Origin of the sequence: Brevibacillus sp. FIR094 (genome assembly GCF_050477165.1) — a bacterium.
Classification (GTDB): Bacteria; Bacillota; Bacilli; order Brevibacillales; family Brevibacillaceae; genus Brevibacillus.
Genome location: NZ_JBEAES010000025.1, coordinates 1 through 57,671 on the forward strand (window position 1 = coordinate 1; position 57,671 = coordinate 57,671).

A 57,671-nucleotide genomic window follows, 5' to 3' on the forward strand; every position below is an offset into this window, starting at 1 on the left:
AGTGGCCTAACGGCCCGGGTTTTTCTTACTGTCCACTAAACGGGGCCTTGACCATAGAGAAAGGTCCGTTTTGTCATTCTTACTTTGTTTTTGATCGATTGTGAACTTGCTCCAGCACTTTTGGTGGAAACAGTTTTTGCAAGCTACTCTCGTAGTTGCTGCCTTCCTCGGGCATTTGGAAGTCAGTTACCCGATAATCATTTCCATTGTAGGCGATTTGAAAGGTCATCGGTGCACTGAGCGCAGAAGAATTGCTTCCCGTTATTTTCACCCAAGCGTATACCGTTCGTTTTGCAGCATCTGGCGCTTCTACACCGAGGAGCTCAACGTTAATCTCGCGGTGTTTCCCCAGCCACCCCAGCTTATCGCTTTCCATCTCCAAAAACTGCTGAATGATAGGCCCAACCAGTTGACGGTTCGCAGGTGCTATCCCTTTTTTCACCTCGACAAAAACTTGTCCGAGATGTTTGCCTCCTGCTCTTACTTCCAGCTTCCATTTTCCTGGTTCAGGTAACACGATCCCTGATGGAAAATGACCATCTGCATCGTATAACGGGTCCATCATCTCGTAGCTGCCCAATGACAGACGGGTCCCATCGGTGTTGTAAGCAGCGATCTCTACATCTTTTGCGTAGTCCCCATTCAACAGCCATATCACCCGCTGCAACTGCCCTTCGTAGAAGCCGTCCTGATCCGCCATGATGCGGACAGGTTTTTCTCCCAAATAAGAAAAGGACTGATTGTTGTAAGTGGAAGACAAAGAGGGCGACAGCTTCCACAAATCCGCTTCGACGATTTGGCCCCCTGGCAACAAGGATGGCACTTGTGTCTCGTGTTGTAAAGGTCTCACCTCATGGAGGGCAGATTGTCTCTGCTCCTGAACCGGGAGCACGAACCACAATAGCAAGCCCATAGTCAGCACAACGCCCGGCAAGGCTAGCTTCCTCCAACCAGTCATCCACCCAGCCCTAGGCCTCACCCTCTGCCGCACTCGCTCTTCCATCGATGCAGTGAACTGTACATCACGAAAAACGGTCTGATCTGCCCGTTCCTTTAAGTCCGTGAGCCATCGGTTTTCGTCCATTCCCAATCCCTCCCCTCTCCCATACTCTGCCGAAGCTGCTGTCTGGCCCTATGCAACCGGGTTCTGACTGTTCCTTCCGTTACCCCAAGCACTTCCGCTACCTCTCCGATGCATAAATCCGCATAGTAATGAAGGGCAATCACTTGGCGATAGAGCGGAGGAAGCTGCAATACTTCTGCTACGAGCTGGTCCCTCTCGGCTTGATCGAGCACAAGACTTTCTGTAGAAAGCTCCCCATCCTGTCTAATCCACGAGCGGGGAAGGATATGACGGAACGACCAAGAACGCAAGTAACCTTTGCACTCATTAACCGTAATCCGATACAACCACGTGTGCACACTACTCTCCTGCCGAAACCGGGGAAGATGCCGATACACTTTTACGAAAACATCCTGCGTAATATCCTCTGCCAAGCTGCGATCTTTGACCAGAAAAGTGACGAGTCGAAGCACGCGGGTCCCATATTCCCTCATGATTTGTTCAAAAGCAGCATCTGTCGTTGGCTGCAATTTTTCCAAGGGCGTGACCTCCTTCACTCGCATTCATACTGGTTAGATGCAGCAGCAGACGTTTTGTTACAAAGTGGAGGATGAAATTTTTTTCGCCAAAATCGTCCAGCGAGTAGCGCCACCCGGTGTCCCGGCAGGGTCAGCGAATGGATACCCTCCATGCTGCCAACGATCCATATCATAGCCCTCGTCCGCTTGACTCGGCTCGAAGTCTTGCTTGTGGAATACATTCTCTTTGCTATAGGTGACGTGAAAGCCTGATCCTTCCAATAACAGCTCAAGCTCTGTAGGCAAAAGCAACGCCAACTCGCGCTCTACGCGATACCTTGGCTGCTCGATCTGATCAAGAAAAGTCTCATAAGTAAGCGTGTAGCGGAACTTTTGATCCAAAAGCGAGGTTTCCCCCTCCACCTTTTGATACACCATGCGGTCCGGGAAAACGAACTTGCGTTGCATCATTGTCCATTGATTTTTTACTGGCGGCAAGAGTAAGTCAATTGCCACTGTTCCGTCCTCGGTTATGTAATCGTGGATGACTGAAAGCAATTGACGTTGCTTGTCTCTACAGGTGGCCTGCTGAAAAATCCCTTCTGGAAGGAGCACATGCGTAAACTGCCGTTCAAGCTCCATCTCCCACATATTTTGTTCGACCAGCTCCAGCAGTTCTTCTTTCCCTTTTAACATGCGCCGTTTCTTTTTGGCGGCCATCTCCAGCATATCTGGGCTCCAATCTATCCCGCAGACTGACAAGCCATTTCGTGCCAGCTCAATGGCAATTCTCCCTGTTCCAACACCCAGCTCCAGCACGGAGACTGGTGATTGCTCCGCTTCCCGCAGCAACCAGTTTCGATAAAAAGCGATGCTGGCCTTCCCGGCAAACTGATCGTAATACGTTGCTTCTACGTTCGTGTACTTCGTTTCAGGAAGCGGCAAGTGCCGACCTTCCTCGTCCATCCCACAGTCGGTACAAACAGAACCTGCTAAATGGGGAAAAGGCACCCCGGGCGGGACGCCATTTTTCGTATCACCTAGCCACTCATCGTAACGGAACTTGCATATTCTGCAACTATAAACAGTCATAATGATTTAGATACCTCCTGAAGATTGCTTGCTTCCTCCAGAACGCAAGAGAGGGAGCTTAATATGACTCGGATACTGTCTATCATGATAGACACGTTGCGAGGCAATGACCGTCTCGGTTTCCGTTGCCAGATCGTTGCCTGTATTCGGATTAGGGAACGAAAAGTTCTCGGCGCCAGAAGTAACCGAGACGCGAATGCGGTGACCTTTTCGGAAGACATTGGCGATCTTGGTCATGCGAATCTCATAGCATTCGATTTGTCCTGGAACAAGTAGCTCGGGGTCTTCGAATGAGTGACGGTAGCGTGCACAAATAATCCCGTCCGATAGACGAATCGAATTGCCTTCCTCATCTACATCACACAGCCGGACCAGCCAATCTGTATCACGCGCTGAGCTGGATGCATAGATAACCGCCGAGATTTCTCCCGCGATGACGACTTCCTCTTCCAATGGCTCTGATGTGTAGACAAGTACATCTGCCCTTTCTTCCACATCACGATAGTTTTCTGGAACACTGTTTTCATTCTCGGACAAATCCAGAAGATACGGTGCTGCGTCTAGTGGATCATAGCTGTATGTATCCACCGCCTGTTCACCTGGGATAGAAAGGGTCAGGGTTCCATCTCCGCCGCTCGTATTGGCGCTTCCCCCACTGCTCAGATACACATTCGTCAGCGTCACCTCTGCTGGCGGCCAAGTCTGCGAAGTCTTCCATTCGTTTTCTCCCACCATGTAGTATTCAACGCGCGGCTTTTGATCGACGCCATTTTCCACTCCTTTTAAATAGCGGTCAAACCAGCGGAGCTGTGTCACATCCAGATCGTAGCGGATGGCGTTGTTTCCAAATGGAACATGATGGATTTCTCGGGTCGTATTCGCCTTGTGATACCACGGCCCCAAGATGAGTCTGGCATGCTCTGGCACATTTCGGGAGACGACCTCCCACGATTCACTCGTCCCCATCCCGTTGTCGTCATACCAGCCTGATACAAGGGTAGCAGGCACCTTTACCTGATCCGCATGCCGTTTCCAGTCAGACATCGCCCAGAATTCGTCTCCGTCCTGATGTTCCATCCATTTTGTCCAAAACGGAATTTCTTTTCCCAGCACTTTTTGCGGGATTTCCTTGATCGGGCGCACCTTGATGACCTCACTCCAGTCATCCCGGGAGAGAGCCGCGACATTTCGCCGCTTCTCTGCCATCATGAAAATCCATGACAGACCACCAAGAATCGTTCCCCCTTTGCGTGGGATGTCCACGTAAGGCGTTCCTACTGTCACGTAGCTGAAAATCGCCTTCAGATGCGGATTGCCGCTAGCGGCCGCAGCCCACTGCACATAGCCCACATACGAGCCACCGAGCATCCCGATGTTGCCATCCGACCACTCCTGACTCGCGATCCAGTTGAGGCTATCGTCTCCATCATTGCGCTCGTGAACGAGTGGAATCCACTCTCCCTCGGAATCTTCACGTCCGCGCGTATCCTGAACTACCAGCGCATATCCGCGAGCTACAAAGGGCAATCGGCGAAAAATAGCATCCATTCGTCCATAGGGAGTGCGCATGAAAATCGTTGGAACTCGCTGGCCTTCCGCTAAACCCGCAGGTAGCCAGACCTCGGTCGCCAGACGAACGCCATCTCTCATCACGGCATCATGCCTACCCAAGTGGTGTACGCCGTAGTTACCTTCAGACAGCAGAGGGTCTTGCCACATCGTAAGCGGAGTCAAATCCTCCCACCCTGTTTTCGCCAATACAACGCTATCTCCACGACCTGTCAGCACAAACGCGATGACTTCTTTCTCACAAATGATCAAGTCAATTGGCTGCGCTGCTTCGCGCACCGCCCAGATCCACGCTTGCTTTTTCCCTGCGGGACCTGTTCCTTCGATGGATAGGTGACGTTGGTAGTGCCCTCCGCTTTCCGGAAACACGACTTGTTCGCTCTCCCAGTCGATTTGCTCCCATTCCGGCAGCTGTTGTGCCAGGGTGAGGAGAGGCAATTCGTAAACCGCTTCCCCTTCAGCCAGTTGGGCAAACAGACCGTCAGCCGCTTTGCCCGTATCCCACCCTGTACTCCGATGCCAAACTTCCCCACCCTCAAAGCGTATATCAGCTACCTTGATACCAGATTGATAATAGCCAAAAGAACCCAGTTTATGCCCAGTCTGTGCCATCCGCCATTCCTCCTGTTATCTGATCTACTTCCACACTTCCTGATACACTCTGAGGAAATTACCACCCAAGATTCCTTCGATTTCTGCATCCGTGTACCCGCGCTTCATCAACTCACGCGTAATTTCCGGAAGTGACGCATGGCCTTTTACTACATCAAATGGCATCTCTTTGGTTTTGGCAATCTTGTCCAAGGGCAAATATTTCGTCAAATCATCGCACAGGTCTAGACCTATACCGATGTGCCTTGCTCCGACAAGCTTTTTCATATAGTCAACGTGATCAATCAGTCTCTCAATAGTTGCGTCAGCGCTGTTAGCCGCTGTAAACATGCTAAACGCATTCAGCCCGACAAGTCCCTCCTTTTCCGCAATCGCTTTGATCTGCTCATCTGTCAGATTACGCATCGTCGGCACGACTGTTCGGCTGTTGGAATGTGAAGCAATCACGGGCTTTTCAGCGATTTCCATCACGTCCCAGAACCCTTCGTCATTCAAATGACTCACATCAATGACGATGCCCAGCTTTTCCGCTTTCTCGATAAGACTCACACCGAAATCGGTGATGCCCCCTTTTTTCCCTTCGCGAACCGGTACAAAAAAGCTGCCGTCCCCAACGAAGTTGCGCCGACTCCAAACCAGCCCCATCATCCGTACTCCGAGCTCATAAAAGACACGTAAGAGACTCAAGTCGTTATGCAGAGGCTCTGCCCCTTCCAACGATAGAATGAACGATACTTTTTGCTCCGCTCTTGCCCGTTGCAAATCATCCAGATTTTTGGCGATGACGATGTGCTCGGGAGACTCTGCCGCTTCTGCATGCATAGCGCTGATCTGATTGAGCGCTTTGCGCAGACTCATCTCTGGTACAAACGCATCCTCTACGAACACTGCCGCTACGATGGAATGCACACCACCCTGCTGGAACCGCGGCAAATACTCCGTCTCGATCATTTTGGTTCGACCGTATCCACGCTGAATCTCCACATCCATCAGCAGATCAAAATGCCCATCCAGAACGTGAACACCGTCATGAAATTTGCGGGCCTGTTCTCTCGTTACTTCCGTCATACGGGTCATCTCCCATCTTGTTCTATGGATTTTTCTTATCGAGATAGTTGTAAACCGTGAATTTGGATATATCCAACAAATCCGCGACGTATTGCACGGCCCCTTTGATTAAAAAGAGTCCCATTTCATCCAACTGGTGGATAAATTGAATCTTCTCTTCTTTTTGCATCAGGGCGATTGGTTTGCCTGTTCGTTTCAGGCAATCATTTATCATTTGCTCCATTAAAGTCCCGACAGTCGGAGCGAAGTTCTCTTCCACTTTTTCTGCCTCACGCTTGTCTTGGATCACCATCATCGATTCGATGAATGATTGCGCCATTGCGAGATGGGTGATATCAAGATTGATGCACAGACTGCCAATGACTTCACCTTGCTCATCCTTGATGTAAATGGAGCTCGATTTGATCTGTTTGCCTTTGAGCGTGACGTTGCGGTAATTGAGGTCAAAAGCTTCTTCACTGACCTTCGCCGTCCGTAAAGCTTGCAGTGCCAAATTCGTTACCGGCGAACCAATCTGCCTGCCACTGACATGGCCGTTGGAAATGGCAATGATCGATGAGGAAATATCGCCTGTCAGATCATGTAACACCACTTCACAATGCTCGCCAAATGTCCGTGCCAATCCCTCTACTACCGGAATGTAGCTTGCTAATATCGGATGTACGTTTTTCATATTACCCCTCGTTTACTTCCACAATCATCTCAATTTCGATCGGGTTGTTAAACGGAAGAACAGATGTACCAGCTGCCGCTCTCGCATGGTTACCCGCTTCACCAAAAATTTCGATGAGGAAATCAGAAGCTCCATTAATCACCCGGGGCTGCTCGTAGAAATCAGGGGCGCTGCTGACGAGTGCGAACAGCTTGACAATTCGTGTGATTCGATCCAAATCACCAATCTCGCTTTTCAAAATGGCTAGCAGATTTAGAACCGTGACCTTTGCAGCTTCATAGCCCTGCTCGATGGTCACATCCGTCCCCAATCTTCCCAAATACATCGGGCTTCCATTTACGTAGCACCCCGCACCAGATGTATAAATAACATTACCAGTCTGTACACATGACACATAATTCGCCATGGTTGGAGGAACTGGCGGCAACTCATACCCTAACTCTTTTATCCGCTGCTCTACTTTGGACATAAGGCGATCACCTCGTCATCAATTTCATTCCTTCCTTTAACCATACTATTCTGCAAATTCTTATTCAACAATTTTTTGTATGGTAAAAAAATTATTTGAAATTCAATTATCGTCCTCTTAACAAAAAAGGACGCCAGCTAGGCATCCCCTCCTATGAAAATCAAAGAAACTCAACTCCGCCGTCCCTATCCATTGGCCCCACTCACGACCTTCTGGACAGATGGCTTCACACGGATCGCGTCCGAGTAGAAATACACATGTTTTTTGCCTGTTATGGGATGGGTCGTCACTTCTGTCTCTACTCCGAAAACATCCCGAATCAGCGTGGGTGTCAAGACTTCCTCTGGCGTCCCAGATGTAACGATTTCCCCCTCATAGATCACGTACAGACGATCACAGTACATCGCTGCGATATTGAGATCATGCAACGAAGACAAGACCGTAATTCCCAGCGTTTTGACCAGGTCCATAACCTGTAATTGGTATCGAACATCCAAATGATTCGTCGGTTCATCAAGGACAAGAAACTGAGCTTGCTGCACCAAAGCTCGGGCAATCAGCACCCGCTGCTTCTCCCCGCCCGATAAACTGAAAAAGCTACGATCGGCATATGTATGCATCCCTACCCGCTGTAGTGCATCTTCACAAATTCGAACGTCTTCTGCGTTATCGGACTGAAACAGCCGTTTATGCGGAGCACGTCCCATATTCACAATTTCGTTTACCGAAAAATCGAATTCAATAGAGGACTCCTGCCGTACAGCCGCCATACGCTGAGCGTTTTGACGTGAAGTTAACTTGTATACATCATCGCCATCAAGCGAGATCCATCCCGAACGCGGCTTCAATACGCGATAAATGCTTTTTAGCAATGTGGACTTCCCACTGCCATTCGGCCCGATCAGCCCCACAAACTCTCCAGAGCGTACCTCCAGACTGACGTTGCGAAGGATTCCCTTTTTCTCCAGTTCGACCGATATATTCTCAACTAACAAATTCATCGTCCGCTACCTCCAAAGGAATAAGAACTCCGCAACATCAACCAGATAAAGAATGGACCTCCACAAAGCGCTGTCAAAATACCAATCGGCAGCTCTTCCGGTGCAAATGCGAGCCTAGCGACTACATCAACCCAGATTAGAAATATCGCGCCAAACAAAGCGCTGACAGGCAGGACACGTCTGTGATCTGATCCGACCATCACACGGACGATGTGGGGCATCATTAATCCGACAAAACCGATTGATCCCGCAATGGACACGATCACCCCTGTGAGCAGTGCCGTGATCACCAGGAGAAGCTTGCGGAATTGTACCGTATTGACCCCCAATGTCCCCGCTGACTCCTCGCCCATCAACATCGCATTGAGCGAGCGGTATTGGGCCATTAAGACGATGAGGCAGATGACAACAATCAATGCAGGGATCGTCAGGTACTCCCATTTCCCGCCAGCCAAACTTCCACTTAACCAAAACAGGACCGTCCCAATTCCATGCTCATTCGGCGCTGAAAAAACTAGGAGACTGGTAATGGCCGACAAGATCGCAGATATCGCAATTCCGGCCATGAGCAGGCGTACCGTTGAATTTTGCCCACCGATACGGGATAGCGTAAAAATGAGAATGATGGACACAAGGGAGCCTGTAAAAGCGCCAAAGGATAGCGCATACTGCCCGTACATGCTGAATGCTCCGAATATAATGACCGAGGTCGCTCCTACGGAAGCGCCTGAAGATACACCTAACACATACGGGTCAGCCAGGGAGTTGCGAACCAACGACTGGATCGCTACCCCCACGACAGACAGACCTGCGCCAACGATCGCCCCCAAGAGTACACGTGGAAAGCGAATATCCCAAATAATCGTTTGCTCCCCTTTGGACCAATCCACTTCAATCCATTGGGTGAACATCGGAATTTTCGATAAGGCGATTTTCCATACCGTTGTCGGTTTAATCTCCACAGAGCCATACGTAACCGCGAATGTAATCGAGAGAAAGAGTCCGACCAGTAAAGTGATGATGATATAAGGTAACTTGATCTGTTGCAGTGCCATTCCCTCCCTTAAAAGGGGCGTACTTTATTTGAATTGATCCGGGTAGAGTCCTTCCGCCAAAATTTTCAGCGCAATCGGTGCTCGAACGCCTTCAGAAGCAGCAGACAGTGGCAATACAACCAGTCGTTGATTTTTAATCGCTGGAATATCCGCCAGTTCTTTTTTGGTCAAAAGGAAATTGCGTTTTTGATCAACAGTTCTGTCACCGTAGTCTACAACAATAATCACGTCCGGATTACGACTCACTACTTGTTCCCAGCTGACCTCTGCCCAACCCTTTTGAATGTCGTCAAAAATGTTCTTGCCGCCAGCAGTCTTGATTAAGGACGTCATGTAGTTGTTGGCTGCTGTGAATGGTTTATCTTCCCCGTTGTCGTACACGAACACTTTAAGTGGCTCGTCTACCTTGCCAATTTTGCTAATCGTTTGATCCATTTCACTCTTCATTTTATTGATCAATTCATTGGCTTTGTCTTCCACTCGGAAAATGCGTCCGATGTTCGTAATATCCGCGAACACATCGTCGATCGTTGGTCCAGGCTTGCTTGACGATTCTTGCAGGTACGATTTGATGCCGACCTTCTCCAAATCCTGCATCGATCCTACGCCCTTTTCGCCGAATCCACTTTTCCATCCGGCGTATACGAAGTCTGGGTTCGCTGCCAGCAGCACTTCTTTCGTAGGATACTTGTCAGACAGTACCGGAACCTTGTCGTAATCTGCTTTTAACTCTGGAAGGATTTTATCGTCTAGGTAAGCAGTTCCGGCCATTTTATCAGCCAGGCCCAATGCCAGCATGATCTCGGTTACGTGTTGGTTTAATGTCACGGCACGCTCAGGTGCTTTTGGATACGTCATTTCAATGCCATTATTCGTTAGTGTTACAGACTTGCTCTCTGCAGCTGGTGTAGCTGTTTGTTCTGTTTTGGCTGGAGCCTGTGTTGTCGTAGTGGAGCCGCATGCCGAAACCAAAAGCATGGCAGCTGTCATGATGCCGAAAGTTAGTCCTTTCATTACTGTATGTGTTTTGTTTGCTTTAAACATCTGTAATCCCCTTTTCTGTATGTAGATGATGAGTTGAACCAAATCCCACAAAAAAAGCACCCCCCATTTCAATCGGGAGGTGCATGACAAACGTAGACATAGCTATAAGCAGGCCCAAAGGCGCCTATCATAGACTACTTCTACATCTGTCCCATCCTCGTGGGTCGATTGTATATGATCGCATGGCAGGTCTCCTGGCTTACGGATCAACACACCCAGCTACCTTCCCATTTTTTGTCTCGCAAAAAACAGTGGCTATTCGCTAGGCGCTCCTCGTTACAGTGGCGGGACCGCGCCGGTTTCTCACCGGACTTCCCTTTTAAGCTGACGGCAAATGCCATCTAGCACCATTCGATACTTATTCAATTTTTACGATTTATTCATTCGTTGATAGAAGTCAGTTTTTTCGGGAACTGCGTGAGAATTTCAACGCCCGTTTCCGTAACCAATACATCGTCTTCAATCCGCACTCCGCCTACACCCGGCAGATAGATGCCTGGCTCGATCGTAAAGACCATCCCTGGACGAAGCACTTCTTGGTTCTGGCTGTGAACAGATGGATATTCATGTACATCCATCCCAAGTCCATGCCCAAGACGGTGCATGAAGTATTCTCCGTAGCCTTTGGCGGTAATGACATCGCGCGCAGTTTTATCCAAATGCGCAAAGGTCACACCCGGACGAATCTCAGCAATTGCCGCTTCGTTGGCAGCCAATACTGTCTCGTAAATTTCTTGAAGTTGGGCACTGATCTCGCCTACAGCAAAGGTACGAGTAATATCGGATACATATCCGTTGGCTGCTACCCCGATATCAAACAAAAGCAAGTCGCCTTCTTGCACCTGGCGCGTTCCTGGTTTCCCGTGTGGCAGTGCCGACTTCTCCCCTGCCAATACCATGGACGTAAAGGATGGACCTTCGGCACCCAAGCGCTTCATCTGGAATTCCAGCTCAGCTACGATTTCTGTCTCGGTCATGCCTGTCTTGACTTTTTTCAGGGTCTCCCGCAAGGAATCCTCAACCAACTGAACAGCGTGCTTCAAACGATCCACTTCATCAGCAGATTTGATCAAACGCATTTCACGTAGTGGCTCTTCCACATCCACATAGCTCGACGCCAGAACAACTTGTCCAAGTGCTTCATAGCGCTCGACAGTCATATGACTCTTCTCAATACCGAGCTTCGTCAAGTTCGCTGGCAAGACTTGCTTGAGGATTTCATACGGGTTTTGGATATCCGTATGTGTATGGATATCTTGAACGAACGAAGCCTCTGCCGCTGCCTCACGATCAAGAGCAGGTACAATCAAAGAAGGTTTTCCCTCAGCAGGAATAACGAGACCCATAAACCGTTCATGCGGGTCTGTAAAAAATCCGGTCAAATAGTAGACGTGCTTGGGAGAGGTAATCAACACCGCGTTCAGCTCTTGCTCTTTCAAAAATGTGTGGAGCTTCGAAATGCGCTCTTGAAACAACTTCTTCACCCTGCTTTCACCAAATATTCTATTGCGAGAATACCATTACTCCATCAAAAAAAGAAGAGTTCAATTGAAAAATCTACTTCGGATCGGACAACCTAAGGGTGGGGTGAAAACGAAAATGGAACAAATACTCGTCCATCAGGATGGCAAGCAGTTTGCCTTTCACATATCGGGAAAAGGCCAGCCGTTATTGTGTATCCATGCACCATGCATCGGCTCTATCAATTTTGTTTATCAACAAACACTCGCGGATACATATCAGCTCATTGTCCCTGATTTGCCCGGACATGGCGACAGTTCACCGATGGAGAAGCCCTTTTCCATTGGGGAGTTGGCAGAACAGCTCCATAAGCTAATCCCGTCACTCGGCATTGAACGTCCCTTTATTTTGGGGTACTCCCAAGGTGCTTCTATCGCCCTTGAATATTGTCTTCGCTATTCGGATGCTGTAAAAGGCGCCATACTCGTGAGCGGCTTTTCCGAAGTGAATGACCTGTATTTACATGGACGATTTTGGATGGGGCAGGCATTGTCGATGCTTCACGGAGTTCCTCTTCTTGCCCGCTCGATTGCTTCCTCACATGTAAATGACCCAGAAATGCGGGAAAAATGGACGGCGCACGCCTCCCAAACAGATCCCACGAGCCTGAAATACCTTTACGCTGCTGGACATCGTTATCAATGTACGGAGCGTCTGGGCAACATCCAGCTTCCGATTTTACTTGCCTATGGCGAACAAGATCAACGGATGCACCATTATGCGCAGATGCTTACCATGAAGTTGCCAACAGCAAAACTCGAGATGATCCCTAACGTGAAGCATCAGATCGTCACGAAAGCTGCTCCTGCTTTCAATCAGTTGTGCCGCACCTTTATGGAAGAAGGATAAATAAGAAAAGACAGAAGGTCGGATACCTACAGCCCCTTCTGTCTTTTTTTCCATTTTGACTAACTCTTCATCCGCGGGTCGAGTGCATCGCGCAAGCCGTCCCCGATTAAGTTAAAGCCGAGAACTGTCAGCATGATAGAGAGCCCCGGAAAAATAACAGTCCATGGTGCTTTTTGAATGTACTGACGTGAATCAGCGAGCATTTTTCCCCATTCCGGTTCTGGCGCCTGTGCTCCCAGTCCGAGAAAGCCAAGTGCCGCTGCTTCGATAATCGCTGTTGCGATCCCCATCGTCCCGGTCACAATGATTGGTGCGAGGCTGTTCGGCAAAATATGCTGCATGATAATCCGGGAATTTTTCATCCCGATTGCCCGTGCGGCCATGACGAATTCTTCTTCCTTCAAGCTCAATACGCGGGCGCGTACCAAGCGACCAAATGTCGGAATATTAATAATCGCAATCGCAATCAAGGCGTTTTGCAAGGAAGGACCCAAGATGGCAACGACAGCGATTGCCAACAGAATACTTGGAAAGGCAAGCATAATATCAAATAGACGCGAAATGATCGTATCGATCCATCTGCCATAGTATCCAGCCAAAAGACCGAGCATAGTCCCTGCGAGAACAGAGCCAATGACAGAGAACGTCCCTACCCACAAGGAAATTTGTGCCCCATAAATAACGCGACTAAATACATCGCGACCATTATAATCTGTTCCAAACCAATGCTCTTCGGAAGGTGGCTTGTTTTTCATCACGAGCTTACCTTCGTCGTACGGATACGGAGCAATCCATGGAGCTAAAACCGCCACAACAATGAAAAATAAAATAATCCCAAAGCCCACCAGCGCCAGCTTATTTTTTCGTAGCGTCCTCCATGCATCCTTCCAAGGAGAGACGACTTCTTCTTGCTTCACTTTTAAAGGTACTACCTGTGCTTGTGGTTGTAATTGTGGTTGTGCCATGTCTCTTCGTCCCTCCTTAGCGATATTTGATGCGTGGATCGATATAGGCGTACAGAAGGTCGACCAAGAGATTGATCAGGACGAAAATCGTCGCGATCACAAGGATACCGGATTGGATAACCGGATAGTCACGGTTTCCAATGGCAGTCACAATATAGCGACCGACGCCTGGCCATCCGAAGATCGTTTCTGTCAAAACGGCTCCACCCAGCAACAACCCTGTTTGCAAACCAATTACCGTCAAGACAGGGATCATCGCATTTTTCAGTGCATGCTTGTACACGACCCAAAACTGCGCCAGCCCTTTTGCTCGAGCGGTTCTGACGTAGTCGGCACGCATGACCTCCAGCATGCTCGAACGGGTAATGCGCGCAATAATCGCCATCGGGATCGTACCTAACGCGATACCTGGAAGGATCAAATGCTTGATGACTTCCCACAACTGATCCCAACTACCAGCGATCATCGTATCCAGTATATAAAAGTGCGTAATGGCCTCTACGGGATTACGCGAATCGTCGCGACCAACTGATGGCAGCCATTTCAGCTCTTGGGCAAACACCCACTGCTCCATCAAACCTAGCCAAAAAATTGGCATGGATACACCAATCAAGGCGATCAACATCGCACAGTAGTCAAACCAGGAGTTTTGCTTCCATGCAGAAAGAATCCCTGCATTTACACCGATAAACACCGCAATCAACATACTCACAATCGTAAGTTCAGTCGTCGCCGCCAAATAAGGCAGGATTTCATCTGAGATCGGTGCATTCGTTTGCAACGATTCCCCAAGATTTCCACTCAAAATATCTTTCATATAATCGAAATACTGTATGTACCAAGGATTATTCAAACCCAATGCCTCTCGTATGTCTGCAATCGCTTGTGGTGTTGCCTTTTCTCCCAAAATCGTCAAAGCCGGATCACCAGGGATGGCACGAATAATGGAAAAAACGATGATTGACATGCCCACTAAGACAGGAATGAGCATTAAAATTCTTCGAATGCTGTAAGCTAGCAATGCCATCTCCTCGCCTTCCTGCATAAAATAATCGCCAAATAATGAAAGAAGGGTAAGAAGAGGTATGCACTCCTCTTACCCTTTTACGATGAATCAGCTTACTTGAAGTCTACTTTTTCCAAACTTTCAGACCCTTTTGGATGCGGGTTGTAGTCTACAATATTCGCTTTTCCTGCCAATGCTGGTGTAGAGTGTGCAAGTGGAACCATCGGCACGTCTTTGAAGATGATCTCCTGTACTTGTTTGTACAGTTTTTCGCGCTCCGCTTGGTCTGGAGTGGACTGTGCTTTCATCATCAATTGATGTGCTTCTTCGTTTGCCCAGCGTGTATAGTTGTTGCTGCCGATGCTGTTTTTGTCGAGCAACACAGCTAGGAAGTTGTCAGGGTCGCCATTGTCACCTGTCCAACCAAGCATGAACATTTCTTGCTCACCCAAGCGAGTTTTTTCCAAATACGTTGCCCATTCCATCGTCACGATCTCAGCATCAATCCCGATTTTCTTCAGGTCTTGCTGGATTGCCTCTGCAATCTTCACACCTTCAGGCATGTATGGACGCGGTACTGGCATTGCCCAGAACTTGATTTTGAAACCGTTTGGATGTCCTGCTTCTGCAAGCAATTGTTTTGCTTTCTCGAGGTTGAACTCACGATCTTTAATATCGTTGTTATGTCCCCACATGGTCTTTGGCATTGGGTTGACTGCTGGTTCTCCAACGCCATCGAAGAAGGCCGTTACGATTTCAGGTTTGTTAATCGCGTAGGCAATTGCTTCACGAACTTTTGGATTGTCGAGTGGCTTCTTCTCTACGTTAAAGCCAATGTAACCAATGTTATTAGTAGGACGAAGGAATAGTTGCAGTTCTTTGTTGTCTTTTACTGCTGGGATATCATCTGTGTTCAGACCATCCATCAAATCGATCTCACCTGATGCCAAAGCAGTCAGACGCGCCGTATTTTCTGGAATGACCTTGAATACCAATTTATCCAATTTCGGGAACCCTTTGTTCCAGTAATCAGGGTTTTTCTCGAGAGTGATGGTGTCGTTACGTTTCCACTCAACGAATTTGAATGGTCCTGTACCAATTGGGTGCTCATTGAACTTTTTAACATCTTTTTTCAACGCTTCAGGCGAACCGATTGCAAAAGGAGACATAGCCAGGTTAGCAAGGAATGGAGCGAGTGGACGAGTCAGTGTGAATTTCACAGTCGTTGGATCTACTGCTTCTACGGATTTGATTACGTGATTCGCATCGCCTTTGTAGCCGCCAAACTGGCTAATGTAATACTCGAAGCCCTCTGGCGCATGCTGTGGATGGCTCTTATCGCTCCAGCGCTCAAAGTTGTATTTGACCGCCTCTGCATTGAAATCAGTACCGTCGTGGAACTTCACGCCAGATTTCAGTGTCAGCGTATAAACAAGACCATCAGGAGATACTTCCCACTTGTCAGCCAACGATGGAGCGAGCTCTGTAGAGCCATCAGCGAAACCGACCAAAGTATCCATGATGTTCTCAGTTACTTTGAAGGTCTCACCATCTGTTTGAGTGATTGGGTCAAGCCCCTTTGTGTCTGCACCGCGACCGACGATTAATTGCTTCGGTCCAGTTTTTGAAGGCTCAGTTGCAGGTGCCGGAGTTTCTGTCTTTGGTTGTTCTGCCGGCGCTTGTGTCGTTGGAGTGCTAGAGCATCCAGCAATTAGCATGGCCAGCGCCACTAGGCTAGTCATGGTTGCGGAGAGAACTCTCTTCTTCATGAAAACATCCCCCTTTTTCTAATAATGTTCGCATGTTCCTTTTTGGTAGATGGTCGATACAATACCTATTGCTTTGCATCCCCCCTTTACAAGACTTCCTATTCGGCAGTCAGACTCCCTTTTGTCGATTAGGACTTGTATAAGTGACAAGCAACAAAGTGTCCGTCGCCTGCATCCATAAATTCTGGTCGCACAGTACGGCACTCCTCTGTTACATGGGGACACCTCGTATGGAATGTACAGCCACTTGGAGGTTTTGCAGGGCTCGGCACATCTCCCTGGAGGATGACTCTTTCTCGTACCGCATCAGGGTCTGGCGAAGGTACCGCCGACAGCAATGCTTTCGTATACGGATGAAGCGGATTGGAATACAATTGGCTACTCGTCGTCAGCTCGACAATTCTTCCAAGGTACATCACACCTACCCGATCACTGATGTGACGCACTACACTCAAATCATGGGCAATGAACAAGTATGTAAGGCCGAATTCGCGTTGCAAATCCTGCATGAGATTGAGCACCTGCGACTGAATGGACACGTCCAGTGCAGACACAGGCTCATCCGCAACGATCAATTTGGGCTTGAGCATCAGCGCTCTCGCAATGCCGATCCGCTGCCTCTGTCCTCCGCTGAATTGATGCGGATAGCGGCTCGCGTGATAGCTGCTCAGACCAACGATCTCCAGCATTTCCTGCACGCGCTTTTTTCGCTCTGCCGAAGAACCTAATCCATGTACAATCAAAGGTTCTTCCAAAATCTTCTCAATATTATGTCTAGGGTTGAGTGAAGCAAACGGGTCCTGAAAGACAATTTGCATGTCACGTCTCATCTTTCTCATCGCATCTGTGGAAAGCGACATGACATTGGTCCCGTCAAAGGTGATTTCACCGGAGGTCGGTTCAATCAGTCGCAGCAAGGAACGTCCTGTCGTAGACTTTCCACAGCCGCTCTCACCTACCAGCCCTAAAGTTTCTCCACTCTTAACGGTAAACGATACATCATCTACCGCCTTTACTACACCTACTTCCCCTCCAAGAACACCGCCTGTGATTGGGTAGTATTTTTTCAAATTTTTTACGATCAGAAGATCTTCTGCCACCTGCATGCTCCTCTCGGGTTATTCGGTCAGCCAGCAGCGGGAAAGGTGATTGTCCCCTACTACTTTTAATTCTGGCATCTCACTGCGGCATCGGTCCGATACTTTATCGCATCTAGGTGCAAAACGGCATCCGACAGTAAGCGAACCCGGAATCGGGACGTTGCCTGGAATCGAATAGAGACGCTCCTGTGATCCTTCCAGCTTCGGCAACGAATTCAACAAGCCGATCGTATAAGGATGCTTCGGATTTTTTAAGATCGTACGAACATCGCCTTGTTCAATCACGTTTCCTGCGTACATCACCACGACGCGGTGACACATTTCCGCAACGACCCCAAGATCGTGGGTAATGAGGAGAATTGCTGTGTCTGCTTCCCGGTTGAGTTGGCGCATCAGGTCCAAAATCTGCGCTTGAATCGTCACGTCGAGCGCAGTAGTAGGCTCGTCTGCAATCAAAAGCTCTGGATTGCAAGCCATTGCCATCGCAATCATGACACGCTGCCGCATGCCCCCGGAAAGCTGGTGCGGGTATTCATCAACGATGGCTTCCGCTCGAGGAATTCCGACTTTTTTCAACATCTCAATGGCACGCGCTCTTGCGTCCTTTTTGCTCGCCTTCGTATGTAATCGGACTGATTCTCCTATCTGGTCTCCAATCGTAAACACCGGATTTAACGACGTCATTGGCTCCTGAAAGATCATCGCAATTTCATTTCCGCGGATGTCTCTCATTCGCTTTTCGTCGACAGATACGAGGTCCTCCCCCTTGAATTTAATCGAGCCTCCCACGATTCTCCCTGGGGGATTGGGTACTAACTTCATAACGGAAAGGGAGGTAACGCTCTTTCCGCAGCCGGATTCACCTACAATACCGACTACTTCTCCTTTTTGTACCGTGATCGTCACGCCATCAACGGCAGGGATTTGGCCGCGGTCCGTGAAAAAGTGCGTTTGCAGGTTTTCAATTTGTAGGACAGGATGTGACACGTGGCTCACCTCTCTCACCGATATATACTTCCAAAATAGACCTATCAGTAGACATTATGACATTTATTCAATTTTTTCGCAACACAATAAATTCAAACTATTTCCTCTTCGCTGATTAAAAAGAATATTTGACTTGCGTTTGAAAATTATGTAAAAGAATTTTATGATAGCCCTTTCATTGTTGATGTAGCCTCACTTGCACTGTTTAAGCAGATCGAATGAAGCATCTGCGGTCGCATGCAAAAGACCCGTCTGTACGGGTCTTTTGTCACTGGGGCTTTCTGCACCCCTTCTTTTTGCGCATAAACCATTTTCACGGTTCAAAAAAACTCCCAACCCAATCGACAAAACTCTGCGCCCCACTTTTAATGCTCCCACCCAAAGTCAAACCGATCCGACTGACGTAGTTGACCATTTCCTTCGGGTTGGCGGTCTGAACCTGCTTGCCCATTACCGCGATCTCCACTTGCCCTTGATCCACTTTTTTGATGGAAAAGGTTTGAGCCTGCCCCTCAGGCACTCCACTCACCTTGGATATTCCACGCTCAGCCGTTTGCAATCCCAAAACTACCCCGACCAGCAAGATGATTAACAGTCCAGTCAGCTTCATCGTCACGTTCATGCCCGTCACCTCTTTGCAGGCTCGTCAGAAACTGTTTTGCCTACTTTTTCAGCTTGCTGATAATAGGCTGCGAAAACATCAGCCAATGCTTCTGCCGTATTTATGCTTTCCTGCACGCTGTTTTCCGTACCACCTATTTCTATTAACAGACTTCCCGGGGAGAGGGACTGATTATACTCGCCATGATCCGTTTTTGCGCCTTTTTCCATCACGCCACGCGAAAGCTCTGGGTACATTTTTTCCATCAACTCATGAAGCTCCGTTGCAAACGCCTCATTTTTCTCGTAGCTTTTGTTTCTTTTCCCGATGACGAACAATACTCTTCCATACGTTTTTCCTTTGATCGTGACGGTCGTACGCTCTCGTGGCGCTGTGTCTCGATGCAGATCGAAAAAGTAGAACAGTTCCTTGTTTTTCTCCGTTGCGGATTTGACTACTTGCAAAGATTCCGCGTAAGAGAAGGAGTAGTGCATTTTTTTGTTCAACAGCTGCTGATAGATGTCGTCGGTACTCACGTCCGAACCAATTCCTCTGTCATTCAACGCTTCTGATAAATGCTTGCTGATTAACGATATATTTCTCGAAGGATGATCGACGGAGGTTCCCACTGGCTTCGTCTCACTAAACCACGATTCCCGATTGTGCGAGTTGTAGACGTAAACGATTTTTTTGCCGTCCGTGATTGAATTGGGCACAGGAACTGGCTTTGTTTCGCCTGGCTTCGTGGTATCCTCCGGCTTTGGCTCTACGATCGGAACTACTTGCGATTGATCCGCTACCTGTCTCGGATGGGCGGGGTACTCCAAATAAAAATCTGCGAGAGAAGCTCCTTTTCCCTGTACGACAAACCTGGCATCCTCTGTCGTCACCATCCCAGGGAGCTCCCTGCCTAGTAAGCTACGCAAGTCTCCTGGCTGTATATTGGTTGCCAAGCGAAAGAGAAAACCCGTTACGCTATTCGTGCGATCATCAGCCTGTGCTTGCACCGTTTCGGACAAAACCGGAATTTCCTGCCCCATCCACCCCAAAATCGCCAGACTGGAAATATGAGAAGCGGCCTGTTGAATGGCGGAGGAAGAAATTGCGATTCGGTTCCCGCCGAGCGAAAGCACTCCTGTCATGACGAACAGGAAGGCGGTTATAAATGAAAGAACAACGAATTGGCGTTGAATGAGGGTCGCCATCTGTCTCACTCCTCTAGCTGAGCATGGTTGCACGTCGGGAGAACTTCCCCTCGTGCTTGTCTATGCTTTAGCTTATGAGGCTCATAGAGACGATAGAACCCTTTTCTAGCTTTTCTCTCTCACTCTAGCTTTTTACAACTTAGTGGGTATATGAGCCGCTATTTTCTTCATTCACTGCACTGTGTAAAGCGCGATTCAGACCTGTTGCGATCACATTCGCCACACCCTCAATAAATTCATCCACTTCTTTTGGGGTGACGACCAGATCTTGTCCAAGCGGTCGGAGGACCTCATGAATCAGTTGCCGTTTCTCTTCTTCCGGCAGTGAACCTACCAATCCCATAAATGTCTTACGGGATTCCATGTCGGGTAAGTCCTCTTCCGTATACGGTTCTTTACGCTCCGGCAGCGTACTCAATGCCAGTTTGTTAAACGCCCGCTTGCTCTCCACCATCGATTGTCCAAAATGCCCCATCAAGTACGTAATCGCATCATTTACAATCGTGGAGGCAAAAACGACCGTAGGGACTCCTATCGCAATCACAGGTACACCAAGTGTCGCCTGATCAATCGCTTTGCGCTTGTTTCCGACTCCTGAACCGGGATGAATCCCTGTATCCGATATTTGAATCGTCGTGTTGACCCGATGCAGAGCACGGGACGCAAGAGCATCGATACAGATGACAAAATCGGGTTTGCTTTTTTCCACGACACCAAAAATAATCTCACTCGTTTCTATACCCGTAATCCCAAGGACACCCGGTGATAGCGCACTGACTTCCCGATACCCTTCTCCAACGGTTTCAGGCGCCAGTGTGTACAGATGGCGGGTAATCAACAAATTTTCCACAACCATCGGTCCCAGCGCATCCGGGGTCACATTCCAGTTGCCGAGACCAACGACGAGAGCCTTTTTGTCCTCAGTGATTCCTAGTTGTTTGAGAAACATGGCAAATTCGACGGAGAATCGCTTGGCCACCTGCTCCTCGATCGAGGTATCATTATCCCGCAGCTTTGGCACTTCAATCGTAAGGTAATGCCCCGGAAGCTTGCCGATTTCCTTCCCCGCTTCCTCTGTTTCCACATGTAATCTCGTTACTTTCACATTGGGCTCGCTGTCGTCAGCTTGCAGCCAAATCCCCTCAATATCGCTCTGGTTTTGTTGCTGGGCAAGCTCGTGGGCCTCCACTGCAAGATCCGTACGAATGGAATAACCAGACAAATCAATGTTATGTGCCATGTTCATCAGCTCCTTTGATCCGAAGTGAAAAAAGTACTGACCATTTTGTTCCTGCTACTAGCTTGCTTGAATCCTTCATTTTTATTCCGAATCCTTTCTTGCAAATGGGTTCGCCCCATGCTAGAATTACTTTGTTGTATGACTGTATGTCTATGGTCGTCTAAGGAGGTGACACACATGCCAAATATTAAATCCGCGATTAAACGCACCAAAACAATCGAAAAGCGTCGCGCACACCGTGCTTCTCAAAAGTCTGATCTGCGTACTTCCATCAAGAGCTTTGAGAAAGCTGTCGCTGCTTCCGATGTAGCATTGGCGAAATCTACTCTTCTGGTGGCTGTGAAAAAGCTGGACAAGGCCGCTTCGAAAGGTCTCATTCATAAAAACGCAGCAAACCGTCAAAAGTCTCGTTTGATGAAAAAGCTTAACGTTCTGAGCGCTCCTGTAGCGTAAGAGACCAAGCGCAAAAAAACCCCGTGAACATTTTGTTCTAGGGGTTTTTTTACTGTAATAAATGTCATGACCGATTTGTTCGTTCGTCGTGTGCACGTGCAATGAATAATTCGAGGGCGAGACGCTTGTCCACTTGCCCTGACTTCATCCGAAAATCTTCTTCCGCCAGAATGCCCAGCAGTTTTTTCAACGACTCCTCAGAAAAATGACGCGCTTGCTCCATTGCTTTTTTCACCGCATAAGGATGCATTTTTATCATACCTGCCATCTGTTGCTGTAAATAACCACGCGGTGCCAATTGCTTGACATGCAGCAGCATGCGGAACTGCCTCGCTAAGAGAGCCAGCAGCTTGATCGGCTCCTCTCCTGTTTTCATGCAGTCGTACATCATCCTAAGCGCCTTATCCAATCTCCCCGAAGCGACCTGTTCAATCAGCGCGAATACATCCTGTTCCAGCGTACGTGCTCCGAGCAGCTCAATGACGTCGTCCGTGATGCTTTCACCCACTCCGACAAACAGTGCCATCTTTTCGATTTCCTTGTCCAGAAGACGCAGCTCGGCTCCTACTCGCTCCACAAGCTTCATGGCTTGCTGACGATCGATTTTCGCCTGGTATTTACCCGCATGCCGCTCTACCCAGCCGTACAAATCTCCGTCTTTTAACAACGGAAAAGGGATCACTTTCGCTTTTTGCTGCAGTGTTTTGACCAGCTTTTTTCGTTCATCGAGCTTGTCAGCTTCTGTATGTAGAATAAGTGTGGTGTAAGGAGGCGGATTTTGCAAATAATCGAGCAGAGCATCTGGGTCACTTTCTACCTTAGTCGAAGGCTTACTTCCTGTTAAAAAGTAGGCTTGTCTGGCAATCACCAATCGATGCTCGCCCATAAACGGCAAGGTTTCCGCATCCTGCAGAATTTCACTCAATCCTGTTTCGGTACAATCATACACACTCATATTCAAATCCATAAATTCTGGATCAATCATTTCTTTACGAGCCAACGCCAAAAAATCTTCGGCCAGAAAAGACTCCGGACCGTATAAAACGTAGATCGGCGAGAATTGTTTTTGCCGTATTTCGCGAATAGCCGATAGGAGTGGCATACGTTTCTCCCCTTTCCTTCTTCTTACCTGCGTTATTATAGCACATGTTGATCAGAGCAAAGCGAAAAAAAACCGCCACCAGTGAATCAGTAGCGGTTTTTTCATCCGTTGGCACCTCTATGTAAACGTTTAGGGAAAAGCCCCGGGATTCCTCTTCCCCAAACGGTAAGCAGGGGGTGCTTGATAATGTACTATACGCAAAATCCCCGCAAGCGGTGCCGGTCCATACGCGGAAAAATGTTAGTCATTATCTTTATTTTTTTTCTTCTCTTTATTTTTCCCCTTGTCTTTCTCCTCTTGCTTGCCCCCGCCGTCATCCTTATCGTCATTAGCAGGTTCTTTGTCTTCTCTGTCCGGATTCTCGTCCAGTCCGATCGGCCATCCCGTTGGTTGATCCTCTGTCATTACTGGCGTTGGAGGTACAGCTTTCTTTGGTGGCGGTGTCGGATTCGTTTTCTTCGGTGGCGGTGTTTGCTTTTGAACGTTCTTTGCCGGTGGCTTTTTACTCTTCGTCTGAGTAGCCGCTCCAGTAGACTTTTTGGTCTTGTCCTCTTCCTCTTTTGGATTCGATGATATTGGATTATTGCTTGGAGGAGTAGGATCGTCTGGAATTTTTGTTTGTTCCACGACCGCTGGCGTCATGTCCGTTCCGTTCTGGAACGAATCGACTTCATGCTTCTTACCATCACCGCCCGAAAACAGCATGCCAACCAATAAGCTGGCAGCGACGGCCGTACTACCAAGACTGGCCATCCACACTTTCATCCGCTTCCACTTTTTTGATTCCGGCAGCGAAGACGTCTCGCGCTTAACTTCCAGAGTGGGCAGGATATCCTCGTTCACCGTAGATTTCACCGCAACAGGCTTTGCAGCGGCTGATTCCAGCTTGGGCAGGATAGAATCTACGATGCTGAACGGAGGTACGACAGGGGGCAGATGTTCTAATTGTTGTGACACATCTTTCAAACGGTTGTACATAAGCTGCAGTTCAGCATCTTTTCGAATCAAACGCTGGAGCAATTGCTGCTCTGACTCCAACAGATCTCCATCCAGATCCCGCTGCATGAGTTCAAAAATCTCTTCGTTGGTCATCAACCGATCCCCCCTTTCTGGTAGTCGTACAACAGCTCCTGTAACTGTTGCCTAGCCCGAAATAAATACGACTTTACCGTGTTAAGCGGCAAATCTAGTGCCTCCGCTATTTCTTGATAGGACAAATCCTCTAGATAGCGGAGTACTACAACCATCCGATATTGCTTTGGCAATCTTCCGATGGCTTCCTGGATGTCATTCGACAGCCCGGTGAGAAGGATTTCTTCTTCTACGTTGTTACGATCAGGAATGATCAACTCGTGCTCGTCAATTGAGACCGTTTCCTTCTTCGCGCGAAATTTATCCATACAGACGTTGCTAACGATGCGTTGTACCCAGGTAGAGAACTTTGCTTTTTCCTGATAGGTGTCCAACTTTCGATAAATTCGAATGAGGACTTCCTGGGACGCATCAAGCGCGTCTTGTTCGTTCCCTAGAATGTAATAAGCGCTTCGGTAAACGGAGGTCTCAATAGATCGAAGCAGTTCGACTAGCGCGTCATGATCCCCGGATTGCGCCATCCTGATCAGCTCTGCTTCTTGCATATTCTCTTCTCCCCCCTACAGACGGTTCGCTCATTGAAAAAGTTGCAAACAGATTATGTATCCAATATTTGGGTCTGCCAATATAATCCCGCAGGTGTAATCACCAGCGTAATCGCTCCATGAGCATCAGTCCTGTACACGGCGGAACCCGATTTCTTTAAGCGATGTAGTACTTCGGACGCTGGATGCCCGTACCGATTTTTCACCCCGGCAGAGATGACAGCAGCGTTTGGTGCTGTGACTGCAAGGAGCTCTTCGGTGCTCGAGGTATTGCTTCCATGATGGGCTACTTTCAAAACATCCACAGAAGTCAAACCGTTTTGAACAAGCTGACTTTCCCCATCCTTTTCAATGTCACCCGTAAACAATACAGTCTTGTTGAAAGCAGTCAGCTGGAGTACAACGGATGCATCATTTCCTGAGAAGGTTGAATCACCCGGATGCAGCCACTTCCACTCGATTCCCGGCCCATCTGACCAAGATTGACCCGGGAGCCCTGTTACAATCGGAACTCCTTCTTGTTGAAAACGCTGGACAATCTCGCCCTCTAATTTGGAAGGTGTCGTCCCATTCACCAATACCTCTCCAAAAGAAAAATGAGGAATGAGCGATTTTACTCCCCCGATGTGATCCAGATCGCCATGCGTCATGACGACGCGGTCGATTTTCTCGATTCCTCTGGCCATCAGAAACGGCAGAACGACGTCTTTCCCCACCTCAAATGGGTCACGCTTTTCCATCCATGGTTCAGCAGCTGGGAACCGCATTGTCCCACCCGCATCCATTAAGTATACCTTCTGATCACCAATTTCGACAACGATGGAATCCCCTTGTCCGACATCAAGGAAGGTAATTCGCACTTCTTCGACTCCTGAAAACGGCTGTCTAGCTGCTACAATGAACAAGAGAAATATAACGAAAGAAAGCATTATATCACGCTTTCGATGATAGCCCAACCTCCATGAAATGGGCAGAACTACTAAAAAGCAGGTATACAAAACAAGCCACCACCACGAAGGATGCGGCCAATATGTGAAAGGGAGCCTCATTTTTTCAATAGCAAACAACGGGAGATGAATCCATTTCAGCATAGCCGTCGATATCCAAACAGGGATCACGGCCAAAAACGGGTGGACGAAGTCGAGGACAACCGCGATATACCCGAACGGTAGTGCTATAGCCGAGAGAATCGGAGTCACTACCAAATTGACCAGCCAAGACACAGGTGAAAACAAATGAAAATGGTAGATGAGAAACGGAAAAGAAACGAGCTGGGCTGACAAAGTAACCGCCACAAGTGTACGAATCCAAACGGGTACCCGCACAAACACATGCAAGCTGTATGGCACAAAAATAATCAGACCAAGTGTCACCGCAAAGGAAAGCTGAAAACCGACATGCCACAGCTGATAAGGATTCACTACCAGCATCAGAATGAGGGCACCTGCCCAGACGTCCTTGCCGTCCAACCTCTTTCCTAATACTTGACAGAGAAGACCCACACTCCCCATCAGTCCAGATCGGATCGCGGACGCGCTGGCTCCCACCAGAAGCACATACCCGATCAAAAACAAAATCGTTACGACAAATGCGAGTCTGCGTCTGATTCCAATCCGTTCCAAACACCACATAAACATGGAGCTAACCAATGTTACATGCAAACCGGAAATCGCGAGGATATGACTTAAGCCCAAATTCGAATACATCGCCGCAAGCTCAGGGTTCACCTCTTGTCCAAGACCAAGCAGCAGCGACTTCATGTAACCCGCTGTTTCTGAATCTGTAAATAATGCTTCAATTCGCTTGGCACCAGAGTCCTGCCATTCTTGAAAGCTCGCCGACACGGAAAAAGCAGGTCTCCTATCAATCGCTTGATAACTTGTTTCCCCCGTAACATGGACACCTTGCCAATACAAATAGCTGGCATAGTCGAAGGCATGAGGATTACGCGCAGTTGCTGGTAAGGATAATCGGATCGGAGCCACGATAACACTGCCATGTCTCCAATGCTCTATTTGTGCTGCTTCCTGGAAAGAAGCAAGCTTCACACGAAGCGCGATTTTTTCCAGAGACCAATGCTCGTTCTGATCAGGCTGATCTTCACCCCAGGATGTTATCGTAACAAAAAATCGTGCTACATCCCCATCCCGTCTCACAGGTGAATCAATGACACCCTCTATCCAGATGCTCTGCTCCCTTTCTGCCATTGGTTTCACTTCACTGCTGTGGAGAGTCACGTACCCATAAAAAAAGAGACCTGCTAGAATAGTAATCAGTGAGTAGCATGCAACGAATTTGCGGTATGGTAACGGGATACATGCAACGAATACCCCTGATGCGCCTGCAGCCAACAGCAGCCAAGCAGGATGCAAATAGGCGGACAGAATGATGCCGATCATCATCGCTAGGCTTGCTATCCATACTGACAATGCAATTCCCCCGTCCTGTTCTTTCATGAACTGTTTTGTCGAACGATTCATGGTCTCCTAAGGGAGTATATCTAACCGAATGGGGACAAAAATAGAAAAGAAGAAAGGCTAATTCCCTTGTAGAATCAGCGTTTTCGAGGTCAATTACTGGCACTCATAAGAGATTGCGCTGATGGTCGATACATGATAGAGTTAGCAGGAGCAATCCAGTGAGAGGAAGAGTCATTTCTTATGTGCGGAATCGTATCACTCTATAACAAGCGGCAAAAGCCTGTTCAACAAGAAGCGATTAGTGCAATGACGGGTGTCATCCTGCACCGTGGTCCAGATGACGATGGTTTTCACCTTGAAGACAACATCGCCCTGGGCTTTCGTCGTTTAAGCATCATTGACGTGGAAGGCGGACATCAACCGCTGTTTAACGAAACACGTGACATCTGGATTATTGGTAACGGTGAAATCTACAATTACAAAGAGTTACAGCAATGGTTAAAGGACATCGGTCACGTTTTCCATACCGATTCTGATATTGAAACCATCCTCCACCTTTATGAAGAGGTAGGAACAGATGCACCTAAGCATTTGCGCGGGATGTTTGGCTTTACGATTTACGACTCCCGTAAAAAACGTCTGTTTGGGGCACGCGACCATTTTGGAATCAAGCCTCTCTACTATGTCGAGACGAATGATTCGATCGGGGTTGCCAGTGAGATTAAAAGCTTGCTGGAGCTGCCAGGATTCACCCGTGAAGTGAATCCAACCGCTTTTTATCACTATTTGACGTTCCAATATGTACCTGATCCTGACACGATGTTTGCTGGCATTTACCGTATACCGCCTGCGCACTCGTTCGTGATTGAAAACGACCAGATCAAACTGGAAAGATACTGGGATGTAGAATTCAAGCCTGATGAAAGCAAGCCGTTCTCTTATTTCGTTGAGGGTACGCGCAGTGTCATGCTCGAATCTGTCGACAAACACCGGATTAGCGAAGTTTCTCGTGGAGCCTTCTTGTCTAGTGGTGTTGACTCTAGCAGTATCGTTGGAATGCTGCGTACATTTGAGTCAGTCAAATCTTTTTCTGTCGGTTCAGATATTCCTGGTTACAGCGAGCTCGATTATGCGAAGCGAACCGCCGGGTATTTGGGATCGGAGCATTTCGAACGCGTGATAAACGCCAAGCAGTACATGGATGAATTGCCACGACTTATCTGGCATCAGGACGAACCGGTAGCGGACCCATCTGCCATCCTGCTCTATTTTGTAGCGCAGATGGCGAGTGAACACGTAACCGTCGTATTGTCTGGTGAAGGTGCAGATGAATTTTTTGGCGGATACAATATTTATAGAGAGCCTCATTCTCTCAAAATGTTTTCCGGGATGCCTGGCTGGATGCGCCAATCCATCGGATACATGGCAGAACGCCTTCCCGATCAGGTAAAAGGGAAAAACTTCCTCATCCGGGGATCAAAAACGGTTGAGCAACGCTTCTTCGGAAACGCACTGATTTTCAGCGAAGAGATGAAAAAGCGTGTCGTCATGGAAGATATCACCCGTTCGGAATCGTATGTATCTCCTTTCACCATCACAGAAGAGATTTACAAACGCGCCTCCGAATATGACGATGTGACCAAGATGCAATACTTGGACATTCACACTTGGCTCAGAGGCAACATTTTGATGAAGGCCGACAAGATGACGATGGCCAATTCTTTGGAGTTGCGAGTGCCTTTCATTGATCTGAAGGTATTCGAATTCGCCGCTACCATTCCAACGAAGTACAAAATTGCCAACGGTACGACCAAGCACGTGCTTCGTGAAGCGATGAAAGACTTCTTACCACCTGAAATCCAAACGAGAAAGAAGCTGGGCTTCCCTGTTCCGACTCGTCATTGGCTCAAAAACGAATTTTACAAATGGGCAAAAGAGATCATTTTCGAATCCAAGGTGGATAATTTGATCAATAAGGCCTATGTGCTGTACATGCTCGATGAACACCGCGAAGGAAATGCGGATTACAGTCGCAAAATCTGGACGATCCTGGTCTTCATGCTGTGGCATCAAATCTTCATTGAGCAGAAGCACAATTTCGAGCCTTATGTCAGCCCGAATGTAGACCTTCGCCGCAAAAAAAATTCGCTGCTGCATATCGGCTAACAGCGAAAACACAATAAATAGATTTGCAGACCCTCTCTTACTTTTCGTAGCATCGTTGATAGAGAACAAGTTCACTCTATGAACGTATCGCTATGTGAAGGACGGGAGGGTTTTTGTTATGGTGCTGGAATGGTGGGAGCGTTATCGTCGTATCATCTTGCTGACTGCGGCCGTTCTGGTTGTCGGTAGTAGCTATTGGATCTATCAACGCGACCAATCGCATAAGACTGACGAACTACCGTTACATTCTCCTGCTTATGTAGCATCGAATCTTGAAACAAAAGAACTAACAGATAATTCAGCAACTACTCAACCTGCCAAATCTGAAAAAGCGACACTGGAAAAAGATAAAGATCAGCAACCACCGCCCCCTCCTCTCTATGTCGATGTAAAAGGGCAGGTGAAAAATCCCGGTTTATATCAATTCGAACCAGGTACGCGAGTCGCAAATGCCATCGAAAAAGCAGGAGGAGCACTGCCTAATGCTGACCTTGTCCAGATCAACTTGGCAGCGCCGCTCACAGATGGAGCTGCTCTTGTCATCCCAGCTAAAGGGGCCACCGCGCCAGTCTCCGCATCCATTGGCCTTGTACAATCTGCTACCAGCAGATCCACCACTGGTGCCTCCTCAGCCATTAATCTCAACACGGCAACTGTCGAAGAGCTAATGAGCCTTCCTGGGATTGGAGAAGCGCGTGCCAAGGCAATCGTGGATTACCGGTCAAAACAAGGAACATTTCGTTCAGCAGATGACCTGAAACAGATTGAAGGAATTGGCGAGAAGATGTTTGCACGGATAAAGGATCGGCTGGTGGTACAATGAGTGCTCAGCATACGGTCATGATCATAGACACTCCTACATAGAATGGGAAAAGAATATCGGAGGGAGGTATGCCCATGAATAGAATTGGGTTCATTGGTACGGGCAGCATGGGCAGTATCTTGATTGAATCATTGCTGTCAGCCAAGGCGCTGGCTCCTGGTCATGTCATTATCAGCAACAGAACCCTTTCGAAGGCGCAGCAACTGGCAGAAAAATATCCCGGGCTCATTGTCGCGCACAGCAATGCCGATTTAGTCAAAGAGGCTACAACGATTGTGCTGTGCGTCAAGCCACTGGAATATAGCGTGATGCTCGAACAAATTGCTCCTGCCTTAACGCCAGACCACCTATTAATTACGATCACCAGTCCGATCAAGCTTGCGGATTTGGAGTCTCAAGTTCCATGTGCGGTTGCCAGAGTCGTTCCTTCTATAACAAATGCTGTAATGAGTGGTGTCAGCTTATGTGAATTTGGATCACGAATCCATGAGGAACAACGTCATTTTATACGAAGTCTGTTTGCTCACATTAGCTCCCCTATTGAGATTTCGGAGCCATTTTTACGAATTACTTCTGACATTGTCAGTTGTGGACCAGCGTTTATCAGCTATATTTTGCAACAAATGATTCAAGAAGCGGTTGAAGAAACGGGCATTTCCGAAGAAGCTGCTACCTACATGACCACGCAAATGCTAATTGGGATCGCAGATCTTTTACGCGAAGAAGCGTTCACCCTTCCTACTCTGCAAAAGAGGGTCTGCGTGCCCGGTGGAATTACTGGGGAAGGTCTGATTCCTTTGCAAGACGGTATTCCCGGTCTTTTCACCCAAGTATTTCGTCGTACACAAGCAAAGTTTGCCGAGGACCAGGAACTCGTTGCACAAAATTTGAGCAATCAGCCGCATTAGCGCAAGACGAAAAAGCATTGATTTACGAAAAAAGGAGTGGATACCTGTCACTCACAGGCTCCACTCCTCTTCTTATTTCTTCCCGTCCTTTTCTTAACGAACGACGATATTCACCAGTTTGCCTGGGACAGCGATGACTTTGACGATCGTTTTTCCTTCGATCATTTCTTTAATCATCTCGTTGTTTTTCGCCATCTCTTCCATCTGTTCTTTGGTCGAATCAGAAGCGATGAGCAGCTTCTCTTTGTTTTTGCCGTTAATTTGCAGAACGATTTCTACCTCGTCTTCAACCAGCTTCGCTTCGTCATACGTAGGCCATGCTTCGTATGCCAAGCTCTCGCTGTGGCCCAGTTTATCCCACAGCTCTTCACCCAAGTGCGGAGCGATTGGAGACAGCATTTTCACAAAGTCCTCCATGAATTTCTTCGGCAGAACTTCTGCTTTGTACGCTTCGTTTACGAATACCATCAACTGAGAGATACCTGTATTGAAACGCAGGCCTTCGTAGTCTTCTGTTACTTTTTTCACTGTTTGGTGGTAAACGCGCTCCATGCTAGCCACGTTGGAGGTTTCCACGATTTTTTCGTTCAACTCACCGTTGTCACCCACAAACAGACGATATACGCGATCCAGGAAGCGGCGTGAGCCATCCAAGCCTTTTGTCGACCAAGCGATCGAAGCATCCAGTGGTCCCATGAACATTTCGTACATGCGCAGTGTGTCGGCACCATGGCTGTCGATGATATCGTCTGGGTTTACGACGTTGCCTTTGGACTTACTCATTTTCTCGTTGTTTTCACCCAGGATCATCCCTTGGTTAAACAGCTTTTGGAATGGTTCCTTCGTTGGTACAACACCGATATCGTACAGGAACTTGTGCCAGAAGCGAGCGTAGAGCAAGTGCAGTACCGCATGCTCGGCACCACCAATGTAAATGTCGATTGGCAGCCATTCTTTCAGTTTGTCAGGATCAGCCATTGCCTTGTCATTATGCGGATCGATGAAACGCAGGAAGTACCAGCAGCTACCCGCCCATTGCGGCATCGTGTTTGTCTCACGGCGTGCTTTCATACCTGTTTCCGGATCGACAGTGTTTACCCACTCCGTGATGTTTGCCAATGGCGATTCACCTGTACCGGATGGTTTGATTTCTGTTGTTTTTGGCAATACGATTGGCAGTTCGGATTCTGGAACGACTTTCATCGTGCCGTCTTCCAGATGGAGAATCGGAATTGGCTCACCCCAGTAGCGTTGACGGCTGAACAACCAGTCGCGCAGACGGAATGTTACTTTACGATTTCCTTTGCCTTCCTTCTCCAGCCACTCGATCATTTTGGTGATCGCTTGTTCTTTGTTCAAGCCATCGAGCATGCCGGAGTTGATGTGCTCTCCGTCGCCTGTATACGCTTCTTTGGAGATATCTCCGCCAGCGATTACTTGCTTGATTGGCAGATCGAATGTTTTCGCGAATTCATAGTCGCGTTCATCATGCGCTGGAACCGCCATGATGGAGCCTGTTCCGTAGCTGATCAGCACGTAATCTGCAATCCAGATTGGCAGACGCTCGCCATTAACCGGGTTGATCGCATACGCTCCGGTAAATACTCCTGTCTTTTCTTTCGCCAGATCGGTACGCTCCAGATCGCTTTTACGTTTTGCCTGCTCCAGGTACGCTTCCACTGCTTCTTTTTGAGCTGGTACGGTAATTTGCTCAACCAGCTTGTGCTCAGGAGCCAATACCGCATAAGTTGCTCCGTAGAGAGTGTCTGGACGAGTCGTAAAGACGGTAAAGGATTCGTCATGACCTTCGATACCAAAGGTTACTTCTGCCCCTTCAGAACGACCGATCCAGTTGCGTTGCATTTCCTTGATGCTCTCTGGCCAATCTAGTTCATCCAGGTCAGCCAAGAGTCTTTCCGCATACGCAGTAATTTTCAAGACCCATTGCTTCATTGGGCGGCGTTCTACTGGGTGTCCGCCACGCTCACTTTTTCCGTCAATGACTTCTTCGTTCGCCAAAACCGTTCCCAAAGCAGGGCACCAGTTTACAGCTACCTCGTCAATGTAAGCCAAGCCGTGTTCATACAGCTTTGTAAAAATCCATTGTGTCCACTTGTAGTAATTCGGATCGGTCGTATTAATTTCGCGATCCCAGTCGTAGGAAAATCCGAGCGACTTAATTTGGCGACGGAAGGTGTTGATATTGTGCTCGGTGAATTCCGCCGGATCGTTTCCTGTATCGAGCGCGTATTGCTCTGCTGGCAAACCAAACGCATCCCAGCCCATTGGATGGAGAACGTTATATCCTTGCATCCGCTTCATGCGGGACAAAATATCAGTAGCCGTATAGCCCTCCGGATGTCCTACGTGCAGGCCAGCTCCAGATGGATACGGGAACATGTCGAGTGCGTAAAACTTTTTCTTGCCTTCATCCTCGGAGGTTTTGAAGGTCTTGTTCTGCTCCCAATATTGCTGCCACTTCTTTTCGACATTTTGATGACTGAATACCATGGTAAAGCACTCCCATCTTGAAATAGGTGAAAAAACAAAGAAAACCCCTCATCCCAAATCGCTCTTGCGAAAGGGACGAGAGGTTATTTAACATTCCCGCGGTACCACCCAGATTGGCAAATGACATGCATTCACCCACTTGTTTCATCCGTATCGTGGACAAGCCGCTCACCCTTACGCAGTCATTGCTTGAATGACCTTGGGGGCAAGTGCTGGGAGGTGAGTTCAGATAGATTCGGGTTGACTTGCACCATCCGTCAACTCTCTGTGAATGCTCGAATCCTATGCCTACTAATCCTCTTAAACGCGTCGAAATCTGTAGTTATAACGCCATTATAGTCAATCCGAACCAATCATGTCAAACTTTTCGGCTTGCGGGCTGAAAAAAATAGGCGCTCACTCGCTTCTTGTGGCGGCATATCCGAGTAATCAGCGGTGATGACAATGTCTGTGAAGCCTGCATCTGTCAGCCAGCGCATCAGTTGGACAGGCTGGTAAGCCCGTTGCCAATGCTCTTCTTCCATCCGCTCGTACAATCCGTTTGGCTGACGAATGAAAAACGTTAACTGATGCTCTACCTCCAGTCGCAGCGGGTCGCAAAAACATTGCCAAATGTACGAAACTTCATCTTCTACATGTGTGAATGTCTCGTCTCCGAAAATGTGCAGCATCTTGTACGGACTATGCACATCAAACAGAAAACTCCCACCAGGCGCGAGATGAGCGAAAACGCGCTTGAACGTTTCCTGCACATCCACTTCCTCTGTAAGATAGCTCAATGAATCACATAAGGAGATGACCGCATCCGCTTCGGGCAAGGACAGCTCGCGCATATCCTGCTCCACCCACGCTACATCCACTTGCTCCTGCCTCATTTTGTCATAGGCGATCGCAAGCATTTCTGTTGAGAGATCCACTCCCGTAACACGGTATCCCCGCTTGGCGAGTGGGATCGCAATCGTGCCAGTCCCACAGCCAAGATCAATGACCCGCACAGGCTTCTCTCCCTTTGTCCAATGACGCTCAACCCAATCGAGCCACTGGTCATAAGGAGTATCTGCCATCAGCCTGTCATATACAGCGGCCATATGTGCGTATGCCATCTGTCCTTACCCTTGCACGCTGAAGGAAACTTCCTCTGCGTCCTTCCACAGGCGCTCCAGATTGTAAAACTCGCGATCTTCGCGATGGAAAACGTGAATGACGATATCGCCCAGATCAACCAGTACCCAGCGACCTTCATCCGCTCCCTCGATACCGCGGACGTCAAAGCCGTTTTTGTGGGCTTGATCACGGATTTCGCGAACAATTGCCTGTACTTGACGCTCGTTGTTTCCGTGGCAAATCATGAAATAGTCTGCGATCACGGACAGCTTTTTAATATCGAGCACCTTCAAGTTCTCTGCTTTCTTGTCCTCTGCTGCCTTCACAACCAACTGTGCCAAATCTTCTACTGTTTTAACCATCAAAACCCTCCTTCTCCCCCTTTGCGGGAAACCAAATCGTTATATGCGGTCAATGTCAACGGGAACACCGTCTTTTGCTTCTCTATCAAAAATTGAATCGTGCCTCCCAAGGCGAGTGCCAGGGCGGCATCCAAATCATGCATGGCTTTGGCGCGAATAAAATCGACACCAGGGTAAACCCGGTTTGGTTCTATATAGTCTGCCACACAGACGACTTTTTCTAACAGGGACATGCCAGCCCGACCTGTTGTATGGTAGCGAACAGCTTGTAAAATATCTGCATCCGTTACACCTAGGTCAGTCTGAATCACAATGGCTGCTGCAAAGGCGTGCCACAGCTCTTTTTCCCCTTCCAAAAGCTCTGTAGGCATATCGTGGCGAACGAGAATCTCGAACATTTTTTCCACAGGCCAGCACTTACAGTAATCGTGCAACAATCCAGCAAGCTCGGCTTTGTCAGGATCAGCCCCGAATCTCTTTGCCAACTCGCGAGCTGACGCAGCCACCCCAAGCGTGTGCTTGTAGCGTTTTTCATGCATTTGTTGCCGTACGCGAACGAGAAGCTCTTCCCGATTATCCAAAAGTCTCATAGATTCGGTTCTCCTTTATATAGCGCTCCACGGCATCAGGTACGAGATAACGAATGCTTTTCCTGGCAGCTGCCTTCTCGCGAATCATCGTGGAGGAAATATCCCAAACTGGCATCTCCACAAATGTGACGTCCTCGCTCGATTCTCGATCTAGTTCGGTTCCAGGCCTCGCTAGACCTATAAAGCGTACCATATGAATCAGCTCTTGGTACTGGTACCATTTGGGCAAGATTTTTACCATATCTCCTCCCATGATAAAGGAAAAACGGCAATCCGGAAACTGCCTGATGAGCTGAATCATTGTGTCATAGGTGTACGATGGACCTTCTCTTGCGAACTCCACATCTGTGACACGAAACTCCTCGTGATCAGACACGGCGAGCTGAACCATTTGCAAGCGGTGATTCGCCAGCGTCAGACTCTCTCTCTTTTTGTGCGGTGGAACGTGTGTTGGCATAAACCATACTTCATCCAGGCCCGCTTGCTCTCTGGCTTGTTCGGCCGCCAGCAAGTGCCCACAATGAATCGGGTCAAACGTTCCTCCCATGATCCCTACTTGCTTGATTGGCTGTCTCATCGCATGCGGGTCACTTATGGCAGCTTGATCGTCTTGTTCTCCCGGGACTCTTTGTACAAGACAACCGTATGGCCGATCAACTGCACGAGCTCTGCTCCTGCACCTGCTGCCAGATCTTCTGCCACTTGATGTTTATCGTCATTATTGTTTTGCAAAATCGCTACCTTGATCAATTCACGTACTTCCAACGCTTCTTTGATCTGGGTGATCATGTTTTCGTTTACGCCGCCTTTTCCTACTTGGAAAATCGGGGTGAGATGATGTGCTTCTGCACGCAAAAAGCGCTTTTGCTTGCCAGTCAACATCGGCAATGCCTCCTTTTACATCCTGCAAAATCAGGTTGTTTTCTGTAATTGTTGCAAGACGACCTCACGCATAACCCCAGTTGGTGCTCTTTCGCCCGTCCACAGCTCGAAAGCCAATGCACCTTGATTCACGAACATACCGATTCCGGAATGAACAGTGGCACCGATGGCACGCGCTTCTTTGAGCAGACGCGTTTCGAGCGGGTTATATATCAGATCGCTAACGGTTAAACCAGAATGAAGCCATTCTGCTGGCACAGGTGTCTCCTGTACATTTGGCAGCATTCCAATCGATGTCGTATTGATCAACAGCGAAGAGTCTGCGATGGCAGCTGCCCCTTCGCCCTGTTCTACGATTTTCGTAGGTACAATCGTCCCGACATGCTCAGCCAATACCGCGGCTCTTTCCCGGGAACGATTGATGATGCGAATTTCCTTAACTCCTTGTTCAGCTAAGGTAAACGCCACTGCACGCGCAGCGCCTCCAGCCCCTACCATGGTTACCACTTGCTTTTCAAGAACGATTCCCGTCTCTTCCACAAGCGAACGAACATAGCCCATACCATCTGTGTTGTAGCCAATCAAGCGTCCATCACGAGAAACGACGGTATTGACAGCCCCGATTCGTTTGGCGAGCGGATCAATCTCATCCAGCATCGGCATGATAGCAACCTTGTGGGGGATCGTGACGTTAATCCCTTTCAAGCCTAACGCGCGAATACCTGCGACTGCATCTTCCAGATTTTCCGGTTCAACATCGAACGCAGCATAGGCAAACCCCAACCCGGTCTCTGAAAAAGCTGTATTGTGCATCATCGGTGATTGCGAGTGGGAAACTGGATGTCCAAACAGGCCAACCAGTTGTGTTTTGCTTGTAATCATGGAGCTTTTCCTCCCCGGACGTCTCTCTATAGCATATGGCAAGGGGCAAGGTTAACTCGACTTTTCTTGCTTAAGCTAGATCAGCCCTTTGCGCATCCCAACACTTACGCCTTTAGGTGCATGCACGACAACGCTCGCTTCGTGTTTTCCTTGGATGCTGACCCAGCCCAAACCGGAAATTACGATATCAGTCGTCGTGGTGGACTTGTTAATTTTAAAGGTGTGCTTCACAAATGGTGGAAGTGCTTTCGCAGCTTCCTCCCCTGTTGGCGGTACCAGCAAGGTTCCATGGTGCTTTTGCATCACCTCGTCTGCTTTCTCCAGCTTCGTCCGGTGGATGTACAGGTCGTTGTCGACATAGATGATCAACGGCTGTCTCTCTCCGCGTGCGAAGTCGATACGGGCTAAACCACCCAAAAAGAGTGATTGTCCAGCATCGAGCTGATACACCTTGGAATTGATCCGGCTGGTCGGGGTAATCTTTCTCAGATCAGTTGGGGATACCATATGTCCAATCTGGTCGCGATTAATGATTCCCGGCGTATCAAAAATGGAGCGGCCATCCTCGAGCGGAATCTCGATTTTGTCCAGCGTCGTACCCGGGAACGGCGAAGTCGTAATCTCCAGCTCAGCCGCACCGTAGTCATGCAAGATGCGATTGATCATAGTGGACTTTCCTACGTTGGTTACACCGACAATGTAAACGTCCCGACCTTTGCGCAGCTCTCCAATGCGATTCAACAGTTCATCGATATGAAGCCCTTTTTGCGCACTGATAAGTACGACATCCTCTGGGCGCAGTCCGCGTTCTTTTGCTTCGTGCTGCATCCAGTTGCGTACGCGGTTCAGGTTGATGTTTTTCGGCAGCAGATCGACCTTATTACCCACGAGCAAAATCGGATTTTTCCCGACAAAACGTGGCAAACCCTTGAGCCAGGAGCCTTGGAAGTCGAAAATATCGACTACCATTACGACAAGAGACTCCGTAGAACCGATGCCATCCAAAATCTTGAGGAAATCGTCATCGCCCATTCCTACGGGAGCTACTTCGTTATAATGCTTGATGCGATAACAACGCTGGCAAATGACTACTTTTCTACCAAGCGCGGATTCAGGTGCATAGCCAGGCTTTTTTGCATCTGCTGTCTGAATGGCAATCCCACATCCAGCACAAGAGCCATGCATTTGTTCCGTCATGCTTTTCTCCTCCACGAAACCATTCCTTTCCTCTCCATCCAAATAAGGGCCACACGCTCCATCTGACGATTAAAGCGCGTCCAAAAACCATCCGTCTGGGCCACAGGAACAACTAGGATTGTATGAAATCCTAATCGATTTCCTCCCAGCACATCGGTAAACAATTGATCGCCAATGACAACGGTCTCAGCGATGGTTACATTCATCTGCCGCACTGCCTGCAAAAAGGCACGGTTTGTCGGCTTTTTGGCCGCATAAATAAACCCGAGGTTTAATGGGGCACAGAAGCGGTCTACACGCTCCTTTTTGTTGTTGGAGACAACAGTGACCTGTATGCCTGCCTCATGCATGCGAGCAAGCCAGTTGATGACCTCCTCGGTCGCATGTGGCCTGTCCCATTCCACCAAGGTATTATCCAAGTCTGTAATCACCGCACGGATGTTATTTCGTTTCAATTGATCTATGTCAATGTGATGGATTGATTCGACGAACTGACTAGGCATCAGCTTCTCTAAAAACACGGGGCACCTCCAAATGATGTGAAGCAATCAACCGCGATTTCGGCACCTACTATACCATAATCGACCACATGGTTGCAAAACAAAAAGCATGATCACCGCTTGCATTGCTCTGTCATCCTGTGTAAAATGATGTTACTAAGAAAACTATTTTTGTTTTTCTGGTTTTCTGCTACGTTGTTTTGACTGGGGGTCGATTGCAATTAAAAACCGGATCATGAAAGGTTTTATTGAAGAGATTCGCGATAAAGGCATGAAATTTTCCATGGATGATTTGGCGAAGCGGCTCGGGATCAGCAAACGCACGTTATACGAGCACTTCTCATCTAAGGTAGAAATTTTGGAAACAATCATTCAGCAGTCCTTTGAAGAGGGCGATGAAAAAACACAGCAAATTCTCGCAGACGATAGTCTCTCTCTTATCGATAAAATCAAAGGCGTCATGATGGTTTTACCCACACACTATGAATTTTATGATTTGCGCATCCTCGAACAGATGAAGCGATATTATCCTGAGCAATATACCCAGGTCGAGGCTTCTTTATCCGAGGATTGGCAGACGCTTCGCGTCCTTCTCGAGCAAGCGATTCAAGAAGGACTCATCGTCAATATGGACGTCACGCTCATGCTGAAGGTCATTGTCGATGCGCTAAATTCTACGCTCGACCAGCGTTTTTACATGAAAAACCAGATTACGGTCTCAGAGGCGCTTTCCGCTATTGTAGATGTCCTCTTGTTTGGATTGGTACCAGCGGATAAAAGGTAACAAATTACTCGTGGTCATTCCACTAACTTTGGTAGACCACGATATTGTTTTTTGCAAGAAAACCAATAAAACAAAAATAGTTTTTATAGTTAAGAGGTGTTCCATCATGTCCATCTTTACAAAAATGACCAAACCACAACGAATAGGACTTTTGTTTGTCATCCTGATCCTTTTCATCGACATGCTGCTGTATAGCTTGTTGATTCCGATTGTTCCTTATTTTACGGAAGCGCTGCAGCCTTCCTCCACCATGATGGGCGTGCTGTTTAGCAGCTATGCTGTCGCGATGCTCATTGCCACCCCTATTTTCGGGCCGATATCCGATCGGATCGGCAGACGGACGATGCTTTTGATCGGCTTGCTCGGTCTCGCCGCTTCCACGTTATTGTTTGCTTTCTCTGAGACAATGACCATGTTGATTACCGCTCGTTTTGTTCAAGGTATAGCTGCTGCGGCTACATGGCCAACTGCCCTTGCCCTCTTGGCGGATTTGTTCCCATCTAAAATGCGCGGAGCTGTAATGGGAATTGCATTGACCGCGATTTCGACCGGTACATTGCTTGGAGCGCCGATTGGCGGATGGTTGTTTGAAATTAGTGACCATCGCATGCCTTTCCTGGCAGCAGCAGCCTTTACCGTGATCAACATTGTGCTGGTCTACTTGTTCTTGAAGGAAGACGCGACGAGAACTGTCAGTGAAAAGCTTCATGTCGGTGGATTCATTCGCAATCCGCAAGTCATCTTTATCGCTGGAATCGTCCTGTTGGCTGAGATTTCCCTTTGTTTGCTGGAACCGACGTTGCCCGTATTTTTTACAGAGAAACTCAGCATGACGCCGACAACGATTGGTCTTTTGTTTGGGGTCATGACACTCGCCTACGGACTGATCGCCCCAATTGCCGGCTCCCTTTCCAGCCGCATGAATCCGTATAAACTCATGTTTGGCGGGATCATTACGCTGGCTGTGTTTCTGCCATTTTTGGCGTGGGCGGACTCCCTCTGGCAGGCAATGCTCGCAATGGCATTGGTCGGGGCTAGTATTGGCTTTACCTTATCGCCTACCTTGGCTACGTTGGGGGCCATTATTGACCAAGGGGGAAGCGGCGCATATGGCACAGCATACTCTCTCTTTAATATGTTTCACGGAATCGGAATGGTTGCAGGCCCACTGGCAGGGGGAATTTTGATGGATTTACTGCCAGTATCCTCTGCCTTCCTGATCGTGGCAGCGTCCATCCTTGGCTTCGGCATTTTACTTTTTGTCCAACTAAAAGCAAGCAATTCCACCCGTCTCAGCACCAATGAAAGCGAGATGAAATTTTGAGCTTGTCTATTCGTGAAATTACGAAAGAAAATTGGCGGCAAATTGCCTGCTTGACTGTAACGGAAGGTCAACACTCCTTCATCGAGAGCAATGCTTTTTCCATCGCCCAATCAGGTTTTGAACCGGAATGGATATCATGCGGTCTGTATGACAAGGACATCGCTATCGGTTATGCCATGCACGGAATCGAAGTAGAGAATGGCCGAATTTGGCTGGATCGCTTTATGATTGATGGTAGCCATCAGGGTAAAGGGTACGCCAAAAGGTTTCTGCGCATGCTCGTTGAAGAAATGTGCAGACGCTACAGTTGTACGCGCATTTACTTGAGTATTCATCCTGAAAACGAGTTCGCTCGCAAGCTGTATGAGTCGATCGACTTCACCTCAAATGGCGAAATGGATGGTCCGGAGGAAGTGATGGTCCTCGTCCTGACAAATGAATAGAGAAGGCACCTCCTCTGTCGATACTGATGAAGGGGGTGCCTCTTTTTGTCGCTATCGTTGACTGTTACGCACTTCCATCAGTCGCTTGACCTTCTCTGTCGGAGTCCAGCATTGGAATCGATAGTCCGGACGTGTCTCATAGGTTAGACGAGAACATCGATAGCTGACTCCTCCCGTACCTTTGTCCACGCGAAAATGAATACAGGTCGCACAGCAATGAAAGGCATTCTCTGTCTCCACGGCTCTCCCTCCCTTACTTCCCCAGCTTCCATGAAAACATCGAGAGCTGTTCGTACCGCTCCCCTTGCTGCTCGGCAAAATTCGAAAAGCCTACGCCCACCAATCGAACGCCCGCTGTATAGTCAAAGGCATCGAGTAAATCGTCCAACAGGTCCTGCCAATTGGCCCCAGCCATTGCCTTGAGCTGTTTGGTCCGCTGGGTAAAGTCCGCGTACTTGATTTTGAGCGTTATCGTCTGGGGCTCAACCCCTTCCTCGCGGATGTCCTCTTCGACCTCGCGCAAAAGGGAGGTGGCAATCGGATCAATCGCATCCCTGTCAAACAAATCAAAGGGCAGTGTCGTTTCGCGGCTCAATGATTTCGGCGCCCGATCCATTTCGATTTCGCGATTGTCTTCCCCTCTCGCCCGGTAATAGAGGGAACGGCCGAACTTCCCAAATAAGATAGTGGCTTCCTCGAGTGAAAGCCGCCAAAAATCCTCTACCGTCTCAATCCCTTTTTTCGCGAGCAGCTCCTGCGACTTTTTGCCGACTCCATGCAAGGTGCCGATTGACAACGACCGCAGCACATCCAAAGCCTGCTCAGGTCGAATGATTACAAAGGCATCCGGCTTTTTCAAGTCACTGGCAATCTTAGCTAACGACATGTTGTAGGAAAGTCCGATGCTGCAAGTAAGTCCGGTCTCTCGTTTGATTCGCCTCTTGATATCGTGGGCGATGGGTACCGCATTCTCATAATGGGACACGTCTAAATAAGCCTCGTCTAAACCCACTGTTTGATAACGCTCTGTATAAGAAGTAAATATCTGTCTGACTTCAGCAGATTTTTCGATATAACGGCTATAGCGGACAGGCAAATAAAAGCCTTGCGGACATTTTTTCCTCGCCATGGCGACAGGCATTGCGGATCGAACACCGTATTTGCGTGCCTCGTAGCTGCAGGTCGATACGACACCGCGATTGCCAGTTCCCCCGACAATGACCGGCTTGCCCCGCAATTCAGGTCGATCTAACTGCTCTACACTCGCGAAAAATGCGTCAATATCCAAGTGAAGAATTTTTTTCATAGGGATACCCACCAAACATACATTCTCATTTCTATTATCCCTGTTTTGCTCCATTGACGCAAGCGAGAACCTCTTATGCTTGGCTTTCGATTACCTGTAGCAGCTCCGAAACTGGCGGATTCCCTTTTTTGGCGTAGATGATATTTCCGTTTTTGCCTATAATGTACACGATGCGTTGCTGGAAAAAAAATCCGAGTATCTTTCCGACATCATATGCTTTTCGAATCGATTCGTCTTCATCCACGATTAACGGAAATTCATAGCGAAACTTATCGGCAAATGAGCGTTTCTTGTCCATGCCGCCTGGATTGACGCCAAATACGACGGTATTTGCTTGCTCGATTTTGGAGTAGTGATCTTGAACTGCACATAGCTGTTTCGTACAAATCGGCGTATCATCTCCTGGATAGAAAATGAGGACGATATTTTCTTTGCCGATGTGCGCTGCAAGATCAATGGTTCCTTTTGTGCTCGTCGCCGTAAAGACGGGAGCCGAGCCTCCAACCTTTAACATTTCTCTCACCTCTATGCTTTAGTTTACAGGGGAAAATTCATTTTCCCATCCCGATACTTTGTGAACGGATCTTCCTCTTCCCCCATAATCCATACCTTTCCTTCCCAAATATGTACGGTTTCAGCATATTGAAACTTTTGTCCATCATGCTCAACTTCAAGCTTCATTTCAAGAAAGGCAGTATGCCCATCTTCGTATCTAATCTTTTTGATCTCATAATCGTTCAGTTTATACTGATGAGCTTTTAAGAAGGCGATCTTTTTCATGTAAAATTCTTTCGCTTCTTGTTCACTTAACGTCGTGCCATCAACCTGATGCTTATCCTCCGCAAAATCATAAAGATAGAGCGTGCCGAATGCTTTTTCATAGTCTTCATCGATAAGCGCTTGATAATAATTTTCGGTAATCATTTTCATTTCGCGTTCAGCAAAATACTCTGTGAAGAGGAACCGTGGAAAAACAAGTACAAAAAGCAAAATAACAACTAATATTTTCTTCAAAAACTCACCTCACGGAATCCATTCTCTCACGTGAAGTTCGATTCTCCCTGTCATTTCTCCTTGTTTCCACACATGACAGTGAAAAATTGATTAGGAAGCCCTCCTGCATGCAAAAAACCGCTCTGGACAATCCCAGAACGGTTTCTCTCATTACTATTCTATTTAGTCGCTTGCAGCTTCAACTGCTTTACCCGGGCAACAAATGCCTCGGCAATCTTCAACATGTCGTCGTCGTGTGCCCACATCCGTTCTGGATGCCACTGTACGCCTACATGTAGCCCGTCGAGGCTTTCCATCGCCTCAATCACACCATCAGCCGCGCATCCTGTGACTTTGAAGCCCGGTGCTATGTCTTTGACTGCTTGGTGGTGAGAAGTGTTCACGAGCACTTCTGTCTTTCCAAGGGCATCCGCTACAAAACCAGGTTGCAGCGTAATTTTGTGCGCCCCGTATTGCCGTGAACCCTTTTGCGCATGCTGTAATGCTTCTGGTACTTGGCTCGGGATATCTTGAATGAGAGTGCCGCCACACGCCACATTCAAAATTTGCATCCCACGGCAAATGCCCAGAATTGGCTTTTTCAGCTCCAGCGCAATCTTGATTATCTCAAGCTCTGTGATGTCTCTTTCGTAATTGATATCGCCCAGCCCTTGCAGCGGGTCTTCGCCGTACAAATGCGGCGACGGATCTTCACCACCGGACAAAATCAAGCCGTCCAGTGATTCGATCATCTCACGAAATGGAGCATCCTGAATCGTCAGCAGTGGCAAGATCAGTGGAGTACCGCCACTGCGCGCAATTCCGTTCACATAGCCTGATCCTACATAGAAAAACTGGTCGAGATCGTTCTTCGGAAAATACATTTTCGTACATGCCACACCAATGATTGGACGCACGCCAGTCACTCCCTCATAGACTCATGATTACTTTTGATTGGAAGCGTACTTGAAGTCGATAAACCCGAGTGCATCTACCACCACATCTTTTACGCTTTCCTGCTTCACCCACGCATAGGTGAAATAGTAGATTGGCAACGCAGGCATTTCATCCATGACGATTTGTTCAGCTTTCTTGAGGATTTCCTTACGCTTTGCTACATCCCCTTCTTTGGCAGATTGCGCGAGCAAATCGAGGAACTCCTTGTTTTCCCATTTGGATGTATTCAGTCCACCCTTGAAGACTTCCAAGAAGTTAATCGGATCGTTGAAATCGCCAATCCAACTACCACGACCGATTGTGAAGTTTCCTTGCTTCATGTCTTCGCGGTGAACCTTGTTCTCTTTGTTAACCAGTTTGACTTCGATGCCAAATGCTTTGCGCCATTGATCCTGAATGACTGTCGCAATACGTGAATTGACCTCTGACGTATTGTATGCAATCGTGATCGGTGGCAACTCTTTGATCCCTGCTTCTTTCATACCTTCTGCTAAGAGCTTCTTCGCGGTCTCTACATCGCCGTCTTTGATGTAGCCCTCTGGTGTGAGTGCCATGGTTGGCGGGAGAATTCCCGTCGCTGGCGTGCTCTTGTATGGCACGACATTATCAGAGATATCCTGACGATTAACTGCCGTAGCAAATGCCTGACGAATCTTTTTGTTGTCAAACGGCTTTTGCGTCGTATTGAAAATGTACCAGTACGTACCCGCTGTCGCTTGAGCTTGCATCTTTCCGGATTCTTTCAGAGCATCCAGCGCATCCAGTGGCAAATCGCCCAGTGGTGAGCCTGCCCAATCCAGATCACCTTTTTCAAACATCGACAGCTCCGTATTGGCATCCTCGATCATGTTCAAGGTCAGCGTGGACAATTTGACAGCGTCCTTGTCCCAGTAAGAATCGCTCTTTTCGAATTCGATCTTTGATTTGTGCTCCCAATTTTTCAAGCTGAATGGCCCGTTTGTAATGTACGTCTCTGGCTTAGCAGCCCACTCCTTGTTGCCCTCAACCGCTTTTTTATTGACCGGGAAATAGGTGACAGATGCAACCAGTTCCGGGAAAAACGGTGCCGGGTTTTCCAATGTAACAACCAATGTCTTGTCGTCAGTTGCCTTCACGCCGACATCTTCGGCTTTTGCCTTGTTGGCATTAAAGGCTTGCCCATTTTTCAAGTAGTACATCTGGTACGCGTAAGCGGATGCGGTTTTCGGGTCGAGAACTCGTTTCCATGCGTACTCGAAGTCATGAGCAGTAACCGGATCTCCATTGGTCCATTTGGACTCCCGCAGATGGAAGGTGTACGTGAGTCCATCAGCGGAAACTTCGTATTTCTCTGCGACCGCCTCTTTCAGCTCGCCTTTTTCATTCAAGCGCAGGAGGCCATCAAATGCTGCACGGGCAACAGACATCGAAGGGATATCTTCTGCCAGTCCAGGGTCGATCGTGCTTGGCTCACCAGAATTCAGGTTGACCTGCATCATTTGGGGGGCGCTACTCTGCTCCTGCTTTGCACCTGTCGTCTCCCCCGTGGTGCTTGCTTGCGGTGTTCCACAGCCAGCGAACGCTAAACTGGTTAACAGAACAGCACAAAATGATAGTTTCTTCCACTTATGCAACAGCAAAACCCCCATCTTAGGAATAATTCTTCTTGATTGTTAGGAGCATGACTAAATAATATTATCTTGAGAAAATTTTGTCTACATCGAAACAAAAGGAGATGGGTCTACATGTTATCCAGTCTTTTTGCCCAAATATCCAGCCTGATCAAGGACGCTGGAGGGGAATGGGGAATCTTTTTCGAAGATTTGCAAACCGGTGAAACCTTATCCATTAACGAAGATCAGCGCTTTTATGCAGCCAGTGTAATCAAAATCCCGATCATGACTGCTGTTTTTGCAGAGGCGTACGCAGGCAAGTTTGCCTTAGAGGACAAAATCAAGCTGCGTGCAGAGGATCTCGTTGGCGGTGCAGGTGTTCTTCAGCATATGACTCCCGGCACTGAGTTTACGATTCGCGACCTGGTTACCCTGATGATCATCCAAAGCGACAATACAGCGACGAACATGATGATTGATCTCCTCGGAACAGAGAGCATTCGCAACGCGATGCAAAAAACAGAAATGACAAACAGTCACTTCTACAACAAGCTCATGGTCATCCCAGCTGAATTGGAAGGATACAATGAGGTGACGGCAAAAGACATGGGAAGCCACCTCCGATACTTGGCAACAGGAAAAGTGATCTCCTACGACAGCTGTTTGAAAATGGTCGCCATCTTGAAGACTCAGCAGCACCGTGACCGCATCCCCTTCCTTTTACCTGACCCAGACGGTGATGTGATTGGGATGATTCCAAAATGGGAATTCGCCAACAAGACTGGCTCTGTGACCAAAATCACGCATGATGTCGGTATCCTCTACATCGGTTCTCATGCTGTCACCTTGTCCATTTTAAATAAGGGACTCGAGCAAAAGGATGCTGCCGACGTCATGGCGCAAATCGGCAATCTCGTTTATCACGGATATAGTCAGAAATCGTAATCCATGTGGCCTGCCATCTCCATTGGTGGGCTTTTTCTTTGAAACTTTGCATGAGAAAAAACAAGCAGGCATTCCTTTCTCCAAGGAACACCCGCTCGTCATTGAACTATTCTTTTTCCAAAATCAGCTTGGCAACGTTCATCGCGCTAGAGAAAGACAGCTCAGACAGCTGACCTTGTCCTTCACACCAGTCACCCGCGAAGAACAGGTTGCGGTAATCCGGCATGAAAATCGGCATTGGCTTCTGATTCATGGTCCACTTGATCTCCTGTACGACTGCGCGAGCAGAAACGCGCGGCACAACCAGTTGCTCACGCCAGCCTGGGAAATGCTTGTCATACAGGTTTTCAATCTCTTGTTTGCGGATTTCGGCCGCTTCCTTGTTCCCTACTTCATCCTGACGCATGTAAGCAGTCGCCTGCAGCAACTGCCCGCCTTCTGGAACACAAGTACGGTCATAATACGAAATATCGGTAATGAAAATATTGTTTGCTTTTTCGTAGATGTAGGAGTACGGTACGTCAATTCGCTCTTTCAAGCCAATGTCATACACCATAACAACCGTTGGCTCGTATTCAGCATGCTGGGCAACCGCATGTTCCAGGCGTGTCTCCGCAAAGACCTTCGCCATCTCTTTCGGCGGAATACAGCAAATAAATTCATCCGCCGTAAATTCACCCTCCGGTGTCACCACTCCAACCACACGATCATTCTCTACGTGGAACTTTTCTACTTTGGTTTTGATCAGAATCGTACCTTGATTTGCTTCAATGATACGTACGAATTCATTGATCAACGCTTGCCAACCACCACCGATATACGCTACCGGTTTATTCGTTGTAAACAAACGGCTGTAGTACGCAAAGAATACGTCAGAAGGAATCTTTTCTGGTTCGCGCGTGAAGAAGTTGGAAGATGCAAGCGTCAACATCATTTCTCGCACTTCTTCGTTGACTTGCTTTTTCTCCATCCACTTTTGAATCGACATATGTGGATGGCCTTTCTCCATTTTTAGCATCGTTTTCAAAATCTCAAACGTGAACAATACTTTGTCCATGCCTTTTAAGAGCTTCGTTTGGAAAAGTCCTTGTACATTCGCCGGAACTGCAGTCAGATCGCTACCAATATCGTATTTGGCTTTCGTCGGATTGAAATCCTGCCAATCGATGTTCAGACCCAATTCTTTTTCAAACGTTCTCAAAACGGAGCTGTCGCGAGCATAAATGGCGTGGGCACCGAAGTTGAAGTTAAATCCTTTGATCTTCAGTGTAACGGCACGTCCACCCAATTGACCGCGTTCCAAAACTGCAACTTTTTTGCCTTTCGACGACAGGTAGGCGGCACTGGAAAGACCAGCAAGTCCCCCACCTACAATAACAACGTCATAGTGATTGGTTGTCATACACAATCTCCCCTACGCACTAGCGATGTTGAATACATAAGCTAAACCCTATCCTAGTCTAAGGGATGGATAAGGTGGAAGTCAACTATTATTGAACTGTGTCTATTTTTATACTGGCTTATACCAATATTTACCTAATGAACCAACTTGTTTACCGGTCTACTTGAAGCAGTATGCCCTGCTATTCGCCGTATATCCAACCAACGAAAATACGACGAAAAAGCCCTCTATAGCATTTATCTGCTTGATAGAGGGCTCTTGTGCAATGGGTAGCAGCGAATTAATCGTTTCGGCGAGTCATTTGCTGCCAAACGGTTCCGCTAGCCGCCTCGCCGCTTTCAATGCGCTGCACGGCCATTTGAACTTGCAAGCTGACCTCGAACTCAGGATCGTTCTGTGCGGCACGCAATGCGTCCAAGGCGGTTTCATCCCCCACCTCAAACAAGTAGCGAGCAGCGCGCCAGCGTACCAGCTTGTTTTTATCCTTCAATGCTTCACACATCGGTAGAATCGCGCGCGTGTCGCCTAAGTCAGACAAGGTATCGCCTGCTGTGCGTCGTACAGAGACGGAATCATCGCGGAGCGCTTCAAACAGCAGTGGGAAAACATCGTCGCCGCCGATCATGCCCAGGTACACAACCGCCAGCCTGCGAATCGACGATTTGCCATCACGAAGCGCTTTTTCTAAAACAGGCAAATCCTCTTCGGTAGGCTCCATCCGATCCAGCGCTTCATATCTTTTTTGCCAATCTGGATCATCGAGCATCTCTAGCGTAACGACTTTCTTTTCACGCACAACTGGCTCTGGGGTTTCCCCAGGCCCAAGCGCCATGGCCTGTTCCACGATTTCTTCCACACGGCTTTCCGGATAGGAAGCATCCACTTCCAATGCGACCTCTTCACCAATCTCGCGCAAATCGCCGTAACGCACGCCATGCTCGACCCATTTTCGCTCCATGATGAGGTTGGGCGACGCAGATCCTGCACGCACGGCTGCCTGTCCAAAACGCTCTGGCAACGCTGCACGAATCTGTTCCGTTCCCATGGTCACCTTGACCTGCATCGGCACACCGCGGAACATTTGAACGTACACTTGCGCCTCTCCAAATGCCCCCGCTTCCTCCGCAGACATGTCAGGAACAGCCGCTCCTCCACCTGCTTGCAAAACCTCACGCGCGACAGTCAAAATACGCTGCCAGTCTGCATTAGATTTTCGCTCCAGCGCAAGAAAATCTGCCGTATGAAAAATGGAGGTAACCCCTTCGATCTCCAAGAGCTTGTTCATGAGTTCTGGTGCTTTACTCGCATCTTTCTTTGTATAGACATGTTGGACCCCATCCGGCAAACGCTCGTCTACATTCAGCTTCATGACGTTTGGACTCGGCGTCGGTTCGATGGACAACAATTTCATATAAAGTCACTCCTTCCCTTCTATCGTAGCATGGAACCCGATTCGTTTTCCAACCCGCGAGCTGTAGAAATGCAGTTTGACAATTACAGATCCAGCTTATAGTAATCGTTCGCTGATTTCACAGAAAAACCGCATGATTCATACAAACCCAAAGCCTTGCTGTTTTCACAGGCTACCTCTAGTGACACGTGCGGATACCCTTCCTCCTCCATGAGCTGGATTGTTTGGGCCAAAGCTTGACGTCCGTAGCCTTTCCCCTGATGATCCGGGTGGACACAAAATCCATAAATGAATGCCTTGCCTTCATTTTTCCTGACACTGATTTTGCCAATCGCCTGATCGTTAACTACCATCAAATATGTACGGGATTTCGGGTCTCCTGCCATATTCACTGACATCTCTCTGGCGCGTTCTTCCTCTAATTGAAAGCCATGGACATTCAGCCAGATCAATGTTTCGAGATCATTGGCAGTCTCAGCGCGGAGGTGTAAATTTCCCAAGAGGTTTCCTGGTTGCTTCTCCCTCAATTCCATCCGATATTCGGAGAATTGATAATCCCCACCGATGCGCTCCATGTATGACTTGCCGCTCTGCGAATCCCGCTGAACGATATATAAATGCGAGGGGATGCCTCTTCTTCTGCATTCGTCTACGGCTTTTGCTTGCAGTGCTGTAAAGATACCATTTCTTCTAAAAGCTGGATGGACCATTCCGCTCACTTCTGCCTCGCCACTGTGAAACACATAGAGTCCGAGAAACCCGACCAGCTTTTCGTTCACATAACAAAGGAAATCTTCTTCATGCTCCCCCGAACGCTTTTCCAGCATACTCGGGTTCACTTTGAGATCAATGCCATCCTGCTCGTTACATATTGCAACCAGCTCTTTAATGTGTGCCAGTTCCTCTGAGGTGAGTGTTTTTCTTGCCGTGATCGTATACGTCAAAGCGAAGCACCCTTTCTACTGTTAGAAGTAACGTCTCTGTATTTCAGCAATGGTTTCTTCCAAATTATTGGCGACCTGCGGAATAGAATAGCCTACGTAAAGAGGAGAGGTAACAAACCTCGGAACCACTTTGGCGATCAGCTTCTCTCCCCAATGGTAAAAGAAAATATTGTAGCTTTGGTTACGCGGATTGACATGAGTCAGTATCCAATGTGCTAAAATTTGTAAGTAGTCTGCCATTTTCGGCAATCGATCAAAGTCCGACAGAATAACATTGTATTCAAAAAAGCCTGCACGCGGATGCGTAGACAGATTGCATTCAATCCCTGCCTCTTGATCGATGGTCATGCCAATAAAATCACTTTCTTTTACCTGATCCAGATAGTTGTAATCATCTAATCCGACGATCTGCATGTGCGGATGACGAATGCTCCCTCCGGAATACGGGCCGTGGTTTTTGAAAAACAGAACAGAACGATAAGATTTGCTTTGCTCCATTTCCAGCCACTTCTCTACCCCGAATGCCAGCAATGCTCGTACATGCTCTTTGGAATAGACAGACCAATCCCCTTGGCAATCATCCGTCTCAATCAAAACAGTCTGATGTGTATCCTCCAGAACAGGGAATTTGTTCATGAGCCAAATCATGGAGCCCCGCTGCTCCAGAACGTCTGTGAGACTGTTTCGATCACAAAAAGGACAGGCCGTTTCGGTGTTGTTTACACTCACTGGCTTTTTTCTGCCTATTTGCATGTTAAAGTGCAAGTGCGTCTGATTCATTCCCGTGTCCCTCCAGTTTGTGCTTACTTCCACTTTACACGCATTTTCTGGGAAAATCATGACGTTTTTTGTCCAGACGGCACTTTTGAAACCTCAATTGGACTGCCTATTTTTCAATGTCTGTGGCGTTTGTTTCTTTTTTTATCTCAAATGTTTTACATACAATGGAAAGCAGTGAAACCTGGAAAGGTGTTGGAATTGGATGGAAAAATCATTTTATTATCCTGTTAGCTGGAGCGAGGCCCAATATTACAAAACGTTGCTTGATCAAGAAGGAGTCCCTTACGAAATTCAATCCCCGCTCGATTTGCCTGTCTTGGAAGAAGGTAAGCTGGCCATCGTCTTTCCTTCCATTCCTTTACGGATGTACGTCTGGGTGCGAACCTTGTTCTATCGTGACGGCCTGCGCTATCCGGATACGTTTTCGTTAGATTTCAAACTACATTAATCATGAGGGGAAAGGTACCGGTTTCGTCGGTTTTCATAACATAGTAAGAGCGGCATTTCGTATTGTTTGTGGGGGAGGTGAAGAAGCTGCCGTCCTACAACATCCGCATCTCGATTGCGAAGCTACGTCTCGATCTGTTCGATGGGAACCGACTCATCCGTTCTTATCCTGTTGCCTTAGGCAAAATTGCCACATCGACGCCACGAGGGGATTTTACCATCATCAGCAAAGTGCCCTATCCGAATTCTTATCCGGGAGGACCTCTGAGTGTATTCGGAACCATCTGGATGGGACTAAGTAAGCCACACTACGGCATTCACGGCACGAACGATCCTTCCTCAATCGGCAAGTATGTATCTCACGGCTGTATTCGCATGTACAATGAGGACGTGAATGCTCTGGCAAAAATCGTGCCCATTGGTACGCCCGTTCGAATCAGACAGCAATAAATGAAACATGCAAAGACCCGCCTCTCTTAAACCAAGGGCGGGTCTTCTTTACATAAGATGAGTCTTTTTCGTTCTTACTGCTTCCGTTTCATCCGCTTCCAAGAATACAAGAAATCTTCTTGCTTGCTTGTACATGATCGATAACGTCATTTCCCTGATCTTGTTCATGATCACTTCTTTATCCTCTGGATGCACTTCGGAAGAGAGCTGTTGTTCTTGCAGCTCTAGGTAAGACATCACCCATTCCGGGTCTAACTTATAGGCAGGCAACGACAGCGACTCCTCTACTCTAGTAATCTACTCTAGTCTACAGGTGGAAGCGTCGCATTCCCAGCCCTCAATTACTGGCTACGCCACTAATTATTTCCCTTGCTCCAATTCCTCTACCAATGCAGATAATTCCGCCCAACGCTCAATGGTTGCTTCCAGCTCTGCAGCCACCTGCTGTTCTTCTGCATAGAGCTTTTCAATTTTGCCGTAATCGCTGCCAGACGCTGCAATCTCTTGCTTTAGCTTGACGCTACGCTCTTCCAAAGCCGCGATCTTGCCTTCAATCGCATCCCATTCCTTCTGATCCTTGTAGGACAGCTTGCGCGTGCGGTTGTTGCCGCGATTAGCCCCGCTGTTGCTTTGCGCCTTTTCTGCCTGTTGATCCGCTTCTTGCACCTGTGTTGCTTTTTCCTGACGTCTATCTTCCAGGTACTCGGAATAGTTGCCGTAGTACTGACGAATGTTTCCTTGCCCCTCAAAAGCAAACAAATGGTCGACTGTACGATCGAGGAAATAGCGGTCATGCGATACCGTAATGACTGCTCCTGGGAACTGTTCGAGATAGTCCTCCAAAATACTGAGCGTTTGAATATCCAAATCATTCGTAGGCTCATCTAAAAACAGCACATTTGGCTCTCCCATCAGCGTACGGAGCAGGTAGAGACGACGGCGTTCTCCACCAGACAGGCGGGAAATCGGTGTCCATTGCATATGCGGCGAAAACAGGAAGCGCTCCAGCATTTGCGAAGCCGTGATCGACTCGCCATTGCTCGTCTGAATGACCTCTGCTGCTTCCTTTACATATTCGATGACGCGCAGCTTTTCGTCCATCTCGATGCTATCCTGCGTGTAGTAGGCGATTTTAACGGTCGTCCCGATTTCCAATGAACCGCTATCCGGTTGAATTCTTCCTGCGAGCATGTTCAAGAGTGTCGTTTTTCCACTTCCGTTTGGCCCGATAATCCCCACACGATCACCCGGCAGGACAATATAGCTGAAATCGTTGATCAGTTTTCGCTCACCGTACGCTTTATTGATGTTTGTAAGCTCGATCACTTTTTTGCCGAGACGACTGGCCCCGAGTGCCATTTCCATCTTGACAGCAGGTCCATCTACGGCTTTATCTCGTAACTCCTCAGCCCGTTGCACACGCGCCTTTTGCTTAGTCGTCCGTGCCTTTGCTCCACGACGAAGCCATGCCAGCTCGCGTCGAAGCAGATTTTGTCGCTTGCTCTCTACGGCCGCTTCATTTTCTTCACGCTCCGCCTTTTTCTCTAGGAACATCGCGTAGTTGCCTTCATAGCTGTACAGCTTGCCGCGATCCAGCTCAAACGTACGGTTCGTAACACGATCCAAGAAGTAGCGATCATGGGTGACGAGCAGCAAAGCACCTTTGTAGCGGGACAAATACTCTTCCAGCCACTCGACTGTCTCATTGTCAATATGGTTCGTAGGCTCATCCAAAATGAGCAGGTCTGCTGGTTGGATCAAAGCTCGTGCCATTGCTACCCGCTTACGTTGTCCACCAGAGAGCTCTCCTACCTTTTGCGAGAAATTGTGCAGGCCAAGCTTGGTCAGGATCATTTTGGCTTGCGTATTGCTCTCCCACGCATCAGCCGCATCCATCCTGTTTTGAACAGCAAACAATCGCGCCTGCTTTTTCTCGTCGTCAGGCGACTCTTGAACAGCCTCTAGCGCTGTTTCATAATCACGCAAAAGCTGAATGAGTGGAGAATCGCCGTAAAATACTTGTTCCAGTACGGAGGAGTTTTCGTCAAAATCAGGATTTTGCGGCAAATACTCCACATGGAAATGATTCGCGTGAACAATTTTCCCACTATCCGCTGTATCCAAGCCTGCCACGATTTTCAAGAGCGAGGATTTTCCCGTACCATTTACACCGATCAGACCAATGCGCTCTTGCTCGGCAATATGAAAGGAAATGTTATCGAACAATACTTTTTCTCCATAGCCTTTGGAGAGGTTTTCTACTGATAATATTTGCATGAACGTCACCTGTACTTTTCTATTTGCGTATCGAGAAGCCATATGAATCTTACACTCGATGGTATCATGTTTTTCGCGCAAGCTCTAGGGTGATTCAAATGGATTGCGTAAATATTGGAATGACATCTCATTAATGGTAAAATATTGAATACGAAGTAATAATGACACATGTACGAAAATAAAATAGGAAGCGTCACAAGCAATAAGGCATGTCAACGAGCCCTAACAGAAGAGGCGTACTCTTTTCATCGAGCACGCCTGCTTTTATTCTCCTAACGACTGTCCTACTCTTTGCAGCACGTTGCCGATCCGTTCATTTTGGATAACCTCATCTGCCCACGCATCCAATGGGGTTGGTTCCTGATTGACAATGACCAGTTTGGCTCCTCTTTCTTTTGCATGCTGCGGAAACCAATTGGCAGGACTCACAGTAAGCGAAGAACCTAATACGATGAACAAATCGGCTTGTTCCGTCCACGAGATGGCTTGATCGACTTGCAATTGCGACAAAGATTCGCCAAACAGGACGACACCCGGCCGCAAAAATCCTCCACATGCGCAAATCGTCCCTTGATCCTCAAGATAACGAGTATTGGCATACTCGGTCCCGCAGGCAAGACAGCGGATTTTCGCAAGGGAGCCATGGAGTTCAGCTACAGCCAAGCTTCCCGCCTCTTGATGAAAGCCATCTACATTTTGTGTAATGACCCCATGAACCAATCCACGCCGCTCCCATTCAGCTAAGCATTCGTGTCCGGCGTGTGGCTTGCAAGACAGTAGACCTTGAATGCGCATCTGATAAAATTCCACAAATGCTTCCCGATTCTCCATCATTGCGCGTGTACTCGCGAGTTGCATCGGATCTTTACCGCGCCATAGCCCCGACTGTGAACGAAAATCAGGCAAGCCACTCTCTGTCGACATGCCTGCTCCGGTGAATACAACTGTAAAGGAAGATGTCCGCAACCAGTGTGCCAGATGATCCATCATGGTCTCCCCTTTTTCTTTGAAAATGTTCTTCTCCTGATTGTAATAGAAGAATGCCGGATTTGGGAGACCTGCCCATCAAGACACCATCTGTCTTACCATTCAATAGGATGGATAAACGGGTTGTGGCGGATATCCGGTATGGTAGGGATTCGAGCCATATTGCGGATAACCGGTCGGCTGTTGATAGACTGGGTGCTGTCCATATCCACCCTGCTGCACATAGCTAGCATCGTAATAATCGTAACTGTCTGGCAACTGGCTCGAGTAGCCATAGTACGGGTACTGGCTTGAGGCAGCTCTATCTGGCAACTGCCCCTGCTGCTGACATCCTACGGGCGGGCCAATCACGACTGTTTTGGTAAGAGGCGCAAATGTTTCTTTTACCTTTGCTTCATCTAAACAATACGTATGTGCCCACACACTTGCTGGAGTCAACCGCAAAATATCGGAGCCAAAGATCACCTCAGGAACAGGCGCATCAAAAATAGCCAGTAGATGCGTATCGTCTGTCAACGCCATTTCATAATGCCACCAGCCCTGCGGAATATTGGCAACTTGTCTCGGTTTAATATTGTAGTTGAGCAATTGATTGGTAAAAGGATTGATTAAGGACACAATGACCTCACCAGCTATACAGTACACCAGCTCCGCTGCATTTTGATGAATGTGTGGCTCGACAACATTGCCCGTTGTTAGGAAAATATCCAGCAACGAAGTGTTGCCCAATGTATTTAATTGTGCGATCCCCAAGGTATCGATGAAATTCCGATCGTCCTTTTTGAAAAACAGATTATTTCTCATATCGTACGTGAACTGAGTATTTGGCGATGTATAGTCTCGATAGGAAGTAGCCATCTGTCGTTTTGTCCTCCCACCGTATGGGTATTTGACTCATTATGTATCTCTATTCCTTTTCACAAAATATGTGCACCCATCTATTCCATAGAGAAAGAGACACACTTTTCACCCTCCACTTTACACAAACATATCCTACTAAAAGGCATAACGGGTACTCGAGGAGGGTGATACTGTTTGGCTACTTATTTGGTCTCGGACATACATGGTCAGAATCAAGCTTTTCAAAAGGCGCTGCGGGACGTTTCCTTCTCTCCCCAAGCTGGTGATCGTCTGTATGTATTGGGGGACATGGTCGATCGAGGACCTGAATCAAAGGAAGTATTACTCGATCTACTCGCTCTTCGGCAGGCGTATCCGAACCAAATCTATCTCATAAAAGGCAACCACGAGCAAATGCTCGAGGATTGGCTGTCTGGCAACGGCAATCCGGAGTTATACCTGCGCTACAATGGCGGCGATGCCACCATACGCTCTTTCTTAGGGAATCACCCGCTGCGGCGAGCTTTTCTTGACCGGATGCCTTCTTTGCAGGAACAAGAAGAAGCGCGGCAATTCATCCTTTCTCGCTATCCAACCATTTTACCAGCCTTGTCGTCTCTTCCTTTGTATATCGATCTGCCAGCCGATCCGCGAACAGGAGCTCCAGCCGCACTTTTGGTACACGCAGGCATTCGACCCGGCATCCCCTTGCAGGAACAAGATCCGCAAGATTTACTATGGATTCGCGAGCCTTTTTACCTTTATTATGATGGAAACCTCCCTGTCATCTTTGGCCATACCCCTGTTCCAAGATTACCTCAATACTCAGGCAGTGGTCCTTGGCG

58 protein-coding genes and 1 riboswitch (1 of these 59 running past the window's edge) are annotated in these 57,671 nt (G+C 48.1%); of the genes, 12 read left to right on the forward strand and 46 right to left on the reverse strand.

The genetic code is table 11. From position 1 onward, the window contains the following. Positions 1-79: 79 nt before the first annotated feature. The 11 genes from ACQ5DJ_RS20655 to ACQ5DJ_RS20705 all read right to left on the reverse strand — a co-directional run bounded on the left by ACQ5DJ_RS20655 (position 80) and on the right by ACQ5DJ_RS20705 (position 11,639). Positions 80-1,084 (reverse strand): hypothetical protein, encoded by a 1,005-nt coding sequence (locus ACQ5DJ_RS20655; protein ID WP_429844085.1) that lies wholly within the window; start codon positions 1,082-1,084, stop codon positions 80-82. After that, positions 1,054-1,602 carry a sigma-70 family RNA polymerase sigma factor gene (locus tag ACQ5DJ_RS20660; RefSeq protein ID WP_429844086.1) on the reverse strand — a complete coding sequence of 183 codons (549 nt, stop codon included), beginning with the start codon at positions 1,600-1,602 and terminating at the stop codon, positions 1,054-1,056. The genes ACQ5DJ_RS20655 and ACQ5DJ_RS20660 overlap by 31 nt, the downstream gene beginning before the upstream one ends. Positions 1,603-1,659: 57 nt before the next feature. Beyond that, on the reverse strand, positions 1,660-2,673 hold the full coding sequence (locus tag ACQ5DJ_RS20665) for a methyltransferase domain-containing protein (protein WP_429844087.1): 1,014 nt from the start codon (positions 2,671-2,673) through the stop codon (positions 1,660-1,662). A 6-nt stretch (positions 2,674-2,679) separates the two neighbouring features. After that, entirely contained in the window at positions 2,680-4,854 is a 2,175-nt protein-coding gene (locus ACQ5DJ_RS20670) for a CocE/NonD family hydrolase (protein WP_429844088.1), read from the reverse strand. Between the two features lie 24 nt (positions 4,855-4,878). Next, the gene (locus ACQ5DJ_RS20675; protein ID WP_429844089.1) at positions 4,879-5,922 is read right to left on the reverse strand and encodes a dipeptidase; all 1,044 of its coding nucleotides are present in this window, start codon (positions 5,920-5,922) and stop codon (positions 4,879-4,881) included. 22 nt (positions 5,923-5,944) lie between these two features. After that, the gene (locus tag ACQ5DJ_RS20680; RefSeq protein WP_429844090.1) at positions 5,945-6,595 is read right to left on the reverse strand and encodes a helix-turn-helix transcriptional regulator; all 651 of its coding nucleotides are present in this window, start codon (positions 6,593-6,595) and stop codon (positions 5,945-5,947) included. Between the two features lies 1 nt (position 6,596). Continuing rightward, positions 6,597-7,064, reverse strand: coding sequence for a RidA family protein (locus tag ACQ5DJ_RS20685; protein WP_429844091.1), 468 nt, complete (start codon positions 7,062-7,064; stop codon positions 6,597-6,599). A 185-nt stretch (positions 7,065-7,249) separates the two neighbouring features. Beyond that, positions 7,250-8,065, reverse strand: coding sequence for an ABC transporter ATP-binding protein (locus ACQ5DJ_RS20690; protein WP_429844092.1), 816 nt, complete (start codon positions 8,063-8,065; stop codon positions 7,250-7,252). Further along, positions 8,062-9,120: a FecCD family ABC transporter permease gene (locus ACQ5DJ_RS20695; protein ID WP_429844093.1), complete on the reverse strand. Its 1,059-nt coding sequence runs from the start codon at positions 9,118-9,120 to the stop codon at positions 8,062-8,064. Before ACQ5DJ_RS20695 ends, ACQ5DJ_RS20690 begins: the two co-directional genes overlap by 4 nt. A 24-nt stretch (positions 9,121-9,144) precedes the next feature. Further along, the gene (locus ACQ5DJ_RS20700; RefSeq protein ID WP_429844094.1) at positions 9,145-10,164 is read right to left on the reverse strand and encodes an ABC transporter substrate-binding protein; all 1,020 of its coding nucleotides are present in this window, start codon (positions 10,162-10,164) and stop codon (positions 9,145-9,147) included. A gap of 167 nt (positions 10,165-10,331) precedes the next feature. Beyond that, a riboswitch (cobalamin riboswitch) is annotated at positions 10,332-10,531 on the reverse strand. A gap of 13 nt (positions 10,532-10,544) precedes the next feature. After that, the gene (locus ACQ5DJ_RS20705) at positions 10,545-11,639 is read right to left on the reverse strand and encodes a M24 family metallopeptidase (protein WP_429844152.1); all 1,095 of its coding nucleotides are present in this window, start codon (positions 11,637-11,639) and stop codon (positions 10,545-10,547) included. 124 nt (positions 11,640-11,763) lie between these two features. Here ACQ5DJ_RS20705 and ACQ5DJ_RS20710 point away from each other — a divergent pair, with 124 nt between their 5' ends. Continuing rightward, positions 11,764-12,534, forward strand: a complete 771-nt coding sequence (locus tag ACQ5DJ_RS20710; RefSeq protein WP_429844095.1) for an alpha/beta fold hydrolase — start codon at positions 11,764-11,766, stop codon at positions 12,532-12,534. A gap of 59 nt (positions 12,535-12,593) precedes the next feature. Here ACQ5DJ_RS20710 and ACQ5DJ_RS20715 read toward each other — a convergent pair whose 3' ends face one another. The 8 genes from ACQ5DJ_RS20715 to gpr all read right to left on the reverse strand — a co-directional run bounded on the left by ACQ5DJ_RS20715 (position 12,594) and on the right by gpr (position 21,407). Then, the gene (locus ACQ5DJ_RS20715) at positions 12,594-13,499 is read right to left on the reverse strand and encodes an ABC transporter permease (RefSeq protein WP_429844096.1); all 906 of its coding nucleotides are present in this window, start codon (positions 13,497-13,499) and stop codon (positions 12,594-12,596) included. 16 nt (positions 13,500-13,515) lie between these two features. Continuing rightward, complete coding sequence (locus ACQ5DJ_RS20720; protein ID WP_429844097.1) at positions 13,516-14,526, reverse strand: ABC transporter permease; 1,011 nt, start codon at positions 14,524-14,526, stop codon at positions 13,516-13,518. Positions 14,527-14,618: 92 nt separating this feature from the next. After that, positions 14,619-16,274, reverse strand: a complete 1,656-nt coding sequence (locus ACQ5DJ_RS20725) for an ABC transporter substrate-binding protein (protein ID WP_429844098.1) — start codon at positions 16,272-16,274, stop codon at positions 14,619-14,621. A gap of 128 nt (positions 16,275-16,402) precedes the next feature. Then, entirely contained in the window at positions 16,403-17,374 is a 972-nt protein-coding gene (locus ACQ5DJ_RS20730; RefSeq protein WP_069850335.1) for an ABC transporter ATP-binding protein, read from the reverse strand. An 18-nt stretch (positions 17,375-17,392) separates the two neighbouring features. Beyond that, a complete protein-coding gene (locus ACQ5DJ_RS20735; protein ID WP_017247685.1) occupies positions 17,393-18,361 on the reverse strand; it encodes an ABC transporter ATP-binding protein in 969 nt (322 codons plus the stop codon). A 313-nt stretch (positions 18,362-18,674) separates the two neighbouring features. After that, positions 18,675-18,983: a YqxA family protein gene (locus ACQ5DJ_RS20740; RefSeq protein ID WP_007727739.1), complete on the reverse strand. Its 309-nt coding sequence runs from the start codon at positions 18,981-18,983 to the stop codon at positions 18,675-18,677. A gap of 5 nt (positions 18,984-18,988) precedes the next feature. After that, entirely contained in the window at positions 18,989-20,167 is a 1,179-nt protein-coding gene (gene spoIIP / locus ACQ5DJ_RS20745; RefSeq protein ID WP_429844100.1) for a stage II sporulation protein P, read from the reverse strand. A gap of 139 nt (positions 20,168-20,306) precedes the next feature. Beyond that, the gene (gene gpr, locus ACQ5DJ_RS20750) at positions 20,307-21,407 is read right to left on the reverse strand and encodes a GPR endopeptidase (protein WP_429844101.1); all 1,101 of its coding nucleotides are present in this window, start codon (positions 21,405-21,407) and stop codon (positions 20,307-20,309) included. 177 nt (positions 21,408-21,584) lie between these two features. On the opposite strand from gpr, the gene rpsT reads away from it, so the two are divergent. Then, on the forward strand, positions 21,585-21,860 hold the full coding sequence (gene rpsT, locus ACQ5DJ_RS20755; protein ID WP_005833151.1) for a 30S ribosomal protein S20: 276 nt from the start codon (positions 21,585-21,587) through the stop codon (positions 21,858-21,860). Between the two features lie 64 nt (positions 21,861-21,924). Here rpsT and holA read toward each other — a convergent pair whose 3' ends face one another. The 4 genes from holA to ACQ5DJ_RS20775 form a co-directional block, all read right to left on the reverse strand. Next, on the reverse strand, positions 21,925-22,962 hold the full coding sequence (gene holA / locus ACQ5DJ_RS20760) for a DNA polymerase III subunit delta (RefSeq protein WP_429844102.1): 1,038 nt from the start codon (positions 22,960-22,962) through the stop codon (positions 21,925-21,927). Positions 22,963-23,202: 240 nt separating this feature from the next. Beyond that, entirely contained in the window at positions 23,203-24,054 is an 852-nt protein-coding gene (locus tag ACQ5DJ_RS20765; RefSeq protein ID WP_429844103.1) for an anti-sigma factor family protein, read from the reverse strand. Next, the gene (locus ACQ5DJ_RS20770) at positions 24,054-24,599 is read right to left on the reverse strand and encodes an RNA polymerase sigma factor (RefSeq protein ID WP_412843818.1); all 546 of its coding nucleotides are present in this window, start codon (positions 24,597-24,599) and stop codon (positions 24,054-24,056) included. The genes ACQ5DJ_RS20765 and ACQ5DJ_RS20770 overlap by 1 nt, the downstream gene beginning before the upstream one ends. Positions 24,600-24,652: 53 nt before the next feature. Then, complete coding sequence (locus tag ACQ5DJ_RS20775) at positions 24,653-27,055, reverse strand: DNA internalization-related competence protein ComEC/Rec2 (RefSeq protein ID WP_429844153.1); 2,403 nt, start codon at positions 27,053-27,055, stop codon at positions 24,653-24,655. Positions 27,056-27,259: 204 nt separating this feature from the next. Here ACQ5DJ_RS20775 and asnB point away from each other — a divergent pair, with 204 nt between their 5' ends. From asnB to comER, 3 genes are all read left to right on the forward strand, one after another. Beyond that, entirely contained in the window at positions 27,260-29,185 is a 1,926-nt protein-coding gene (asnB, locus tag ACQ5DJ_RS20780; RefSeq protein ID WP_429844104.1) for an asparagine synthase (glutamine-hydrolyzing), read from the forward strand. A gap of 118 nt (positions 29,186-29,303) precedes the next feature. Then, positions 29,304-30,008: a helix-hairpin-helix domain-containing protein gene (locus tag ACQ5DJ_RS20785; RefSeq protein WP_429844105.1), complete on the forward strand. Its 705-nt coding sequence runs from the start codon at positions 29,304-29,306 to the stop codon at positions 30,006-30,008. Positions 30,009-30,082: 74 nt separating this feature from the next. After that, positions 30,083-30,916 carry a late competence protein ComER gene (gene comER / locus ACQ5DJ_RS20790; protein WP_429844106.1) on the forward strand — a complete coding sequence of 278 codons (834 nt, stop codon included), beginning with the start codon at positions 30,083-30,085 and terminating at the stop codon, positions 30,914-30,916. Between the two features lie 93 nt (positions 30,917-31,009). Here the strand turns inward: comER and leuS are convergent, their stop codons facing one another. The 9 genes from leuS to ACQ5DJ_RS20835 all read right to left on the reverse strand — a co-directional run bounded on the left by leuS (position 31,010) and on the right by ACQ5DJ_RS20835 (position 38,965). Continuing rightward, the gene (leuS, locus tag ACQ5DJ_RS20795; protein ID WP_429844107.1) at positions 31,010-33,427 is read right to left on the reverse strand and encodes a leucine--tRNA ligase; all 2,418 of its coding nucleotides are present in this window, start codon (positions 33,425-33,427) and stop codon (positions 31,010-31,012) included. 353 nt (positions 33,428-33,780) lie between these two features. Then, complete coding sequence (locus ACQ5DJ_RS20800; RefSeq protein WP_429844108.1) at positions 33,781-34,530, reverse strand: class I SAM-dependent DNA methyltransferase; 750 nt, start codon at positions 34,528-34,530, stop codon at positions 33,781-33,783. Between the two features lie 6 nt (positions 34,531-34,536). Further along, positions 34,537-34,893 (reverse strand): ribosome silencing factor, encoded by a 357-nt coding sequence (gene rsfS / locus ACQ5DJ_RS20805; RefSeq protein WP_412843812.1) that lies wholly within the window; start codon positions 34,891-34,893, stop codon positions 34,537-34,539. Beyond that, complete coding sequence (gene yqeK / locus ACQ5DJ_RS20810) at positions 34,893-35,483, reverse strand: bis(5'-nucleosyl)-tetraphosphatase (symmetrical) YqeK (RefSeq protein ID WP_429844109.1); 591 nt, start codon at positions 35,481-35,483, stop codon at positions 34,893-34,895. The genes rsfS and yqeK overlap by 1 nt, the downstream gene beginning before the upstream one ends. After that, positions 35,467-36,060 carry a nicotinate-nucleotide adenylyltransferase gene (locus ACQ5DJ_RS20815; RefSeq protein WP_429844110.1) on the reverse strand — a complete coding sequence of 198 codons (594 nt, stop codon included), beginning with the start codon at positions 36,058-36,060 and terminating at the stop codon, positions 35,467-35,469. Before ACQ5DJ_RS20815 ends, yqeK begins: the two co-directional genes overlap by 17 nt. A gap of 14 nt (positions 36,061-36,074) precedes the next feature. Next, a complete protein-coding gene (gene yhbY, locus ACQ5DJ_RS20820; protein WP_007727776.1) occupies positions 36,075-36,365 on the reverse strand; it encodes a ribosome assembly RNA-binding protein YhbY in 291 nt (96 codons plus the stop codon). A 30-nt stretch (positions 36,366-36,395) separates the two neighbouring features. Further along, on the reverse strand, positions 36,396-37,247 hold the full coding sequence (locus ACQ5DJ_RS20825) for a shikimate dehydrogenase (protein ID WP_429844111.1): 852 nt from the start codon (positions 37,245-37,247) through the stop codon (positions 36,396-36,398). Between the two features lie 75 nt (positions 37,248-37,322). Further along, positions 37,323-38,444 (reverse strand): ribosome biogenesis GTPase YqeH, encoded by a 1,122-nt coding sequence (gene yqeH, locus ACQ5DJ_RS20830; RefSeq protein WP_429844112.1) that lies wholly within the window; start codon positions 38,442-38,444, stop codon positions 37,323-37,325. Beyond that, complete coding sequence (locus tag ACQ5DJ_RS20835; RefSeq protein WP_016742577.1) at positions 38,441-38,965, reverse strand: YqeG family HAD IIIA-type phosphatase; 525 nt, start codon at positions 38,963-38,965, stop codon at positions 38,441-38,443. The genes yqeH and ACQ5DJ_RS20835 overlap by 4 nt, the downstream gene beginning before the upstream one ends. A 214-nt stretch (positions 38,966-39,179) precedes the next feature. Here ACQ5DJ_RS20835 and ACQ5DJ_RS20840 point away from each other — a divergent pair, with 214 nt between their 5' ends. The 3 genes from ACQ5DJ_RS20840 (at position 39,180) to ACQ5DJ_RS20850 (ending at position 41,495) form a co-directional block, all read left to right on the forward strand. Then, positions 39,180-39,728, forward strand: coding sequence for a TetR/AcrR family transcriptional regulator (locus ACQ5DJ_RS20840; RefSeq protein ID WP_429844113.1), 549 nt, complete (start codon positions 39,180-39,182; stop codon positions 39,726-39,728). Between the two features lie 106 nt (positions 39,729-39,834). Then, positions 39,835-41,052 carry an MFS transporter gene (locus ACQ5DJ_RS20845; protein WP_429844114.1) on the forward strand — a complete coding sequence of 406 codons (1,218 nt, stop codon included), beginning with the start codon at positions 39,835-39,837 and terminating at the stop codon, positions 41,050-41,052. Continuing rightward, positions 41,049-41,495, forward strand: coding sequence for a GNAT family N-acetyltransferase (locus ACQ5DJ_RS20850; protein WP_429844115.1), 447 nt, complete (start codon positions 41,049-41,051; stop codon positions 41,493-41,495). Before ACQ5DJ_RS20845 ends, ACQ5DJ_RS20850 begins: the two co-directional genes overlap by 4 nt. A gap of 51 nt (positions 41,496-41,546) precedes the next feature. On the opposite strand, the gene ACQ5DJ_RS20855 is transcribed toward ACQ5DJ_RS20850, so the two are convergent. From ACQ5DJ_RS20855 to ACQ5DJ_RS20880, 6 genes are all read right to left on the reverse strand, one after another. Further along, positions 41,547-41,735 (reverse strand): hypothetical protein, encoded by a 189-nt coding sequence (locus tag ACQ5DJ_RS20855; RefSeq protein WP_429844116.1) that lies wholly within the window; start codon positions 41,733-41,735, stop codon positions 41,547-41,549. A 13-nt stretch (positions 41,736-41,748) separates the two neighbouring features. After that, positions 41,749-42,801 (reverse strand): DNA polymerase IV, encoded by a 1,053-nt coding sequence (locus ACQ5DJ_RS20860; protein ID WP_429844117.1) that lies wholly within the window; start codon positions 42,799-42,801, stop codon positions 41,749-41,751. Positions 42,802-42,874: 73 nt separating this feature from the next. Continuing rightward, complete coding sequence (locus tag ACQ5DJ_RS20865) at positions 42,875-43,315, reverse strand: peroxiredoxin (protein WP_429844118.1); 441 nt, start codon at positions 43,313-43,315, stop codon at positions 42,875-42,877. Positions 43,316-43,338: 23 nt separating this feature from the next. Beyond that, positions 43,339-43,815 carry a hypothetical protein gene (locus ACQ5DJ_RS20870; protein ID WP_429844119.1) on the reverse strand — a complete coding sequence of 159 codons (477 nt, stop codon included), beginning with the start codon at positions 43,813-43,815 and terminating at the stop codon, positions 43,339-43,341. Between the two features lie 158 nt (positions 43,816-43,973). After that, positions 43,974-44,711, reverse strand: a complete 738-nt coding sequence (locus ACQ5DJ_RS20875) for a gamma-glutamyl-gamma-aminobutyrate hydrolase family protein (protein ID WP_429844120.1) — start codon at positions 44,709-44,711, stop codon at positions 43,974-43,976. A 27-nt stretch (positions 44,712-44,738) separates the two neighbouring features. Then, positions 44,739-46,364 (reverse strand): peptide ABC transporter substrate-binding protein, encoded by a 1,626-nt coding sequence (locus tag ACQ5DJ_RS20880; protein ID WP_429844121.1) that lies wholly within the window; start codon positions 46,362-46,364, stop codon positions 44,739-44,741. Positions 46,365-46,475: 111 nt separating this feature from the next. On the opposite strand from ACQ5DJ_RS20880, the gene ACQ5DJ_RS20885 reads away from it, so the two are divergent. After that, entirely contained in the window at positions 46,476-47,288 is an 813-nt protein-coding gene (locus ACQ5DJ_RS20885) for a serine hydrolase (protein WP_429844122.1), read from the forward strand. A gap of 106 nt (positions 47,289-47,394) precedes the next feature. Here the strand turns inward: ACQ5DJ_RS20885 and ACQ5DJ_RS20890 are convergent, their stop codons facing one another. From ACQ5DJ_RS20890 to ACQ5DJ_RS20905, 4 genes are all read right to left on the reverse strand, one after another. Further along, the gene (locus tag ACQ5DJ_RS20890; protein WP_429844123.1) at positions 47,395-48,690 is read right to left on the reverse strand and encodes a phytoene desaturase family protein; all 1,296 of its coding nucleotides are present in this window, start codon (positions 48,688-48,690) and stop codon (positions 47,395-47,397) included. 280 nt (positions 48,691-48,970) lie between these two features. After that, complete coding sequence (locus tag ACQ5DJ_RS20895) at positions 48,971-50,101, reverse strand: virulence factor (RefSeq protein WP_429844124.1); 1,131 nt, start codon at positions 50,099-50,101, stop codon at positions 48,971-48,973. Between the two features lie 83 nt (positions 50,102-50,184). Then, complete coding sequence (locus ACQ5DJ_RS20900) at positions 50,185-51,045, reverse strand: GNAT family N-acetyltransferase (RefSeq protein ID WP_429844125.1); 861 nt, start codon at positions 51,043-51,045, stop codon at positions 50,185-50,187. A gap of 21 nt (positions 51,046-51,066) precedes the next feature. Beyond that, positions 51,067-51,825, reverse strand: coding sequence for a DUF4931 domain-containing protein (locus ACQ5DJ_RS20905; RefSeq protein WP_429844126.1), 759 nt, complete (start codon positions 51,823-51,825; stop codon positions 51,067-51,069). A gap of 202 nt (positions 51,826-52,027) precedes the next feature. On the opposite strand from ACQ5DJ_RS20905, the gene ACQ5DJ_RS20910 reads away from it, so the two are divergent. Further along, on the forward strand, positions 52,028-52,273 hold the full coding sequence (locus ACQ5DJ_RS20910; RefSeq protein WP_144616653.1) for a hypothetical protein: 246 nt from the start codon (positions 52,028-52,030) through the stop codon (positions 52,271-52,273). 77 nt (positions 52,274-52,350) lie between these two features. Next, positions 52,351-52,722 (forward strand): L,D-transpeptidase, encoded by a 372-nt coding sequence (locus ACQ5DJ_RS20915; protein WP_144616654.1) that lies wholly within the window; start codon positions 52,351-52,353, stop codon positions 52,720-52,722. A 48-nt stretch (positions 52,723-52,770) separates the two neighbouring features. Here the strand turns inward: ACQ5DJ_RS20915 and ACQ5DJ_RS20920 are convergent, their stop codons facing one another. The 4 genes from ACQ5DJ_RS20920 to ACQ5DJ_RS20935 all read right to left on the reverse strand — a co-directional run bounded on the left by ACQ5DJ_RS20920 (position 52,771) and on the right by ACQ5DJ_RS20935 (position 56,844). Next, positions 52,771-52,992: a hypothetical protein gene (locus ACQ5DJ_RS20920; RefSeq protein WP_429844127.1), complete on the reverse strand. Its 222-nt coding sequence runs from the start codon at positions 52,990-52,992 to the stop codon at positions 52,771-52,773. A gap of 90 nt (positions 52,993-53,082) precedes the next feature. After that, entirely contained in the window at positions 53,083-54,999 is a 1,917-nt protein-coding gene (locus ACQ5DJ_RS20925) for an ATP-binding cassette domain-containing protein (RefSeq protein WP_429844128.1), read from the reverse strand. Between the two features lie 264 nt (positions 55,000-55,263). Continuing rightward, positions 55,264-55,986: an NAD-dependent deacylase gene (locus tag ACQ5DJ_RS20930; protein ID WP_429844154.1), complete on the reverse strand. Its 723-nt coding sequence runs from the start codon at positions 55,984-55,986 to the stop codon at positions 55,264-55,266. Between the two features lie 102 nt (positions 55,987-56,088). Then, a complete protein-coding gene (locus tag ACQ5DJ_RS20935; protein WP_429844129.1) occupies positions 56,089-56,844 on the reverse strand; it encodes a cupin domain-containing protein in 756 nt (251 codons plus the stop codon). A gap of 177 nt (positions 56,845-57,021) precedes the next feature. Here ACQ5DJ_RS20935 and ACQ5DJ_RS20940 point away from each other — a divergent pair, with 177 nt between their 5' ends. Further along, on the forward strand, positions 57,022-57,671 hold the 5' portion of the coding sequence (locus ACQ5DJ_RS20940) for a metallophosphoesterase family protein (RefSeq protein ID WP_429844130.1). 136 nt of this gene lie beyond the right edge of the window; the window shows 650 of its 786 coding nt (coding positions 1-650); it begins with the start codon at positions 57,022-57,024; its stop codon lies beyond the right edge, outside the window.

Excerpts from the sequence above, each read along its gene's own strand:
- ACQ5DJ_RS20655 (WP_429844085.1), bottom strand. The coding sequence starts at position 1,084 with ATGGACGAAAACCGATGGCTCACGGACTTAAAGGAACGGGCAGATCAG.
- ACQ5DJ_RS20665 (WP_429844087.1), bottom strand. The coding sequence starts at position 2,673 with ATGACTGTTTATAGTTGCAGAATATGCAAGTTCCGTTACGATGAGTGG.
- ACQ5DJ_RS20670 (WP_429844088.1), bottom strand. The coding sequence starts at position 4,854 with ATGGCACAGACTGGGCATAAACTGGGTTCTTTTGGCTATTATCAATCT.
- ACQ5DJ_RS20675 (WP_429844089.1), bottom strand. The coding sequence starts at position 5,922 with ATGACGGAAGTAACGAGAGAACAGGCCCGCAAATTTCATGACGGTGTT.
- ACQ5DJ_RS20680 (WP_429844090.1), bottom strand. The coding sequence starts at position 6,595 with ATGAAAAACGTACATCCGATATTAGCAAGCTACATTCCGGTAGTAGAG.
- ACQ5DJ_RS20685 (WP_429844091.1), bottom strand. The coding sequence starts at position 7,064 with ATGTCCAAAGTAGAGCAGCGGATAAAAGAGTTAGGGTATGAGTTGCCG.
- ACQ5DJ_RS20690 (WP_429844092.1), bottom strand. The coding sequence starts at position 8,065 with ATGAATTTGTTAGTTGAGAATATATCGGTCGAACTGGAGAAAAAGGGA.
- ACQ5DJ_RS20695 (WP_429844093.1), bottom strand. The coding sequence starts at position 9,120 with ATGGCACTGCAACAGATCAAGTTACCTTATATCATCATCACTTTACTG.
- ACQ5DJ_RS20700 (WP_429844094.1), bottom strand. The coding sequence starts at position 10,164 with ATGTTTAAAGCAAACAAAACACATACAGTAATGAAAGGACTAACTTTC.
- ACQ5DJ_RS20710 (WP_429844095.1), top strand. The coding sequence starts at position 11,764 with ATGGAACAAATACTCGTCCATCAGGATGGCAAGCAGTTTGCCTTTCAC.
- ACQ5DJ_RS20715 (WP_429844096.1), bottom strand. The coding sequence starts at position 13,499 with ATGGCACAACCACAATTACAACCACAAGCACAGGTAGTACCTTTAAAA.
- ACQ5DJ_RS20720 (WP_429844097.1), bottom strand. The coding sequence starts at position 14,526 with ATGGCATTGCTAGCTTACAGCATTCGAAGAATTTTAATGCTCATTCCT.
- ACQ5DJ_RS20725 (WP_429844098.1), bottom strand. The coding sequence starts at position 16,274 with ATGAAGAAGAGAGTTCTCTCCGCAACCATGACTAGCCTAGTGGCGCTG.
- ACQ5DJ_RS20740 (WP_007727739.1), bottom strand. The coding sequence starts at position 18,983 with ATGAACGTGACGATGAAGCTGACTGGACTGTTAATCATCTTGCTGGTC.
- spoIIP (WP_429844100.1), bottom strand. The coding sequence starts at position 20,167 with ATGGCGACCCTCATTCAACGCCAATTCGTTGTTCTTTCATTTATAACC.
- gpr (WP_429844101.1), bottom strand. The coding sequence starts at position 21,407 with ATGGCACATAACATTGATTTGTCTGGTTATTCCATTCGTACGGATCTT.
- rpsT (WP_005833151.1), top strand. The coding sequence starts at position 21,585 with ATGCCAAATATTAAATCCGCGATTAAACGCACCAAAACAATCGAAAAG.
- holA (WP_429844102.1), bottom strand. The coding sequence starts at position 22,962 with ATGCCACTCCTATCGGCTATTCGCGAAATACGGCAAAAACAATTCTCG.
- ACQ5DJ_RS20765 (WP_429844103.1), bottom strand. The coding sequence starts at position 24,054 with ATGACCAACGAAGAGATTTTTGAACTCATGCAGCGGGATCTGGATGGA.
- ACQ5DJ_RS20770 (WP_412843818.1), bottom strand. The coding sequence starts at position 24,599 with ATGCAAGAAGCAGAGCTGATCAGGATGGCGCAATCCGGGGATCATGAC.
- ACQ5DJ_RS20775 (WP_429844153.1), bottom strand. The coding sequence starts at position 27,055 with ATGAAAGAACAGGACGGGGGAATTGCATTGTCAGTATGGATAGCAAGC.
- asnB (WP_429844104.1), top strand. The coding sequence starts at position 27,260 with ATGTGCGGAATCGTATCACTCTATAACAAGCGGCAAAAGCCTGTTCAA.
- ACQ5DJ_RS20785 (WP_429844105.1), top strand. The coding sequence starts at position 29,304 with ATGGTGCTGGAATGGTGGGAGCGTTATCGTCGTATCATCTTGCTGACT.
- comER (WP_429844106.1), top strand. The coding sequence starts at position 30,083 with ATGAATAGAATTGGGTTCATTGGTACGGGCAGCATGGGCAGTATCTTG.
- leuS (WP_429844107.1), bottom strand. The coding sequence starts at position 33,427 with ATGGTATTCAGTCATCAAAATGTCGAAAAGAAGTGGCAGCAATATTGG.
- ACQ5DJ_RS20800 (WP_429844108.1), bottom strand. The coding sequence starts at position 34,530 with ATGGCATACGCACATATGGCCGCTGTATATGACAGGCTGATGGCAGAT.
- rsfS (WP_412843812.1), bottom strand. The coding sequence starts at position 34,893 with ATGGTTAAAACAGTAGAAGATTTGGCACAGTTGGTTGTGAAGGCAGCA.
- yqeK (WP_429844109.1), bottom strand. The coding sequence starts at position 35,483 with ATGAGACTTTTGGATAATCGGGAAGAGCTTCTCGTTCGCGTACGGCAA.
- ACQ5DJ_RS20815 (WP_429844110.1), bottom strand. The coding sequence starts at position 36,060 with ATGAGACAGCCAATCAAGCAAGTAGGGATCATGGGAGGAACGTTTGAC.
- yhbY (WP_007727776.1), bottom strand. The coding sequence starts at position 36,365 with ATGTTGACTGGCAAGCAAAAGCGCTTTTTGCGTGCAGAAGCACATCAT.
- ACQ5DJ_RS20825 (WP_429844111.1), bottom strand. The coding sequence starts at position 37,247 with ATGATTACAAGCAAAACACAACTGGTTGGCCTGTTTGGACATCCAGTT.
- yqeH (WP_429844112.1), bottom strand. The coding sequence starts at position 38,444 with ATGACGGAACAAATGCATGGCTCTTGTGCTGGATGTGGGATTGCCATT.
- ACQ5DJ_RS20840 (WP_429844113.1), top strand. The coding sequence starts at position 39,180 with ATGAAAGGTTTTATTGAAGAGATTCGCGATAAAGGCATGAAATTTTCC.
- ACQ5DJ_RS20845 (WP_429844114.1), top strand. The coding sequence starts at position 39,835 with ATGTCCATCTTTACAAAAATGACCAAACCACAACGAATAGGACTTTTG.
- ACQ5DJ_RS20860 (WP_429844117.1), bottom strand. The coding sequence starts at position 42,801 with ATGAAAAAAATTCTTCACTTGGATATTGACGCATTTTTCGCGAGTGTA.
- ACQ5DJ_RS20865 (WP_429844118.1), bottom strand. The coding sequence starts at position 43,315 with ATGTTAAAGGTTGGAGGCTCGGCTCCCGTCTTTACGGCGACGAGCACA.
- ACQ5DJ_RS20885 (WP_429844122.1), top strand. The coding sequence starts at position 46,476 with ATGTTATCCAGTCTTTTTGCCCAAATATCCAGCCTGATCAAGGACGCT.
- ACQ5DJ_RS20890 (WP_429844123.1), bottom strand. The coding sequence starts at position 48,690 with ATGACAACCAATCACTATGACGTTGTTATTGTAGGTGGGGGACTTGCT.
- ACQ5DJ_RS20895 (WP_429844124.1), bottom strand. The coding sequence starts at position 50,101 with ATGAAATTGTTGTCCATCGAACCGACGCCGAGTCCAAACGTCATGAAG.
- ACQ5DJ_RS20905 (WP_429844126.1), bottom strand. The coding sequence starts at position 51,825 with ATGAATCAGACGCACTTGCACTTTAACATGCAAATAGGCAGAAAAAAG.
- ACQ5DJ_RS20910 (WP_144616653.1), top strand. The coding sequence starts at position 52,028 with ATGGAAAAATCATTTTATTATCCTGTTAGCTGGAGCGAGGCCCAATAT.
- ACQ5DJ_RS20925 (WP_429844128.1), bottom strand. The coding sequence starts at position 54,999 with ATGCAAATATTATCAGTAGAAAACCTCTCCAAAGGCTATGGAGAAAAA.
- ACQ5DJ_RS20930 (WP_429844154.1), bottom strand. The coding sequence starts at position 55,986 with ATGGATCATCTGGCACACTGGTTGCGGACATCTTCCTTTACAGTTGTA.
- ACQ5DJ_RS20935 (WP_429844129.1), bottom strand. The coding sequence starts at position 56,844 with ATGGCTACTTCCTATCGAGACTATACATCGCCAAATACTCAGTTCACG.